The 53672-nt window shown below is 69.2% G+C and carries 38 protein-coding genes and 5 pseudogenes (1 of these 43 cut by a window edge); 28 read left to right on the forward strand and 15 right to left on the reverse strand.

Annotated elements, in window-relative coordinates:
- The 9 genes from ABZ208_RS14880 to ABZ208_RS14920 form a co-directional block, all read left to right on the forward strand.
- Nucleotides 1–1101: the final stretch of a DEAD/DEAH box helicase gene (locus ABZ208_RS14880; protein WP_356909883.1), read on the forward strand. 1803 nt of this gene lie to the left of the window's left edge; 1101 of the gene's 2904 nt are visible here — the last part of the coding sequence; its start codon lies beyond the left edge, outside the window; the stop codon is at nt 1099–1101.
- Nucleotides 1098–2366, forward strand: coding sequence for an SWF or SNF family helicase (locus tag ABZ208_RS14885; protein WP_356909884.1), 1269 nt, complete (start codon nt 1098–1100; stop codon nt 2364–2366). The genes ABZ208_RS14880 and ABZ208_RS14885 overlap by 4 nt, the downstream gene beginning before the upstream one ends.
- A gap of 290 nt (nt 2367–2656) precedes the next feature.
- Nucleotides 2657–4021, forward strand: a complete 1365-nt coding sequence (locus ABZ208_RS14890; RefSeq protein ID WP_356909885.1) for an esterase-like activity of phytase family protein — start codon at nt 2657–2659, stop codon at nt 4019–4021.
- Between the two features lie 204 nt (nt 4022–4225).
- Nucleotides 4226–4819 carry a peptidoglycan recognition family protein gene (locus ABZ208_RS14895; RefSeq protein WP_356909886.1) on the forward strand — a complete coding sequence of 198 codons (594 nt, stop codon included), beginning with the start codon at nt 4226–4228 and terminating at the stop codon, nt 4817–4819.
- 58 nt (nt 4820–4877) lie between these two features.
- On the forward strand, nt 4878–6131 hold the full coding sequence (locus ABZ208_RS14900; RefSeq protein WP_356909887.1) for a GAF domain-containing protein: 1254 nt from the start codon (nt 4878–4880) through the stop codon (nt 6129–6131).
- Between the two features lie 159 nt (nt 6132–6290).
- Nucleotides 6291–7760 (forward strand): aldehyde dehydrogenase family protein, encoded by a 1470-nt coding sequence (locus ABZ208_RS14905; protein ID WP_356909888.1) that lies wholly within the window; start codon nt 6291–6293, stop codon nt 7758–7760.
- Nucleotides 7757–9319, forward strand: coding sequence for an amino acid permease (locus tag ABZ208_RS14910; protein ID WP_356909889.1), 1563 nt, complete (start codon nt 7757–7759; stop codon nt 9317–9319). Before ABZ208_RS14905 ends, ABZ208_RS14910 begins: the two co-directional genes overlap by 4 nt.
- Before the next feature lie 42 nt (nt 9320–9361).
- Nucleotides 9362–10924, forward strand: coding sequence for a GMC oxidoreductase (locus ABZ208_RS14915; protein WP_356909890.1), 1563 nt, complete (start codon nt 9362–9364; stop codon nt 10922–10924).
- 113 nt (nt 10925–11037) lie between these two features.
- Complete coding sequence (locus ABZ208_RS14920) at nt 11038–12561, forward strand: aldehyde dehydrogenase family protein (protein WP_356909891.1); 1524 nt, start codon at nt 11038–11040, stop codon at nt 12559–12561.
- A gap of 335 nt (nt 12562–12896) precedes the next feature.
- Here the strand turns inward: ABZ208_RS14920 and ABZ208_RS14925 are convergent, their stop codons facing one another.
- Nucleotides 12897–13811 (reverse strand): universal stress protein, encoded by a 915-nt coding sequence (locus ABZ208_RS14925; RefSeq protein WP_356909892.1) that lies wholly within the window; start codon nt 13809–13811, stop codon nt 12897–12899.
- A 742-nt stretch (nt 13812–14553) separates the two neighbouring features.
- Nucleotides 14554–15423, reverse strand: a complete 870-nt coding sequence (locus ABZ208_RS14930) for a universal stress protein (protein ID WP_356909893.1) — start codon at nt 15421–15423, stop codon at nt 14554–14556.
- Between the two features lie 656 nt (nt 15424–16079).
- Here ABZ208_RS14930 and ABZ208_RS14935 point away from each other — a divergent pair.
- The 7 genes and pseudogenes from ABZ208_RS14935 (at nt 16080) to ABZ208_RS14965 (ending at nt 22674) form a co-directional block, all read left to right on the forward strand.
- Nucleotides 16080–16703 (forward strand): hypothetical protein, encoded by a 624-nt coding sequence (locus ABZ208_RS14935; RefSeq protein ID WP_356909894.1) that lies wholly within the window; start codon nt 16080–16082, stop codon nt 16701–16703.
- Between the two features lie 83 nt (nt 16704–16786).
- Nucleotides 16787–16981, forward strand: a complete 195-nt coding sequence (locus ABZ208_RS14940; protein ID WP_356909895.1) for a glyceraldehyde 3-phosphate dehydrogenase NAD-binding domain-containing protein — start codon at nt 16787–16789, stop codon at nt 16979–16981.
- 68 nt (nt 16982–17049) lie between these two features.
- A complete protein-coding gene (locus tag ABZ208_RS14945) occupies nt 17050–17781 on the forward strand; it encodes an HAD-IA family hydrolase (protein WP_356909920.1) in 732 nt (243 codons plus the stop codon).
- Between the two features lie 2 nt (nt 17782–17783).
- Nucleotides 17784–20189: a glycosyl hydrolase family 65 protein gene (locus ABZ208_RS14950; protein ID WP_356909896.1), complete on the forward strand. Its 2406-nt coding sequence runs from the start codon at nt 17784–17786 to the stop codon at nt 20187–20189.
- A 740-nt stretch (nt 20190–20929) separates the two neighbouring features.
- Nucleotides 20930–21325: pseudogene (locus ABZ208_RS14955) on the forward strand (universal stress protein); the annotation flags it as partial.
- 48 nt (nt 21326–21373) lie between these two features.
- Nucleotides 21374–21829 carry a universal stress protein gene (locus tag ABZ208_RS14960; protein WP_356909921.1) on the forward strand — a complete coding sequence of 152 codons (456 nt, stop codon included), beginning with the start codon at nt 21374–21376 and terminating at the stop codon, nt 21827–21829.
- A 149-nt stretch (nt 21830–21978) separates the two neighbouring features.
- Entirely contained in the window at nt 21979–22674 is a 696-nt protein-coding gene (locus ABZ208_RS14965; RefSeq protein ID WP_356909897.1) for a response regulator transcription factor, read from the forward strand.
- Nucleotides 22675–22870: 196 nt separating this feature from the next.
- On the opposite strand, the gene ABZ208_RS14970 is transcribed toward ABZ208_RS14965, so the two are convergent.
- The gene (locus ABZ208_RS14970; protein ID WP_356909922.1) at nt 22871–23188 is read right to left on the reverse strand and encodes an ATP-binding protein; all 318 of its coding nucleotides are present in this window, start codon (nt 23186–23188) and stop codon (nt 22871–22873) included.
- Here ABZ208_RS14970 and ABZ208_RS14975 point away from each other — a divergent pair.
- A complete protein-coding gene (locus ABZ208_RS14975; protein WP_356909923.1) occupies nt 23085–23297 on the forward strand; it encodes a CGNR zinc finger domain-containing protein in 213 nt (70 codons plus the stop codon). The genes ABZ208_RS14970 and ABZ208_RS14975 overlap by 104 nt on opposite strands.
- Here the strand turns inward: ABZ208_RS14975 and ABZ208_RS14980 are convergent.
- Nucleotides 23294–24586, reverse strand: a pseudogene (locus ABZ208_RS14980) (GAF domain-containing protein); the annotation flags it as partial. The gene ABZ208_RS14975 and the pseudogene ABZ208_RS14980 overlap by 4 nt on opposite strands.
- A 718-nt stretch (nt 24587–25304) precedes the next feature.
- Between ABZ208_RS14980 and ABZ208_RS14985 the strand changes: the two are divergent.
- Nucleotides 25305–25406 (forward strand): annotated as a pseudogene (locus ABZ208_RS14985) (cation-transporting P-type ATPase); the annotation flags it as partial.
- An 18-nt stretch (nt 25407–25424) separates the two neighbouring features.
- Here ABZ208_RS14985 and ABZ208_RS14990 read toward each other — a convergent pair.
- Nucleotides 25425–25829 (reverse strand): hypothetical protein, encoded by a 405-nt coding sequence (locus ABZ208_RS14990; protein ID WP_356909926.1) that lies wholly within the window; start codon nt 25827–25829, stop codon nt 25425–25427.
- 165 nt (nt 25830–25994) lie between these two features.
- Here ABZ208_RS14990 and ABZ208_RS14995 point away from each other — a divergent pair, with 165 nt between their 5' ends.
- Together ABZ208_RS14995 and ABZ208_RS15000 are read left to right on the forward strand one after the other, a co-directional pair.
- Nucleotides 25995–28379, forward strand: a complete 2385-nt coding sequence (locus ABZ208_RS14995) for a phosphoketolase family protein (RefSeq protein ID WP_356909924.1) — start codon at nt 25995–25997, stop codon at nt 28377–28379.
- 135 nt (nt 28380–28514) lie between these two features.
- Nucleotides 28515–31130 carry a cation-translocating P-type ATPase gene (locus ABZ208_RS15000; protein ID WP_356909898.1) on the forward strand — a complete coding sequence of 872 codons (2616 nt, stop codon included), beginning with the start codon at nt 28515–28517 and terminating at the stop codon, nt 31128–31130.
- A 529-nt stretch (nt 31131–31659) separates the two neighbouring features.
- Here the strand turns inward: ABZ208_RS15000 and ABZ208_RS15005 are convergent.
- From ABZ208_RS15005 to ABZ208_RS15015, 3 genes and pseudogenes are all read right to left on the reverse strand, one after another.
- Nucleotides 31660–32340 carry a hypothetical protein gene (locus tag ABZ208_RS15005; protein WP_356909899.1) on the reverse strand — a complete coding sequence of 227 codons (681 nt, stop codon included), beginning with the start codon at nt 32338–32340 and terminating at the stop codon, nt 31660–31662.
- A gap of 54 nt (nt 32341–32394) precedes the next feature.
- Nucleotides 32395–33268 (reverse strand): annotated as a pseudogene (locus ABZ208_RS15010) (IS5 family transposase).
- 112 nt (nt 33269–33380) lie between these two features.
- A complete protein-coding gene (locus ABZ208_RS15015) occupies nt 33381–33923 on the reverse strand; it encodes an aminoglycoside adenylyltransferase (RefSeq protein ID WP_356909900.1) in 543 nt (180 codons plus the stop codon).
- A 637-nt stretch (nt 33924–34560) separates the two neighbouring features.
- Between ABZ208_RS15015 and ABZ208_RS15020 the strand changes: the two are divergent.
- Both ABZ208_RS15020 and ABZ208_RS15025 read left to right on the forward strand, forming a co-directional pair.
- Nucleotides 34561–35144, forward strand: a pseudogene (locus tag ABZ208_RS15020) (DUF3291 domain-containing protein).
- Between the two features lie 183 nt (nt 35145–35327).
- The gene (locus tag ABZ208_RS15025) at nt 35328–37232 is read left to right on the forward strand and encodes a propionyl-CoA synthetase (protein WP_356909925.1); all 1905 of its coding nucleotides are present in this window, start codon (nt 35328–35330) and stop codon (nt 37230–37232) included.
- Nucleotides 37233–37372: 140 nt separating this feature from the next.
- Here the strand turns inward: ABZ208_RS15025 and ABZ208_RS15030 are convergent, their stop codons facing one another.
- From ABZ208_RS15030 to ABZ208_RS15050, 5 genes are all read right to left on the reverse strand, one after another.
- Entirely contained in the window at nt 37373–38257 is an 885-nt protein-coding gene (locus tag ABZ208_RS15030; protein WP_356909901.1) for a geranyl diphosphate 2-C-methyltransferase, read from the reverse strand.
- Between the two features lie 15 nt (nt 38258–38272).
- Nucleotides 38273–39619: a family 2 encapsulin nanocompartment cargo protein terpene cyclase gene (locus tag ABZ208_RS15035; RefSeq protein ID WP_356909902.1), complete on the reverse strand. Its 1347-nt coding sequence runs from the start codon at nt 39617–39619 to the stop codon at nt 38273–38275.
- A 357-nt stretch (nt 39620–39976) separates the two neighbouring features.
- Nucleotides 39977–41389 carry a family 2B encapsulin nanocompartment shell protein gene (locus ABZ208_RS15040; protein WP_356909903.1) on the reverse strand — a complete coding sequence of 471 codons (1413 nt, stop codon included), beginning with the start codon at nt 41387–41389 and terminating at the stop codon, nt 39977–39979.
- Between the two features lie 1019 nt (nt 41390–42408).
- Entirely contained in the window at nt 42409–43650 is a 1242-nt protein-coding gene (locus ABZ208_RS15045) for a right-handed parallel beta-helix repeat-containing protein (protein WP_356909904.1), read from the reverse strand.
- 117 nt (nt 43651–43767) lie between these two features.
- Nucleotides 43768–45024: a cytochrome P450 gene (locus tag ABZ208_RS15050; protein WP_356909905.1), complete on the reverse strand. Its 1257-nt coding sequence runs from the start codon at nt 45022–45024 to the stop codon at nt 43768–43770.
- A 752-nt stretch (nt 45025–45776) separates the two neighbouring features.
- Here ABZ208_RS15050 and ABZ208_RS15055 point away from each other — a divergent pair.
- The 6 genes from ABZ208_RS15055 (at nt 45777) to ABZ208_RS15080 (ending at nt 52569) form a co-directional block, all read left to right on the forward strand.
- Nucleotides 45777–47165 carry an ATP-binding protein gene (locus ABZ208_RS15055; protein WP_356909906.1) on the forward strand — a complete coding sequence of 463 codons (1389 nt, stop codon included), beginning with the start codon at nt 45777–45779 and terminating at the stop codon, nt 47163–47165.
- Nucleotides 47162–47596 (forward strand): roadblock/LC7 domain-containing protein, encoded by a 435-nt coding sequence (locus ABZ208_RS15060; RefSeq protein WP_356909907.1) that lies wholly within the window; start codon nt 47162–47164, stop codon nt 47594–47596. Before ABZ208_RS15055 ends, ABZ208_RS15060 begins: the two co-directional genes overlap by 4 nt.
- Nucleotides 47593–47955: a DUF742 domain-containing protein gene (locus ABZ208_RS15065; protein ID WP_356909908.1), complete on the forward strand. Its 363-nt coding sequence runs from the start codon at nt 47593–47595 to the stop codon at nt 47953–47955. The genes ABZ208_RS15060 and ABZ208_RS15065 overlap by 4 nt, the downstream gene beginning before the upstream one ends.
- Nucleotides 47933–48532 carry an ATP/GTP-binding protein gene (locus ABZ208_RS15070; RefSeq protein ID WP_356909909.1) on the forward strand — a complete coding sequence of 200 codons (600 nt, stop codon included), beginning with the start codon at nt 47933–47935 and terminating at the stop codon, nt 48530–48532. Before ABZ208_RS15065 ends, ABZ208_RS15070 begins: the two co-directional genes overlap by 23 nt.
- Nucleotides 48529–49935, forward strand: a complete 1407-nt coding sequence (locus tag ABZ208_RS15075; RefSeq protein ID WP_356909910.1) for a cytochrome P450 — start codon at nt 48529–48531, stop codon at nt 49933–49935. The genes ABZ208_RS15070 and ABZ208_RS15075 overlap by 4 nt, the downstream gene beginning before the upstream one ends.
- 1008 nt (nt 49936–50943) lie before the next feature.
- Nucleotides 50944–52569, forward strand: coding sequence for a carboxylesterase family protein (locus ABZ208_RS15080; protein ID WP_356909911.1), 1626 nt, complete (start codon nt 50944–50946; stop codon nt 52567–52569).
- A gap of 53 nt (nt 52570–52622) precedes the next feature.
- On the opposite strand, the gene ABZ208_RS15085 is transcribed toward ABZ208_RS15080, so the two are convergent.
- Together ABZ208_RS15085 and ABZ208_RS15090 are read right to left on the reverse strand one after the other, a co-directional pair.
- Nucleotides 52623–53270 (reverse strand): TetR/AcrR family transcriptional regulator, encoded by a 648-nt coding sequence (locus tag ABZ208_RS15085; protein WP_356909912.1) that lies wholly within the window; start codon nt 53268–53270, stop codon nt 52623–52625.
- A 104-nt stretch (nt 53271–53374) separates the two neighbouring features.
- Complete coding sequence (locus ABZ208_RS15090; RefSeq protein ID WP_356909913.1) at nt 53375–53581, reverse strand: hypothetical protein; 207 nt, start codon at nt 53579–53581, stop codon at nt 53375–53377.
- Between the last annotated feature and the right edge of the window lie 91 nt (nt 53582–53672).

The raw sequence follows: 53672 nt of genomic DNA on the forward strand, positions 1-53672 counted from the left end.
CTGGACGCGGCCCGGCTCGGCGAGGTCGCCTGGGGCATGGTGGTCGCCGACGAGGCCCAGCACGTCAAGAACCCCTACTCCGAGACGGCCAGGCAGCTGCGCTCGATCGGGACGAAGGCCCGTGTCGCACTCAGCGGCACCCCCGTGGAGAACAATCTCTCCGAACTGTGGGCCATCCTCGACTGGACCACCCCGGGGCTGCTCGGCCGGCTCGGCCCCTTCCGCACCCGCTACGCCCGGGCGGTGGAGGGCGGCGACCCGGCGGCCGCACAGCGACTGGCGGCGCTGGTACGGCCGTTCCTGCTGCGCAGGCGCAAGTCCGACCCGGGCATCGCACCCGAACTGCCGCCCAAGACCGAGACCGACCGGGCGGTGTCGCTGACGCGCGAGCAGACCGTGCTGTACGAGGCGGTCGTGCGCGAGACCCTCGCCGCCATCAGCGAGGCGGGCGGCATGGAGCGGCGCGGCCTCGTGGTCAAGCTGCTCACCGCGCTGAAGCAGATCTGCAACCATCCGGCGCAGTACGTAAAGGAGCACAGCCCCGGGGCGGAAGGGCCGCGGATCGCGGGCCGTTCGGGGAAGCTGGAGCTGCTCGACGAGCTGCTGGACACGATTCTCGCCGAGGACGCCGGCGTTCTCGTGTTCACCCAGTACGTGCAGATGGCCCGGCTCCTCGAGCAGCATCTGGCGGCGCGTGGGATCCGTACGCAGTTCCTGCACGGCGGGACCCCTGTCGCCGAACGGGAGGCGATGGTTGGGCGCTTCCAGAACGGTGAAGTGCCGGTGTTCCTTCTGTCGTTGAAGGCGGCGGGCACCGGGCTGAATCTCACCAGGGCCGAGCATGTCGTGCACTACGACCGCTGGTGGAACCCGGCCGTCGAGGCGCAGGCGACCGACCGGGCCCACCGCATCGGCCAGGACCGGCCGGTGCAGGTGCACAGGCTGATCACCGAGGGAACGATCGAGGACCGGATCGCACAGATGCTGGCGCGCAAGAAGGAGTTGGCAGACGCGGTCCTCGGCACCGGTGAGGCCGCGCTGACGGAACTGACGGACGCGGAGCTGGCCGAGCTGGTGGAACTGCGAGGGACTGATCGATGAGCGAGCCGGAACGGACATTCGCCGCTTTGCCTCCCGCGAGCGGGAGGGGCTTCGCACGGACGTGGTGGGGGCGCAACTGGCTGCAGGCGCTGGAGGACACGGCCCTCGACAGCGAGCAGCTGAAGCAGGGCCGCAGGCGTGCGCGCGAGGGTGCGGTCGGCGCGGTGTCGGTGCGTCCCGGGCGGATCACCGCGGTCGTACGGGACCGGGACGGCACCGCGCACCGCAGCGATGTGCTGCTGCAGGAACTGACCGAAGAGCAGTGGGACCGCCTCCTCGACATGGCGGTGGACCGCGCAGGTCACATCGCGGCGCTCCTCGACCACGAGATGCCACCCCATCTGGTGGAGGACGCGGCAGCCGCCGGGGTCGAACTGCTCCCGGGCATCGGCGATCTGGAGCCGGAGTGCAGCTGTGAGGCATGGGACCACTGCCCGCACACGGCCGCGCTGGCCTACCAGATGGCACGGCTGCTGGACGAGGATCCGTTCGTGCTGCTGCTGATGCGGGGGCGCGGAGAGCGCCGCCTCCTCGACGAGCTGCAGGTGCGGAGCGGGACGCGGGCGCATGTGCCCGGACAGGACCACGGCGAGGAGCCCGGAACGGCGGGCGTACGGGCGGACGAGGCGTTCGCCGCCTGTGGCATCCTGCCTCCGCTGCCCGCTCTGCCTCCACTGCCGCCCGAGCCGGGACCGGGACCGGCGCTGGACACCGAGACAGCGCCGGAGCCGCCTCTCGACCCCGCGGCGCTGGAGTTCCTGGCCGCGGATGCGGCGTCGCGTGCCCACCGGATGCTGGCACAGGCGCTGACACCCGGCGGTCAGGAGCCGTCGGCGGAAGCGGAACTGACGCAGGATCAGGATGCTGTACGGATGGCGGCGCAGCTGCCGGGCCCGGTGATCACGTCCCGGCTGGCAGCGGCCACCGCACGGCAGCCGGCGCAACTGGCCCTTGCGGTAAGGGCATGGGGGTACGGCGCCGCGGCAGGGCTCGCGGTCCTCGAGGAGGAGTGGACGCCCGATGCCGAGCTGCTCGCGCGGGCGACGACGGCGCTCGACGAGGCATGGGACGCCGCCGACCGGCCACAGCTGCGTTCGGCGGGACCGGCCCGCTGGACGGTGGCCGGTGCCCAGGCGCAACTCCGGCTGAGCGCGGACGGCCGCTGGTGGCCGTACCGCAAGGAGCGCGGCGTGTGGGCGCCGGCGGGCCCGCCTGCCGCCGACCCGGCGACGGCCCTGGCGGGCGCGACGGGCGACGCAGGCTGAGCCGGTCCTCCAGGCCCCCGGGGGCCCACCGCATGGGGGCCTCCAGGTCGTCGCGCTCGACCCCAAGGACGAGCGCGATTCCGGCCGCCGGGAGTCCGCCGACAGGATCGGGCGGACTCCCGGCAGCGCCGCGGGCAGGGCACACAACTCGAGCCCGCCTGCCTCGGCTTGGGAGCGTGCACGCCCGCATGACGGCCTCGCTTCGTATCGCGTTCACCGAGCCGTCGTGCCGCGTTCGGGGTGGACGATCAATCTGGCGCTGTCGTCCGTACCGTCGGCCAGGAGGCCCCATGTCCCCGCACGCGCGCACGCAGCGCACCGTCGTCCGACGCTCTCTCGCGGTGGGCCTGCCGCTCGCGCTCGTGTCGGCGATCGCCGTCGCCGGGACCGCCACGGGCACGACACAGCACGGCGGACGTGATGCCGGCCCGCGGGTGACCGGCAGCGCCGTTCTCGGCGAGATTCCGCTCGCGCAGTTCAGCAACCGGCTGCTTCCCGGCACGGTCGGCGACGACCGCGGGGTGGACCTCGGCGGTCTCGGCAGCGACATCTACCCGGCGGGCCGCAAGGGCGAGTTCTGGACGGTGACCGACCGCGGCCCGAACGGGCAGATCAAGGTCGACGGCAAGAAGCGCCGCACCTTCCCGGTGCCCGGTTTCGACCCGGCGATCGTCAAGGTGCGGGTCAGCGGCGACACGGTGCGCGTGCTCCGTGCCATCCCCGTCACGACCGCCGAGGGCACCGCCGTCACGGGTCTGCCGAACCAGGCGAAGCGCGACGAGGCGCCGTACACGTACAACGCGCGGACGCCGTTGTCGTACGACCCGAACGGCCTGGACACCGAGGGCATCGTGCGGGCGCAGGACGGCAGCTTCTGGCTCGCCGACGAGTACGGCCCCTCCCTGGTCCATGTTTCCCCGCGAGGCCGCGTCCTGGCCCGGTACGTCCCCAAGGGTCTCGGACTGGAGGGCGCCGACTACCCGGTCGTGGAGGCGCTGCCCGGCATCCTGCTGCAGCGCAAGATCAATCGCGGCTTCGAGGGGCTCGCCCTGCTGCCCAACGGTGATCTGGTGCTTGCCGTGCAGAGTCCGCTGTCCCTGCCGGACCAGGACGCCGGCGAGGGCTCCCGCAACGCCCGCCTGCTGCGCTTCTCGCCCAAAAAGCGTGCCGTGACGGCGGAGTACGCCTACCGCTTCGACCCGGTGGGCGTCGTCGACCCGGGTGAGGACGACACCTCGGAGCTCAAGATCTCCTCGCTCGTGGCGATCGGCGGCAACAGTCTGCTGGTGCAGGAACGCACCGATCGCACCTCGCGGCTGCACCGGGTGGCGCTGCCGGGGGGCGCGGGCATCCTGGGCGGCGTGTGGGACGACCCGACGACCTCCCCCTCGTACGAGCAGTTGGAGGACCCTGCGGCGGCGGACGTACCGGTGCTTGGCAAAGAGCTCGTGATCGACCTCGGCACGGTGGCAGGTGTGCCGGGCAAGGTCGAGGGGGTCGCGCTGGTGGGGCGGCGCACCCTCGCGGTCGTCAACGACAACGACTTCGGGATGACGGACGGCCCCGAGGCGTTCGACGCCGAGGGACGTCTGGTGGACAGCGGTGTGGAGACGTCGGTGACCTTCGTTCGGCTGTCCAGGCCGCTGCTCGGTTGACCCGCTTCCGGTGACGGGCGGCAGGTGACGCGGCCTCAATCCGGCAGGGAGCAACGGTGGTCGGCGGATCGGGGCGTCTGACGCGCGCCGGCCGGGAGGCGGTGCCGTGGGGACACGTGCGGTGCCGGGTTCCACCGGAAAGGGTCCCCGGCGCGGCATCCTCGTCCTGGACCGCACGACCCTGCCCCCCACCAGGAGATCCCCATGGACCGTCGAAGTCTGCTCCGGCGCGCCGCTGCGACAGCCGCGGGCGGCGTACTGCTGCCCGCGGGTGGTGCCCGGGCCGCCGCACCGGCCGCCGTCCGGGCCGGTACCGACCATCCGTCCGCCCAATGGCGCCCCGCCGCCGCGTCCAACTACACCGCCTCCAACAGGCCTTCCGCCCATCCGGTGCGGTACGTGGTCATCCATGTGACCCAGGAGACCTACGCCAACACCCTGGCGGTCTTCCAGAACCCGGCGAAGAAGGTGTCCGCGCACTACGTGGTGCGCTCGTCGGACGGTCAGGTCGCCCAGTGCGTACGGGAGCGCCACATCGCCTGGCACGCGGGCAACTGGACGTACAACACCCAGAGCATCGGCATCGAGCACGAGGGCTGGGTGAACAGGCAGGCGTCCTTCACCCATGCGCTGTACGAGCGGTCGGCGGCCCTGACCGCGACCGTCTGCGACCGCTACGGCATCCCGAAGGACCGGGCCCACATCATCGGCCACAACGAGGTGCCCGGCGCCACCCACCGCGACCCGGGCCCCTACTGGGACTGGTCGCGCTATATCCGTCTCGTCAATTTCGCCTGACGCACGGGCGCTTGTCGGTCCCCGCAGCCTGGTTCACGATGGGCCGCGGGAGGCCGAGTTGAGCGATACATGGGTGGCCCTTGAGCCCGGCACGGATCCGGCGGAGCGCATCGCCGCCCTGCGCCGGGCGCACAACGCGTATCTGACGGCGGGACGGGTCGAGCAGCCCGTGCGTCCCGTCGTCGCCGACTCCTGGCGGCGCTCGGCCCGGGCGCGGGTCAGTCCGGAGGGTGTGGCGGGTGTCGAGCTGGCCGGTGAGGATCTGGGCGCCTACCGCGAGAGCCATCCGCTGGCGCGGGTGATGCCACTGGTGAGGGAGCTGACGGGCGCCTACGCCATGGACGGGGAGCATCTGGTCGCCGTGTGCGACGCGTACGGCCGGCTGCTGTGGGTCGAGGGTCCGCCGGCGACCCGCCGCAAGGCGGGCCGGATGAACTTCGTGCCCGGTGCGCGCTGGGCCGAGGCGGTCGCCGGGACGAACGCGCCAGGGACGGCGATCACCGTGGACCGGCCGGTGCAGGTGTTCGCCGCCGAGCACTTCCGCCGCCCTGTGCAGTCATGGACATGCGCCGCGGCTCCGATCCACGACCCGGGAACAGGGCGGGTGCTCGGCGCGGTCGACATCACCGGCGGGGACCGGCTGGCCCATCCGCACAGCCTGGCGTTCGTCGGGGCGGTGGCCCGGGCCGCCGAGTCGCAGCTGGCGCTGCTCGCACCGCCTGTCGCGGCCGGCTCCGTCCGACTGAGCGCGCTGGGCCGGGACGAGGCGCTGCTGACGGCCGGGGGACGGACGCTTCGGCTGAGCCGACGCCACAGCGAGATCCTCGCGGTACTGGCGGCCCGCCCCGAGGGCTTCGGCGGCGACGAACTGCTGGTGGCGCTGTACGAGGACGAGTCGGTCAGCTCGGTCACGCTGCGCGCGGAGCTGTCGCGGCTGCGGCATCTGCTCGGCCCGGAGCTGCTGCTCTCACGCCCGTACCGTCTCGCCGTGCCCGTCGAGGCGGATTTCCGGACGGTGGCCCGGCAGCTGGCGTCGGGCGCGGTGACCGGTGCGCTCGGCGCGTATCCGGGCCCGCTGCTGCCCGCTTCGCAGGCGCCCGCGGTCGCGCGTACCCGCGAGCGGCTGGCCAATCAGCTGCGTACGGCGCTGATCGCGCGCGGCGACCCGGGGCTGCTCGCGGACTGGGCGTACAGCCCGTGGGGCGAGGACGATCTCGCCGTGTGGCAGGCGCTGGCCTGCGCGCTGCCTGTGGAGCAGCGTCCCGCGGCACAGGCCCGCGCGCAGGAGCTGGACCGGCTGCAGGGCTGCTGACGGCCCTCCGGAGTGGCCCGCACACCCGTACCGAACAATGGTGCGACCACTCCTGGTACCGATTGCCCGCTCCCGCACTGCGGACCCGGTCCGCTCTCCGTAGGGTCATTGGGTGGAGCACCCAGGCGGTGCCCGGCCGTCCGACCCCGGAGGTGCGCGATGCCGGAGCTGTTCATCGGTGGCGAGTGGACCACCGCCGTCGACGGGCAGGTGCGCGAGATCCGCTGCCCCGCAGACGGCACGCTCGTGGCCGTGGTCGACGAGGCGGGCCCGAAGGACGCGGCTGCGGCGGCCGCCGCCGCGCGCGACGCCTTCGACAGCGGTCCGTGGCCGCACACACCGGCCGCCGAACGCGGCCGGCTGCTGCTCCGCGTCGCCGATCTGCTGGAGCGCGACAAGGACGCACTCGCCCGCGCCGAATCCCTGGACACCGGGAAGCGGCTCGTGGAGAGCGAGTACGACATGGACGACATCGCCGCCTGCTTCCGCTACTTCGGACACCTGACGGCGGCAGGCGGCACCGACAGGATCGTGGACACCGGGAACCCGCGGACGGACAGCCGGGTGGTGCACGAACCGGTCGGGGTGTGCGCCCTGATCACCCCGTGGAACTATCCGCTGCTGCAGACCGCGTGGAAGGTCGCCCCCGCGCTCGGCGCGGGCAACACCTTCGTCCTCAAACCGAGCGAACTGACGCCGCACACCGCCGTCATGCTGATGCGGCTGCTGACCGAGGCAGGACTGCCCGCCGGGGTGGCCAATCTCGTCCTCGGGGCGGGGCCGGCCGTCGGCGCGCCGCTCACCGAGGACCCCAGGGTCGATCTGGTGTCCTTCACAGGCGGTCTGGTGACCGGGAGGCGCATCATGGCCGCCGCCGCGCCCACGGTGAAGAAGGTCGCCCTGGAGCTCGGCGGCAAGAACCCGAACGTCGTGTTCGCCGACGCGGACTTCGAGGCCGCCGTCGACCACGCCCTGATGGCGGTGTTCCTCCACTCGGGCCAGGTCTGTTCCGCCGGGGCACGGCTGCTGGTGCAGCACACCCTGCACGACCGGTTCGTCGACGAGCTGGTCCGGCGGGCCCGGGCGATCCGGGTGGGCGGCCCGTTCGATCCGGAGGCCCGCACAGGTCCGCTGATCTCGGCCGCGCACCGGGACAAGGTCGCGGCGTACGTGGCTGCAGGGCTGGCCGAGGGTGCGGTGCTGCGCTGCGGCGGCAACCCACCGCCGGATCCGGCGCTGGCCGACGGTTACTACTATCTGCCGACCGTGCTGGACGAGTGCACACCGGGCATGTCGGTGGTGCGCGACGAGTCGTTCGGCCCGGTGCTCACCGTCGAGCGCTTCCGTGACGAGGAGGAGGCGGTCGCGGTCGCCAACGACACGATGTACGGGCTGGCCGGCGCGGTCTGGTCGCAGGACGTCGGCCGGGCCCAGCGGGTCGCGTCCCGGCTGCGGGCCGGCACGGTGTGGATCAACGACTTCCATCCGTATGTGCCGCAGGCGGAGTGGGGCGGGATGAAACAGTCCGGCTTCGGCCGCGAGCTCGGCCCGGCAGGCCTGGCCGAGTACCAGGAAGCCAAGCACATCTGGCGGAATCTGGACCCGCGGCCGCAGAGGTGGTTCGAATGACGACGGACAAGGCCGCCGCGGCGCCGGGGGCCGGCGGAGGCGAACACGACGACGATTCGCTCACCGAACTGGGCTACCGCCCCGAACTGAAACGCACGCTCGGCAACTTCCACACCTTCGCCGCCGGGATCAGCTACATCTCGATCCTGACGGGCACCTTCCAGCTGTTCTACTTCGGCATGGCCTTCGGCGGCCCCGCCTACTGGTGGTCCTGGCCGATGGTGTTCGCCGGCCAGCTGATGGTGGCGCTGTGCTTCTGCGAGCTGGCGGCCCGCTATCCGGTGGCCGGATCGGTCTACAACTGGTCGAAGAAGATGGGCGGCCCGCATGTGGGCTGGCTCGGCGGCTGGATGATGATGACGGCCACCATGGTCACGCTGTCGGCCGTGGCGCTCGCGTACCAGATCACGCTGCCGCGGATCGACGCCGGGTTCCAGTTCGTGGGCGACGGGAGCGGTGAGAACGACGCGGCGGCCAACGCCGTCCTGCTGGGCTCGGCGCTCATCCTGTTCTCGACGCTGGTCAACGCATTCGGGGTCAAGCTCATGGCCCGGATCAACTCCGCCGGGGTGTTCATCGAGCTGATCGCCGCCGTCGCCCTGATCATCTTCCTGGCCGCGCACATCACCCGCGGGCCCAGCAGCGTGCTCTTCGACACCGCCGGCAAGGGCGCCGGCGAGCCCCTCGGCTACCTGGGCGCCTTCCTCACCGCCTCGCTCGCCTCCGCCTATGTGATGTACGGCTTCGACACGGCCTCGTCGCTCGGGGAGGAGTCGCACAACCCCAGCCGCAACGCGCCCCGCGCGATCCTGCGGGCGCTGATCGCCTCGTTCGTCATCGGCGGTTTCATCCTGCTGTTCGCTCTGCTGGCCGTACCGGACCTGCAGTCGGACGAGCTGGCCACAGAAGGCCTGCAGTATGTGGTGCTGGCGACCCTCGGAGCGACCATCGGCGAGATCTTCCTGTGGTGCGTGGTCGTCGCGATCACCGTCTGCGTCCTCGCGGTGCATGCCGCCGGCATCCGGCTCATGTTCGCGATGGCCAGGGACAACAACCTCCCGGCGGGTTCGGTGCTCGCCCGGGTCAGCCCCCGCTTCCGGACCCCGGTGGTTCCCGCGGTCGTCATCGGCGTGGTGGGGGTGGTCATCCTGGTCATCAACATCAACCAGCCGCAGATCTTCTCGGTGATCACCAGCATCGCCATCATCATGATCTATCTGGCGTATCTGCTGGTCACGCTGCCGATGCTGATCCAGCGCCTGCGCGGCCGCTGGCATCCGAAGGAGGGCCGGTTCTCGCTCGGCCGGCTGGGACTTCCGATCAACATCCTGGCCGTGCTGTGGGGTGCGGCGATGTCCCTCAACCTCGCCTGGCCGCGCGCCGAGGTCTACAACGCCACCGGGGACCAGCACTGGTATCTGCGCTGGGGCGCGTTCCTGTTCATCGGCATCGTCGCGGTCGGCGGCTTCGCCTACTACTGGTTCGTGCAGCGTCACAGGACAGGGGTGCTGGCCGAGCATGCCACGCGTACGGCCGCCGAACCCACGTCACCTTCCTGATGACCTCCCTCGACCCCCTGGTCCCTCGATCCTGGAGACGCCATGGCCTCTCAAGCCCTGCCGCCCGAATTCGACTATGTCGTGGTCGGCGGCGGCACCGCCGGTGCGGTCGTCGCCGCACGGCTGTCGGAGGACCCCGAGGTCAGTGTCTGTGTGCTGGAGGCGGGCCCCTCCGACGTCGGTGACGAGAGCATTCTGCGGCTGAACCGGTGGATGGAGCTGCTGGAATCCGGCTACGACTGGGACTACCCGGTGGAGCCGCAGGAGAACGGCAACAGCTTCTTGCGGCACGCCCGGGCCAAGGTGCTCGGCGGCTGCTCCTCGCACAACTCCTGCATCGCCTTCTGGGCGCCGGCCGAGGATCTGGACGAGTGGGCGGCGATGGGCTGCACCGGCTGGAGCGCGGCGGACTGCTTCCCGCTGTACCAGCGGCTGGAGACCAACGACGCGCCCGGTGACCACCACGGCCGCTCCGGGCCGGTGACGATTCGCACCGTGCCGCCCGACGACCCCTGCGGAACGGCGCTGCTGGCCGCCTGCGCGGCGACGGGCATCCCGACCAGACCGTTCAACACGGGACGTACGGTCGTGCGCGGCGCGAACTGGTTCCAGATCAACGCCCGTTTGGACGGCACCCGTTCCTCCGCCTCGGTCTCCTACCTGCATCCCGTTCTCGGCAAGCGGCCGAACCTCGATGTGCGGACGGGGCTGCAGGCCGAGCGGCTGCTGTTCGACGAAGGCCCGCGCTGCTCGGGTGTGGAGTATCTGCAGCCCGACACGGTCCATTCCGCAGTGGTACGGGCCCGTCGCGAGGTGATCGTGTGCTGCGGGGCCATCGACTCGCCGAAACTTCTGATGCTCTCGGGCATCGGGCCCGCCCGGCATCTGCGGGAGAGCGGGGTGGAGGTCCGGGTCGACTCCCCCGGGGTCGGATCCCATCTCCAGGACCATCCCGAGGGAGTGATCATGTGGGCGGCGAAGCAGCCCATGGTCACCACCTCCACCCAGTGGTGGGAGATCGGTGTCTTCGCCGACACCGAACCGGGCCTGGACCGGCCGGATCTGATGCTGCACTACGGCTCGGTGCCCTTCGACATGAACACCTACCGGCGCGGCTACCCGACCACGGACAACGCGTTCTGCCTCACCCCCAACGTCACCCGGGCGCGCTCGGAGGGGACCGTGCGGCTGCGCAGCCGGGACTTCCGGGACAAGCCGAAGGTCGACCCGCGGTACTTCACGCACGAGCACGACATCCGGGTGATGATCTACGGGCTGCGCCTGGCGCGCGAGATCGCGTCCCAGGCCCCGCTCGCGCCGTGGGCCGGCGCCGAACTCGCGCCCGGCCCGGACACCACGACCGACGAGGAGCTGTTCTCGTACATCCGCGACACCCACAACACCGTGTACCACCCGGCTTGCACGGTCAGGATGGGTGCGGCCCATGACCGTTCCTCCCCGCTCGACCCGCAGCTGCGGGTGAAGGGCGTCAGCGGGCTGCGGGTGGCGGACGCGTCCGTGATGCCGTTCCTGCCCGCGGTCAATCCGTGCATCACCACGATGATGATCGGCGAGAAGTGCGCGGATCTGATCAAGGCGGGCTGACGGGGGCGGGTGGCCGAGCGCACCCGACCGCAACCTGGTTGCAACGTTGTGACTCCTAGCCTCGCGGCGCGTGCCGTCCAACGTCGGACGGCACCCTCACCGGGAGGTTGGACATGACCCGTTACGCAGCGCCCGGTACGGACGGCGCGATCGTCTCGTACGAGTCCCGCTACGACCACTGGATCGGCGGCGCCTACGTCCCGCCCGCCCGCGGGCAGTACTTCGAGAACCCGAGTCCGGTCAACGGCAGGCCCTTCACCGAGGTGGCCCGTGGCACGGCCGAGGACGTGGAGCGGGCGCTGGATGCGGCGCATGCCGCCGCACCGGCGTGGGGACGGACCTCCCCCGTCGAACGTGCCGCCGTCCTGCTCAGGATCGCGGACCGGATGGAGGCGAACCTCGAACGGCTCGCGGTGGCCGAGAGCTGGGAGAACGGCAAGCCGGTGCGTGAGACTCTGGCCGCCGACATTCCGCTCGCCATCGACCACTTCCGCTACTTCGCCAGCGCCGTGCGCACCCAGGAGGGTTCGCTCAGCGAACTCGACGACGACACGATCGCCTACCACTTCCATGAGCCGCTGGGTGTGGTCGGGCAGATCATTCCGTGGAACTTCCCCATCCTGATGGCGACCTGGAAGCTGGCTCCGGCGCTGGCGGCGGGCAATGCGGTGGTGCTCAAGCCGGCCGAGCAGACCCCTGTGTCCATCCACCTGTTGATGAGCATGGTCGCCGATCTGCTGCCGCCGGGCGTGGTGAACATCGTCAACGGCTTCGGCGAGGAGGCGGGCAAGCCGCTCGCGTCCAGCAACCGGGTCGCGAAGATCGCGTTCACGGGAGAGACCGCGACAGGGCGGCTGATCATGCAGTACGCCTCCGAGAACCTCAAGCCGGTCACGCTGGAGCTCGGCGGAAAGTCGCCGAACATCTTCTTCGACGACATCTGGGCGGTCGATGACGAACTGCGCGACAAGGCACTGGAGGGCTTCACGATGTTCGCCCTCAACCAGGGTGAGGTGTGCACCTGTCCGTCGCGGGCGCTGATCGGGAGCGGGCACTACGGCGAGTTCCTCGAGGCCGGCATCGCCCGCACGGAGCTGATCGTGCCCGGCAATCCGCTGGACACCGAGACGATGATCGGCGCGCAGGCGTCCAACGAGCAGCTCCAGAAGATCCTTTCGTATCTGGACATTGGCCAGCAGGAGGGTGCGAAGGTACTGAGCGGGGGTCAGCGCATCGAGCACGGCGGCGAGTTGGCGGGCGGCTACTACGTGCAGCCGACGATCTTCGAGGGCGACAACCGTATGCGGGTCTTCCAGGAGGAGATCTTCGGCCCGGTCGTCGCCGTCACGTCCTTCTCCGACTTCGAGGACGCGATCTCCGCGGCGAACGACACGCTGTACGGGCTCGGCGCGGGTGTCTGGACCCGCGACATCAACACCGCGTACCGCGCGGGCCGGGCCATCCAGGCGGGCCGCGTGTGGACGAACTGCTACCACGCGTACCCGGCGCATGCCGCCTTCGGCGGCTACAAGCAGTCGGGTATCGGCCGCGAGACGCACCGGATGATGCTGGACCACTACCAGCAGACGAAGAACCTGCTGGTGTCGTACTCGCCGAAGAAGCTCGGCTTCTTCTAGGGCCAATAAGAGGGCGCCTGAACTGGGCTGCTTCCCGTGGCGCCCTCTGCGCTATCCGATTACAAAGCAGCCCGGATTGCGTCGACTATCCCAACTCCTCCCACCGGTCTCCCACTCCTGACCAGCAGTTGCGGACCACTCGCGGACCAGATCCGGCACTCAGCCCTGGGGAACTCGGCGTAGTGCCGGAAGAGCACTTCAATGCTCTGCCCGGCTCGGCGCGCGCATTCGGCCGGGGTCCACGTCAGAGTGCAGCCAGTAGGAGATCCCGGCGTGCTGAAGGTCGTAAGGCCTCGTGGCAGCCGGCGGAGGTGCCCCCAGTCGCTGTAGGACGTTCAGTATGCGGCTACGCCTTCCCGCGGCGGTACCACGATCAGAGGGCAGGTCGCCTGATGGAGGAGCACATGGCTCACCGAGCCGAGCAGCATGCCGCGAAAGCCGCCGAGCCCGCGGGACCCGACCACCAGGCACCGCGCATTTGCGGCCGTGTGGGCCAAGGCCCGCGCCGGGTGGCCATACCTCACCCGATAGTCAACCTCAACCTCCGGGTACTTCTCCCGCCAGCCCGCTGTCGCTTCCGACAGCTCGGTCCTGGAGCGATTCTCGACATCGGCCCGCTCGCCGCCTACCGCCCGCTCGCGATGCAGGTAGCGCACCATGACCGCCCCCAGTCGAGCCCCGGACACCGCGGCCTCTTCGAAGGCGAACGCCATGGCATCGCGGGAATTGGCGGACCCGTCGACCCCCACGACGACCAGGGGCGGCTCGCCGACGGCGTACTCGGGTTCGCGGGCCACCGCTACCGGGCACCCGGCATGGGCGGTGAGGGTGACCCCAAGGGGGGAGACGGTGAACAGGTGCTCCGCCACGTTCGGCCGCTTCGCACCCACCACCAACAGAGCGGCCTCTGCACCCTGTTCCACCAGCACCCGGGCTCGCGGACCGTCAGCGGAACGCGCCTCGACCTCCAAGCCCGGATGGCGTGCGTGGACGAACTCCACAGCCTCGCGCAGCACCGCCTCTCCGCCGGACCGGAAATGGGCGCTCCAGGTGCGCTCCGGGTGGGGGACGTGGGGGTCGGGGTCTGCTCCCGGCGGCCATTCCAGCGCGTGTACCAGCCGCAGCGGCAGCTGCCGCAGCGCGGCTTCGTCCGAGGCCCAGGCAAGGCCGGTTCTGCTTGCGTCGGATTGGCTGACTCCGGCGACTACGGGCGTACGCCCGTGGGCATGGGGGGCGGGGGCCGTAGGCATCTTGGCTCTCTCCTTCACTGTGACAGCGCCGGCACACCGGCCCCATCAGCCTCGCCGCACCGCCCGCCACACGCGAGGGCCATCAGGTGGCCGCCGGGGGACCACTGGTCCCGGCTTGAGGCGCACCCCAGATGTCGCGGCCGTGCCCAGCCCCCGGACGTGACTTGGTGGGACCGCCATTCCCCCACCAGCCGACGGATCGAACGACAGCCGGACACCCCGGGAGCGGGCCCGGCGAACCGACGGGCCGCCATATCGTCGGGTCTTTCCCCGGCCTCAGCGAGCCAAAGGTGAGCATGCGGACGTGTCGCAGGAAGAGTTCACGTCTCGCTCGTGACGCATCTCCGCCTCGGCCTTCACCTACCTGCCCGTGTTCGATGCCGGACTGCAGGGCGACATCAGTGCCCAGGTGGCTCAGGCGCACGGCGACATGGTGCTGCCATGGCGGCAGAAGTTCCACACGGTGGACGTGGTCGAGAAGCCGGTCCCGGGTTCTGCTACGCGGCAGCTGTCGGCGGCCGCCGGGGGCGCCGGTCTGGTGGTGGTCGGCCGGTCGCATCCGGCGCGGTCCGCTGGAGCCCGCACATCGGCCATGTCGCCCACGCCGTCATCGAACACGCTGCGTCGCCCGTCGCCGTGGTGGCCCACGACTGGCCGGCCGCGGCCCAAACCGAACCGCCCTGGACGGACCCGTCCAGGGCGGTTGCGGTGTAGCAGGGCGCGTGGTCCCATGCACGCGGTGTCAGGGGTGCGGTACGACCGCGACTGCACCGGGCGCGTGGTGGAGAACAGCATGGGCAACTGAGCCAAGACGGCGCAGGCCCGTGTCGTGGGTGCGGCGTCCGACGACCACGAGGCTCGCGCGGCCGCTGTTGGACAGCAGAACCTCCGAGGCTGCGCCGAGCTCGACATGCTCGATGACATCCACATCGGGGTACTTCTGGCGCCAGGGCCCCAGGGCGTCGGCCAGAATCTCCTTGTGCAGCGGCTCCAAGCCACCCGCCTGATCGGCCAGCCACATCGATCCCGGACTCCAGGACAGTACCGACGGGATGCTCCAGGCGCGTACAGCTCGAAGTGTCGCTCCGCGTTCGGCGGCGGCCGCGAAGGCGAACTCGACGACTGGGCCGCCGACTTCCTCTGCCTCCTGGACGCCGACGACGACCTCGTCGAAGCGCTGTTGCACTGTGGTCTGCCTCGGCCCGCGCACCATGACGACCGGCCCGGCCGCCTGGCGCAGCACCTGCAGAGACACAGAACCCACCAGATAGCCGGTCAGCGTGCCGTAGCCGCGAGAGCCCAGCACCAGCATCTCGGCCCGCGCGGCTTCGGCGACGAGCGTCGGTACGGGGTCATCGACCAGCAGCTCGGTAGTGACGTTCAGGTCCGGGTACACCTTGGCCATGCGGGCTTCCGCCTCGTTCAGCACATTACGCACCCACCGCTCCTCCGTAGCACGGTCCCCGATGTACACCGTGTCGGTGCCGCGCCACACCCAGGCGTGCACCAGGCGCAGGTCCATCCCCCGGCGCGCCGCCTCGTGCGCCGCCCAGTCCGCGGCGGCGAGGGCGTGGTCTGTTCCGTCCAGTCCAACGGTGATGGTGCCAGGCATGGTCGCCTCCCGGTGGTGCCGCCGCGGTCAGTATTCGCAACGGACTTGCTGACTTCGTGAGGTAGACGATTACAGAGGAGGGACCGGCGGTGCCTGGGCCGATCGTCCCTGGCCCGGGTCCTCTCGGCCCTGTTCCACGCTGTACCGACCACCGCCGAGCCGGGAACGATCCCTGCACCGCGCTCGGGCCCCTACGCAGTCGGGGCTACGACCGGCGTCTCCCCTCGTCGGGCGAACGTCGGCCGTACGTGGGGGAGCGCCATCAGCTCGCGGGCGATGGCCTGTGCCCAGGAGCCGACCCGCTCACGGTCACGGAAATCCCCGCCTCGCCGGGTCGACCGCTTCTCCCGAGTCGCAGTCGTATGCAAGTGATCGCGCAAGTCCGCCCGAACCGGCCGTGACTGGCCAGCGCGCCCGCCGCCCCATACAGATTTCGCGACGCATCTCAGGCGTCCTGCCCGGAGCTGACAGCCGGGACCGCAACGGCCGAGACGGATCGCCCCAACAGGTCTGCCGCCACAGGGCCGTTCGGCCGTGCGGCAGGGCCGTTCGGCCGTGCGGCAGGGCCGTTCGGCCGCAGCGTACTCACCGGCCCCACCGGGAGATTGAGCACGCACACCGCTCATCGCGCTCACTCGTGAAAGGTACTGACAGGCATGGTCGTTCACCTTCCTCCGCGGCGGCACACCGGTATCCGTATTCCGTCGTGGCATCGAGCCGGGACGACCCGAACCGGCGACGGCGCGCAGCCCCGGTCCGTGACCGGCGCCCTTGCCCGCCCTGCCGCCGCCGCCCGCGTTCTGATCGGTTTCGTGTTCCTCTGGGCGTTCTTCGACAAGGCCTTCGGATGGGGCTACGCCACGCCCTCCGCCCGAGCCTGGATCAACGGCGGCTCACCGACGAAGGGATTCCTCGGCGGCGTCGCCGTCGGACCGCTGGAGTCGACCTTCCATTCCTGGGCCGGCGACACCTGGGCCAACTGGCTGTTCATGCTGGGCCTGCTGGGCATCGGGGCCGCTCTCGTGTCCGGCATCGCACTACGGCTCGCCGCCGCCGCAGGCACCGTGATGATGGCGCTGATGTGGGCAGCGGAGTGGCCGCCGGCCAAGCACCTCTCCGACGGAGCCCCCAGCATGTCGTCGAACCCGGTCATCGACTACCACGTCATGTACGCGGTGATCCTGATCGTTCTCGCCGTTGCCGCCGCGGGCCGTACCTGGGGGCTCGGCAAAGTCTGGCAGGAACTCCCGTTCGTACGCCGCAACTGCTGGCTGCTCTGACCGTCGACCGGGGTAGCGCGACGCGCTACCCCGGGTGTCCGCGCCGTCGGGACTCGCCCACGGCTGAAGAGAGTGGATCGCACATGACCGTACGCATAGGAATCAACGGGTTAGGCCAGGTCGGCCGCACCTATCCGCGCGCCGCGCCGGACAAGGCCGACGCCGACGCCTCACCGATCGAGGTCGTTGCCATCAACGACCTCGCATCACCCGAAGCACTGGATCATCTGCTCGCGAATGACTCGACGCAGGGGCGCCTGGGCGCTGAACGACTGTGACCGCGTCCGCCCGGCGCCACGGAACCGCCCGCAGCGGCCTTGTGCTCGAGCTGCGGGCCATCGAGGCCATGGTCCTCGACACCGACGGGGTGATCACCGACTCCGCCCAGGTCCACGCGGCCGTCTGGAAGACAGCCTTCGACGCCTGTCTGCGTGACCACCCGCACGAAGACGGTCGGCAACGCCTGCCGTTCGACCTCCAGCGGGACTATCTGCGCTATGTCGACGGCAAGTCCCGGCTGGACGGCGCCACGTCCTTCTTGATGAACCGCGGGGTGCCGGTGCCGACGGGCACCCCCGGGGACCCGCCGGGGACCGGCACGGTCGTCGCAGTGGCGGCCCGGAAAGAACAGCTCTACAGCGAACGGCTGCGCGGCCCGGGCATCGACGCCTACCCGGGGTCCGTGCGTCTGCTGCACGCCCTGCACTACGAGGGCATACCGCTCGCGGCTGCCTCCGCATCCCACCACGCCCGTGAGCTCCTCACTCGCGCCGGGGTCCTGGGCCTCTTCGCCGAGCTGGTGGACGGCGATGAGGCCGCTCGACTTCACCTGCCCGGTAAACCGGACCCGGCTCTGTTCGTGGAAGCCGCCCGCAGGCTGAACGTCCCGGTCGCCCGCACAGCGGTCGTCGAGGACGCCTTGGCAGGCGTCCAGGCAGGGCGACGTGGCGGATTCGGCCTGGTCATCGGCGTGGACCGCGCCGCCGGACCCGACACCGCGGCTGACCTGCTGCGGCACGGCGCGGACTTGGTGGTGCGCGACCTCGCGGAACTGCTCTCGCCCGGAACCGAGGACTGACCATGCGGGACTGGACCTGGGAGTACGACGGCTACGACCCCGCCGAGGAACGCCTCAGAGAGTCGCTCTGCGCTCTCGGCAACGGCTACTTCGCGACCCGCGGCGCCACTCCGGAATGCCCGGCGGACACCGCGCACTACCCAGGCACCTACGCCGCGGGCTGCTACAACCGGCTGACATCAACGGTGGCCGGACGGCAGATCGAGAACGAGGACATGGTCAACCTGCCCAACTGGCTTCCCCTGCGATTCCGCATCCGCGACGACGGTGACGACAGCGCCGCTACGAATGGCTGGTTCACCCCGGACAGCACCGCGCTGGTGGACCACCATCAAACGCTCGACCTGCGCACCGGCACGCTGGCGCGCACCGCGACGTACGAAGATCCGCGGGGGCGTCGGCTGTCCGTACGCCAGCTGCGTTTTGTTCATATGGGAGACCCCCATCTGGCAGCCCTGCGAACGGAGTTCACCGCGCAGGGGTGGACCGGTGAGATCGAGGTCGAGTCGGCTATAGACGGGACGGTCACCAACAACGGTGTCGCCCGCTACCGGCAATTGGACGGCCACCATCTGTCCGGCATCAGCCGGGGCAACTCCGGGGCCGACACCGTGTGGCTGGCCTGCCGAACCAGCACCTCGGACATACGTATCGCGATGGCGGCCCGCATCACCGTCGAAGGGCCTATGCGCCCCGTGCCCACCGACCACGAGCCGGCGCGTGCCGCACAGATACTCCGCCTGACGCTCACGGCCGATCGCACAGTGACGGCCGACAAGACGGTTGCCCTGCACACGTCGCGGGATCCGGCGATCAGCGACCCGCTGGGGGCCGCGGTCGACCGGGTGAATACCGCGCCCCATTTCCATGAGCTGCTGCTCTCGCATCAAGCGGCATGGCAGCAGCTGTGGCAGAGGGCCGACATTCAGGTACCCGGTGAGGCTGGCCGCATTCTGCGGCTCCATCTCTTCCACGTGCTGCAGACGCTCTCGCCGCACACCACAGACCTTGATGTGGGTGTCCCGGCCCGAGGCCTGCACGGCGAGGCCTACCGGGGCCATGTCTTCTGGGACGAACTGTTCGTCCTTCCTTACCTGAACCTGCACTTCCCCGAGGTGTCCCGGGCCCTGCTCACCTACCGCCATCGGCGACTCGACCAGGCCTGCCACGGGGCTCGCGAGGCAGGACGAGCAGGCGCCATGTATCCCTGGCAGAGCGGCAGCGACGGCCGTGAGGAGACCCAGGAACTGCACCTCAACCCCCGCTCCGGGCGCTGGCTGCCCGATCACTCGCGGCTCCAGCGCCATGTCGGATCCGCCATCGCATACAACGTGTGGCAGTACTGCAGGGCGAGCGGTGACACCCAGTTCCTGCACACCGAGGGAGCCGAGATGCTGCTGCAGATCTCACGCTTCTGGTCGGATGCCGCCACCTACGATGCGGCCCTGGGCCGCTACCGGATCCGCGCAGTGGTGGGACCCGACGAGTACCACGACGCCTATCCCGGCGCTGCCACACCGGGCCTGGACGACAACGCCTACACCAATGTCACCGCCGCCTGGGTACTCGCCCGCACCCTCGACGTCCTGAAGTCGCTGCCGGAACCGCGCCGTCGCGAGCTGTCCGAGCGCACCGGTCTGGAGGCCCGGGAGCTTGCCCGCTGGGAGGACATCTCCCGCCGACTCCACGTACCCTTCCACGACGGTGTCATCAGCCAGTTCCAGGGGTACGGCAACCTCAAGGAACTCGCCTGGGACGCCTACCGGGTCCGCTACGGGGATATCCGCCGGCTCGACCGGATCCTGGAGGCCGAAGGCGACACGGTCAATGGATACCGGGCATCCAAACAGGCCGACGTGCTCATGCTCGGCTACCTCTTCCCGCCGGGCGAACTCCGCTCCCTCTTCAGCCGGCTGGGACACGACATGGACGACGCCCTGTGGCAGCGCACCGTCGACTACTACTTGCGCCGTACCAGCCACGGCTCCACCCTGAGCGGGCTCGTCCACGGATGGGTCCTGACCCGGGTCCGACCCGAGCAGGCCTGGGCGTACTGCAAGGAAGCCTTCGAAGGAGACATCGCCGACCTCCAGGGCGGAACCACGGGCGAAGGAATCCACCTCGGAGCCATGGCCGGTACCCTCGACCTGGTGCAACGCGGCCTGTCCGGACTGCAGACACTCGACGACGCGCTCGGGCTGGACCCCGCCCCCCTGCCGGAACTCTCCACCTACGGCTTCACCCTCCATTACCGAGGGCACCTGGGTGTGCACTTCCGGATGCGCCCCGGACAGCTCGAGATCACGGTCCCTGTCTCGGACCTGCCTCCGATCGACATCGAACTCACCGACCGTTCGATCTCGGTGAAGCCCGGAGAGACGTACCGTCTGCCTCTCCCGGGACACTGACTTTGGACACCGCTGTAAGGGCGCGACAGCGAAGGGACACCTTCCGTGGCGCACCACATCGACGACCGGGCCGCGTGCCGGGCTCCGCCGACCCACCACGAGCAGTTCCGTCTGCATCGACTCCCGAACCAAGGCAGCAGCCGCCGTGAACCGCAGCACGTCCTTCAGGACCGGTATTTGCGGGTACTCCTCCCGCCACGGGCGCAGGGCGTCGGACAGCATCTGCACCTGCTCGTCCTCCCAGGTCTGCCCGGTCCACTTCCGGGACCGCGAACGGCATCCAGCCGTCGGCCGGACAGGGCAGCTCCCAGGCGTGCACCGCACGCACGCGGGCCGACCGGCGCCGAGCCGCTTCGATCGCGAAACAGACCGCCACATCCTCCGGGTCGCGCCTCGGGGCGATACGGCCAGAGGTCCGCACGGTCGGCCCCGGACCACGGGGAAACATAAACGACCCGCAACGGCAGCCGGCGAAGAGAAGCTTCCCGAGCCGTCCAGTCCGCGGCCCCAGCGCTGCATGACGTTCCGTCAACTCCAATAGACACTCTGCGCGCCGTGACGGTCCACCTTCCGTCGGCCGGAAAGCAGGGCCTCCACCCGATTCCACCTTCGGTCGCGAGCGTGGCCCTCGGGAGGGGCCTTTCGGGCCGCAGAGAGGGCCTGGCGGCCCCTGCCCCATTTGCTCGGCGCGGGTGAAGTTGCTGCCAGGAACACCACAGACCAAGCAGGAGGTACTACTCATGGCTCGTGCCGTGGTTGTCGGGATCGACGGCTCTCCCGAGAGTCTGGCTGCCGCGCGCTGGGCAGCCACAGAGTCCGTGCTCCGCAGCGTTCCGCTCCATCTCGTGCACGCCTGGGAATGGTCTCCCGCCCCCTCGGCTTCCGTCCCGACCAGTGAGACTCAGCGTCATTGGGCCGGTCGCATCCTGCGTACGGCCGTGGAACGGCTCCGTAGCAGCCACCCTGGGCTTCGGCCGACCCACGAGCAGATATCGGACTCGCCCGTCGCCTCGCTCCTGGCAGCGGCCGAGAACGCCGAGGTACTCGTCCTCGGCTCCCGCGGCCTGAGCGGAATGGCCGGATTCGTGACCGGCTCCGTAGCACTCAGAGTGGTCGCCCATGCTCCGCGGCCGGTCGTACTCGTACGATCCGAGAGGCATACCGGGACACACTCATCTCCCGACGTGTTCCGGCCGACCGGCGCTCCCCACAGCTCCGACGTTGTGGCCGGCATCGACCTCACCCATTCCTGCGACGAGGTGATCGAATTCGCCTTCGAAGCGGCCCTCGTACGCGGCGTGGGCCTGCACGTCGTACACGGCTACACCTTGCCGTCGTCGTACGCGATCGCCGCCGGTGGGGGCACGCTCATCGACGATTCCGGGCTGGTCAGGGAACGTGAGTACGCGCTGAGCACGGTCCTGGAGCCGTGGCGCGAAAAGAGCCCTGCCGTTGCCGTCCGTGCCAGCAGCGTTTCGGGGCAGGCCGTCGCCCACCTGGTCGAAGCGGCTGCCGATGCGCCGATGCTGGTGATCGGCCGACGCGAGCGAACATCCCTCCTCGGAGTGCATCTGGGGCCTGTGGCTCACGGCGTGATTCATCACGCAGCCTGCCCGGTGGCCGTTGTGCCCCACGCCTGAGACCAAGCCCCGGTCCAGGTGACCGCCCGTCGGGTGGGGTCCCGTGGCGAGATACGCGGGTGCCCATCCGGCCCTGGCGCGGCCCCATGGCGACGGACTAAGGATGGAACCACAGGGCAAGGTGCTCGTGACAGCGTGGAGGACAAGCAATGACCGAGGACCTGGACACTTCACCGCGGAAGCCGATTCGCGTATTCCTGCTCGACGACCACGAGATCGTGCGGCGCGGGGTGAGCGACCTGCTCGACGCGGAGCCCGATATCGAAGTCGTCGGTGAGGCGGGGACAACAGAACAGGCTCTTGCCAGAGGGCCGGCGCTGCGTCCTGACGTCGCCGTGCTGGATGTGCGGCTGCCGGACGGCGACGGCATCACGGTCTGCCGAGAACTGCGGTCGAGGATGCCGGACCTGGTATGTCTGATGCTGACCTCTTTCGACGACGACGACGCACTCCTCGACGCGATCATGGCGGGGGCCGCAGGCTATGTGCTGAAGGAGATCAAAGGGGCTGCGCTTGTTGCCGCGGTCCGCACCGTCTCCTCCGGCCAGTCGATGCTCGACCCAGCGACCACGACCCGTCTGATGAGTAGCCTCCGCGGCGACTCTCCGCAAAACACCGAAGCAGGCGCACTGTCCGGGCTCTCGGCCCGCGAACGGGAGATCCTCGATCTCATCGGAGAGGGACTGACCAACTCCCAGATCGGCAAACGGCTTTACCTCGCGGAGAAGACGGTCAAGAACAACGTCTCCCGCCTGCTCGCCAAGCTGGGCGTCGAGCGGCGCATCCAGGCTGCGGTCATGGTCACGCAGGCCGCTCCGCAGGCCCCGGTTCGGCGGGACCGCTGAAGCGGAGGAAGGCACTCCGTCAGTCCGGGAGAGAGCCTTCACCCAGGGACGCCCGGTACCTGCCACGTCAGGCGCGTGCCGCCGTGCGGGGAGGTGTCGACGGTCCATCGGGCGCCGAGCCCGGCCTACGACGGGCGGAGACTGAGCGCTCACGGGGTGCCGTGCGCTACTTCGCGCCGCGCTGTCCGGGGCGGGGTCACTCGTCGGCCGAAAGGGGAACGCTCCAGTCCACGACACTGCCAGTGGGCTGATTGGGCGCAAGGACCAGAGCTCCTCCGAGTTCCTCCGCGCGGGTGTGGAGGTTGGCCAGGCCGCTGCGGTGGGCGCGCGCGGGAGCAGTACCCCGGCCGTTGTCGGTCACCCGCAGCGTAAGGCGCGCCGAGGTTACCTGGGCGGTGATCTCCACCTCGGTGGCGTCGGCGTGCCGGGCGGCGTTTGCGAGGGCTTCGCGGAGCGCTGCAAGAAGGTGGTCTGCCATGGCTTGTGGGACCAGGGTGTCCAGCAGCCCGGTCATGCGCAGCGCAGGTGCGAATCCCAACGCCTCGGATGCCCGGTTCGATTCGGCCACCAGGCGGGAGCGCAGCCCGGTGTCCTCGGGGCGACCGCGCTGTTGCAATCCGTAAATGGTGGAGCGGATGACCTTGATGGTGTCGTCGAGGTCATCCACGACTCGTGCAATGCGCTCGGCGACCTGCGGTCGGTCGGCGACCCGGGCGAGGGTGGACTGCAGGCTCAGACCGCTGGCGAACAGGCGCTGAATGGCCAGGTCGTGCAGATCGCGGGCGATGCGGTCACGGTCGGTCAGAACGAGGAGGCGTTCGGCGTCGTGCCGATGTCCGGCGATCTCCAGGGCAAGAGCGGCATGGTTGGCGAATCCGGCGATCATGGCCACGGCCGCGTCGGAGAACGCGGGACGGCCGCAGTGGCGGGCGACTTGCAGGACACCGCGCGCATGTTCGGGCGTACCGAGGGGGACCAGGAAGACCGGTCCCAGTGGCGTGGAAGCGGTGTCCCGTTCGGCGCGGGGGTCGGCTTTCCAGTCCTGGGTGGTGATCGTCTCGCCTGAGCTGTAGACCTTCCCGGCCAAGGTGGTGTGCGGCAACACCAGTCCGAGGGCACGATTCGCGTCCGTTCCGGCGGCGGCCTCGATCACCAGATTGCCGGTGCGAGGAACGGGCACGGCGAGGGTGACCACGTCGGCGTCGGCCATCTCGAGGACGGTGGCGGTGAAGTTCCTCAGTACCTCGGCGGGTTCAATGCCGGACAGCAGGGCACGGGTCAGTTCGCCGCTGGCCATCAGCCAGCGTTCCCGACGCTGGACGGCGTCGTACAGCCGAGCATTGTCGATTGCCATCCCGGCTGCCACGGCCAGCGTGACCAGCACCGCTTCGTCATCGGCGCCGAACTCGGCCCCGCCCCGCTTCTCGGTCAGGTACAAGTTGCCGAACACCTTCTCACGCACCCGGACGGGGGCACCGAGGAAGGTCCGCATCGGTGGATGGCCGGCCGGGAAGCCGGAGGCATCGGGCTGCTCGCCCAGGTCGACCAGCCGCAGCGAGTGCGGTTCACGGATCAGGAGCCCCAGGATGCCCCGGCCCTGCGGATTGGGCCCGATCTGCTCGATGGTCTCGTCGCCCATGCCGACCGTGATGAACTGGCTGAGCCCATTCTCCTCACCAATCACGCCCAGGGCGCCGTACCGAGCATCAACCAGGTCGGCTGCGGACTGCACTATCTGCTGCAGTACAACACCAAGGTCCAAGTCGCTGCCGACGGCCAGAACCGCCTCCAGCAGCGGATCTACGCGATCCCGGGGCGAGCGCGCAAGGACTGCCTGCGACTGCGGGTCGATCAGCAGCTCGTCGAGCCGCAGCTGCGATGGCGCCGCCCCGGTATCCGTGTCCTCGCCCACTTCGGCTCCCTAAGGCCGCCGGCACATTGCCTTTGGCTCCTCCAGCCTGCCCCGGACGGATCGGTCTGCACGCATCCACGCGTACCAAGACGAATCCATGCCGGCGAAGAGGCCATCGAGTCGCTCTGACAGGGCCGGTGGGCCCCTTGGAGAGGCCGTTCGGCCCTCGCCCCTGAACCCGGATACGGCACAGGCTGAGATGGCGGGCACCACGCCCATGAGCCCTCACCCACTGAAGTGATGGCGCATTGGCGACTGCCGAGGATCAACACCATAGGGCAGGAGTTCGTGTCGATGATCGTCACGCTGTACCGGCGGCAAGCGGCCCGGTGCGCGCCTTGTCACCGAGTTCTCCACACCGGCCCGTGCGGGCATTGCCCGCTCCACACAGGGTCGGTACTCGCCTGTAGGCTGCATAGTGAGGCCCCAGCCCCCGGCAGCAGATCAGTCACTCTGCACCGAGGAGGCGAGTGATGAGTGAAGGGGCCGGCGGTACAGGCGAAGCTGTCCATCGGGCGGACGCAGCCCGTGCATTCTGCGTCACACGCCGATCGCTTCTCCTCGGCATCAACCCCTTACACGCCTACTGCGTGACCGGGAAAAGTGCCGACAGTGGTCGATTGTGGTGAGCTCCTCCCCCACAACGACGCAGACTGCCGGCGTCCACCACATCAGCTCGTCGGCTTGCCTGCCGGTCCACGAGGTCCTGCGCGAGCTGGTGTCGACCAGGGAAGGCCTCTCGGCGGAAGCAGCTGCTGAGCGGATGCGGCAATGGGGACCGAATGCGGTCGCCTCACACAAGGCCCGGGTACTGCCCGTGCTGTGGCGGCAGATGCGATCACCGCTGCTGGGGCTCCTGTTCGCTGCCGCGACCATCTCGTATGTCGTCGGCCGCCACAGCGATGCGGTGATCATCGGTGTGATCTTGACACTGTCGGTCGGGCTCGGCTTCGTGAACGAGTACCGCGCAGAGAAAGCCGCCGAAGCCCTCCACGGACAGATCAGCCATCAGACCGTGGTGATACGCGGCGGACGCGTTGCCGCGGTGGAGGTCACGGCCCTGGTGCCTGGCGACGTGGTGGAACTCAGGCTGGGCGACATCCTGCCTGCCGATCTGCTTGGCTTCTTCGTCGCGCTTGTCTCCATGGCGATCTGCTACCTCGCCCTGATCGAGGTAGGTAAGCGGATCTTCTACCGCCGGCGGCCGACGCCAATTGCCGAGCCGCGGGCCGCGGTAGGCCACAGCCGTCTCCTGCGTCGTCGTGCTGCCCGGTTCAGCACTGCTCTCCCCCTGACCACCGACCCCGCCCCGTTGGGAGATGAGCCGAGCACATCGGGCCCAACGGCCGCCTGCCGTACCGACCGACCGTGCCGAAATCTCCTCTCGGCACCTACAGAGGAGCACGAAATGCCCGACGTTCACCCGAGATCAGCGCCCTACCTCGATGAAGCAGAGCTGGCGGCGTTGGACGCGCATTGGAGGGCCGCGAACTACCTGGCCGTTGGCCAGATCTACCTGATGGCCAATCCTCTGCTCCGTGAGCCGTTGAAGCCGGAGCACATCAAGCCTCGGCTGCTGGGCCACTGGGGCACCTCACCCGGTCTGAATCTCGTCTACACCCACCTCAACCGGGTGGCCCGGGACCATGGGAAGGACACCATCTGTGTCTGGGGCCCCGGCCATGGAGGACCGGCCGTCCTGGCCAACTCCTGGCTGGAGGGCACGTATTCCGAGACGTACCCGGACGTGAGCCGGGACGCGGAGGGTATGGCGCGCCTGTTCCGTCAGTTCTCCTTCCCCGGCGGGGTGCCCAGCCATGTGGCCCCGGAGACTCCGGGATCGATCCACGAGGGGGGTGAGCTGGGGTATTCGCTCTCCCATGCCTACGGCGCCGCCCTGGACAACCCCGGTCTGCTGGTCGCCTGCGTCATCGGCGACGGGGAGGCGGAGACCGGGCCGCTGGCCGCGTCCTGGCACTCCAACAAGTTCCTCGACCCGGTCCACGACGGAGCGGTCCTGCCGGTCCTGCACCTGAACGGGTACAAGATCGCCAACCCGAGCGTGCTTGCGCGCCTGCCCAGGGACGAACTCGACGACTTTCTGCGGGGCCTGGGCCATGACCCGCTGCATGTCGAAGGCGATGACGCACTTCAGGTGCACAGCGCCATGGCACGCGCCATGGACACCGCACTCGATCGCATCAGCGCCATCCAGCACGGCGCCCGCGAAGAGGGCGTCACCGAACGCATGCGCTGGCCGATGATCCTGCTGCGCACGCCCAAGGGATGGACCGGGCCGGCCGAGGTCGACGGCGTACAGGTGGAAGGCACATGGCGCGCGCATCAGGTGCCGCTGTCCTCCGTACGCGAAAGTCCGGACCATCTCCGGCAGTTGGAGGAATGGCTGCTCTCCTACCGGCCGGCGGAACTCTTCGACGACCGCGGCCGCCCGCGCGAGCGGGTGCTGGAGTGTGTGCCCGCCGGCCCTCGCCGTCTCGGGGCCAGCGTGCACGCCAACGGCGGTCTGCTCGTACAGGACCTGCCGATCCCGCCGCTGGAACGGTACGCCGTTCCGGTCGACAGGCCCGGTACGACCCTGCACGAGCCCACCCGGGTCCTGGGCGACTTGTTGGAGGGGGTCATGGAGAACACCGCCGAGCGTCGGGACTTCCGTCTGGTGGGGCCGGACGAGACCGCCTCGAATCGTCTTCAGGCCGTGTACGGAGCGACGGGCAAGGCATGGCAGGCGCGGACCCTGGAGGTCGACGAACACCTGGACCGCCACGGCCGGGTGATGGAGATCCTCTCCGAACACACCTGCCAGGGCTGGCTGGAGGGCTATCTCCTCACCGGACGCCACGGGCTGTTCTCGTGCTACGAGGCGTTCGTCCACATCGTCGACTCCATGGTCAACCAGCACATCAAGTGGCTGCGCACCTCACGGCGCCTGCCCTGGCGCCGCCCCATCGCCTCACTGAACTACCTGCTCACCTCGCACGTATGGCGGCAGGACAGCAACGGCTTCTCCCACCAGGACCCCGGCTTCATCGACCACGTCCTCAACAAGTCACCCGAGGTCGTGCGGGTGTACCTGCCACCGGACGCCAACACCCTGCTGTCGGTGGCCGATCATGTGCTGCGCTCCCGCGACTACGTCAATGTCGTCGTCGCCGGAAAGCAGCCCTGCTTCGACTGGCTGACCCTCGAGCAGGCCCGCGGACACTGTGCCCGCGGTGCCGGAATCTGGGACTGGGCAGGCGCAGAGAATGAGGGCGGGGAGCCCGATGTCGTCCTCGGCTGCGCGGGCGACGTCCCCACCCTGGAAATCCTGGCCGCCGCTCAGTTGCTCCGTCGGCACCTGCCCCACCTGGCCGTACGCGTCGTCAACGTCGTGGACCTGGCTCGGCTGCTCCCCAAGGAGGAGCACCCGCACGGCATGCCGGACGCGGAGTTCGACGCGCTGTTCACCTCCGACAAGCCCGTCATCTTCGCGTACCACGGATACCCGTGGCTGATCCACCGCCTGGCCTACCGGCGCACCGGGCACGCCAACCTGCATGTGCGCGGCTACAAGGAGGAAGGCACCACCACCACGCCCTTCGACATGGTCGTTCGCAACGACCTCGACCGGTACCGGCTCGTCATGGATGTCATCGACCGCGTCCCCGGGCTGGCGGTACGCGCCGCCACAGTCCGACAGGAGATGGCGGACGCCCGCCTGCGCCACCACGCCTGGATTCGTGAGCACGGCACCGACCTGCCCGAAGTCAGCGAATGGAACTGGAACAGCTGAGCGCCCCGGCGTAGGTCCGTGATGTCGGAGACAGGACGCTGATGCACCCAGCTCCAACTGACGCGCCCAACGCACCCGGCGCCCAATGAGCCAGGCCCGTAATGCCATGAGCACCTTGAAGCAACCGGAGTCACCATGCCTCTTACGTCCGCACCCCTTTCTGGGGCCGCCCGGGCGACAGGTCTCAGTCAGGAGCAGGCATCCCAGCTGCTGGCGGAGTGGGGTCCCAACGAGCTCAGCGAACAGCGCAGGACATCCCTTCGGTCCCGAATCTTCGCTCAGCTTCGTGACCCGCTGATCATCGTGCTGCTGGCGGCCGTGGCACTGACCGTGGCGACCGGGGACAACGCCGACGCTGTCGTCATCTGTGTGGTCGTGCTCTTCAACACCACCGTCGGGGTGGTGCAGGAGGTGCGCGCCGACAATGCGGTCGCTGCCCTCTCCGCCATGACCTCGCCTGCCGCACGAGTACTGCGCGGCGGGACGGAACAGGAGGTGACCTCGTCGGCCGTCGTCCCCGGCGACGTGCTGGTACTCGGTGAGGGCGACATCGTCCCCGCTGACGCCGCGCTCACACAGGCCGCTGCCCTTCTGATCGACGAGTCGGCGCTGACCGGCGAATCCGTACCGGTCGACAAGGACGTCCACGGAACGGATCCGCACACCGGACAACTACAGGCGGGAACCGTCGTGCTGCGTGGCCGCGCTGTCGCCACCGTCACCGCCACCGGGCCGCGCAGCGCCCTCGGCGTGATCGCCGCCTCGTTGCACCCCCGACAGCAACAGACCCCGCTCCAAAAGCGCCTGGCCGGGCTCGGCCGGGTACTGGCCCTGGTCACTATAGGGCTGTGCCTCCTCGTGCTGGTCCTGGGACTGGTGCGCGGCCAGTCCTTGGAGACGATGGCGGTAACGGCCATCAGCCTCGTCGTGGCAGCCGTCCCGGAGTCACTGCCGGCCGTCGTCACCCTCGGCCTGGCGCTGGGCGCGCGGCGGATGGCCGCTCGCAACGCCGTGGTTCGCCGCCTGTCCGCAGTGGAGACCCTGGGATCGGTCACCGTACTCGCCACGGACAAGACAGGCACCCTCACCGAAGGTCGCATGGTCGTCGAACGAATATGGACCGCCGCCCATGGCACGGTGACCTTGACGGGCGCGGGATACGAACCCGTTGGTGAAATTCTCACGACCGGCCGACATCCAGAACCCGCCACCAGGGATGCCGTACGAGAAGTGCTCATCGCAGCGGCGTTGTGCAACGACGCGTCGCTGATTCCGCCCGGGGAAGCAGACGCGCAATGGACCCCGCTCGGTGATCCAACGGAGGCCGCCCTGCTGACCGCCGCCGCCAAAGTGGCCTGCACACCCGACGAGTTGATGCGAACTCATCCCCGCGTCGACGAGGTACCGTTCGACAGCCTCCGCAAACGTATGACCACCATCCACCGTATGCCCTCGGGAACGATCGAGATCTACCTCAAGGGCGCACCTGAAATGGTGCTGGACGCCGCACTTCTGAACGAAAGTCCCGCGACACTGGAGCATGCGCGTAAGGAGGCCGCCGCCCTGTCCGCCGAGGGCTACCGCGTCCTGGCCATAGCGTCAGGTTCGTCCACCTGTATTCCTGTCCCGATCGAGGAGTCGGAAAGCGGCTTGCGGCTGCTGGGGCTGACAGCCATCAGCGACCCGCCCAAAGAAGCAGCCACTGCGACCGTGCAAGCCTGCCGCCGTGCCGGGATCACCCCGGTTCTCATCACCGGAGACCACCCAGCGACTGCCCGTGCGATCGCGGAAAGGGTCGGTATCCTCACGCGAGCTGACGCCACCATGCCGAGCCGCGTGGCCACCGGCGAAGAGCTGGCTGCCGGACAGATCCCGGACCCCACCCGGGTCAGGGTTTTCGCTCGTACCACGCCTCAACAGAAACTGGACATCATCCAAGCGTGGCGCGCCCGCGGAGAGGTCACCGCGATGACCGGCGACGGCGTCAACGACGGCCCCGCCCTGCAACAGGCCGACATCGGCGTGGCAATGGGCCGCCGGGGAACCGAAGTTGCCCGCCAAGCTGCCGATCTGGTCCTCGCCGACGATGAACTGACCTCGGTGATCTCGGCCGTGGAAGAGGGCCGCCGTGTCTACGCCAACATCCGCCGGTTCCTGGTCTATGCGCTGGCCGGCGGTGCCGCGGAAATCCTCGTTATGCTCATTGGCCCGATGCTCGGACTCGCATTGCCTCTGCGAGCAGGTCAGATTCTGTGGATCAACCTGCTCACTCATGGTCTGACAGGGGTCGCCATGGGCGCCGAACCGGTCTCACCCCATGCCATGCGACGCGCGCCGCGCCCGCCGCAGCAGCACGTACTCGGCGACGGGCTCTGGCAGCGGGTACTGCGGCTGTCGGTCCTGGTCACGGCAGCCAGCCTCGCTGCCAGCCTCTGGGTCCGGCACTCCGGCGGCCCGTGGCAGACCATCCTGTTCATCGCCCTGCTGGCCGCCCAGCTCGGCGTCGCTCTGGGGCTGCGGGAGCGAGTGTTCACGCGCCAAAATCTGTTTCTGCCCGCAGCTGTGCTGACTGCGGCGGGGCTGGGCGCTGCCGCACTCTACGTACCCTTCCTGGCAGACCTGTTGGACACCTCATCGCCATCGTGGACCGGTACCGCACTCGCCGCGGCTGCCGGCCTCATCAGCTTCGGCGCAGCGCGCACCGAGAGCTGGTTGGCGAGGACTGCCGACCAGACACCTGCCGCACCGTGAGACAGAACGCCGGTGGAGATCCCGGGGCTCAAGTACTTCGACCGCTGGACCGATGTGGCCCGCTTCATCGCCCTTCTCCTTGGCGGCGTCCGGGTGGCTCCGTCGCAAACAGAAGCCGTCGTCACACCCGGTGGCCTCGGGCCGTACGTAAGGTCCGAGGCCACGGGATCTCGTACGACTGGACGGCGATCACCGACAGGACACGCACTGGTACACGAACTCCACGTCCGGGCACTTCACCGCGCAACACACAACAACGTAGCGATCCGCGTTGAGAGCGCCGGGGTCGAGCGGCGCTTGCTGGACCTGCCCGGGCCGAGGCCTCATCGACGCAACGGTCAGCCGGGGCCTCCGAGCAGACCAAGATCCGGGCCAATTCCGGGCCATCATCCCCTCGTTCGAGACAGATTCGTTTGTTTGCTCTGGTCAGGCGAGGTGTAACGCACGTACCACCAGCAGACGAAGAACCTGTTGGTGTCGTACTCGCCCAAGAAGCTGGGCTTCTTCTAGGGCCCGTTGCGAAAGTGGATCAGGAGTCGTGGTCGGCTCGGGCGGCCGTCTGGTCCGACCAGCCTCGCGACAGGGTGAGGCGGCCGGATCGGAACGCGTCGCGCTGTTCGGTCACCCATTGCTCAACCTGATCTACGGATTCCGCGACGGGCCGGTCCGTGGTGTTGAGCACATGGGTGGACCACCGCCGGTCGTCAGCAGTCCACCCGGTCCAGCGGTGCCAGGCCATCTCGGGCCAGCTGTCGTCGATGATGACGTCGGGTCGGGATCGGGGATCCTCGGCGTGCTTGCGGTGCCAGGCGGCCCAGCCGAGGAAGGCGTCAATCGCGTGAGCGTCCCATCGGCCCGAGTCGCGCATGGTGAGCCTGTCGCGCCGTAGTTCGTCGGACACGTCGACCAGACACACGGCGATTCCGTCCAGCAAGGGGGCGGAGGGGCTGGCCAGGACCTCTCCCAGCGGGGACTGCCCGGTCAGCAGGAGGTCGACTCCATGGGCCTGGTACTCCAGCGCACGACGCACCCACATCTCGGTCATGCGGTTACGCCACCAGCGATCGGCTCCTTCCGGTACGCCGAGCTCGTCGAAGTCGTGCACGGCGAGCCGCCCCAGCCGCTCGCCTACGGAGTAAGCGAGCGTGGTCTTGCCCGAACAGCTGGAACCGGTCAGTTTGAGCAGCATCTCACCAGGGTGGCAGGTCATCGGTGGTGTCCTCGAAAGGTTTTTCCCGGGACTTTCTGCCGCCCGCTCCGCTTGTCACAGCCACTCGTTGATGGCAGCGACCAGTACGGTCGCTTCGTAGCGGACGGCCAGCTTGTCGTATCTCGTCGCCACCGCACGGTGCCTCTTCAGCCGGTTGATCCCGCACTCCACCGCGTGTCGCTTGCGATAGTCGACCTTGTCGAACGTTGGCGGTCGGCCGCCACGGGAGCCGAGCTTCTTGCGGTTGCGGACCTGGTCGACTTTCTCCGGGATCGTGCAGCTGATGCCACGTCTGCGCAGGTAAGCGCGGTTCGCTCTGGAGCCGTAAGCCTTATCGGCCCGCACTTTGTCCGGCCGGGTGCGCGGCCGGCCCAGACCCAGCCGGGGAACCCGGATGGCATCCAGCACCGGCTGGAACTGCGGGCTGTCATGCCGGTGCCCGGCGGTGACGATGAGCGAGAGCGGCTTCTGACCCTGCTCGACCGCCAAGTGCAACTTGGTGGTCAGTCCGCCGCGTGAACGCCCGAGGCCGTGGTCGTCGGGCTCAGTGACGACGCCGCCGGGAGGCTCCTTTTGCTCTGCCCCTTTTTACGAGCCCCCGCGGCGTGCTGGTGCGCCCGGGCGATGGTGGAGTCCACGCTGACGTCCCAGGTAATGAGACCCTTCGCGTCGGCCTCGGCCTGGAGCTGCTCGAACATCCGCTTCCAGGTGCCGTTGCGCTGCCAGCGGCGGAACAGATCGTAGGCCGGTCCCACGGCCCGTACCGTTCCGGGACGTCCCGCCACGGCGCACCGGTCCTGGTGCGCCAGCGTATGCCGTCGATCAACTGCCGACGTGTCCACGTCGGCGGCCGCCCCGGCTTCTTGCCCAGCGGCAGCAACGGCTCCAACCGAGCCCACTGGCAATTCGTCAGATCTCCGCGCCCCACGGCGCTTGATCATCCACGACCTTGATCAACTTTCGCAACAGATCCTAGTGCCACATCAGGCAACGTTCGCCCTGTTGACTACCGCGCGGAGGCGTTCGTCGGCTGCGCGCCCTCATGCCGGGCGGGTGCCCTGCTCTCGCAGGGCCGCTTCCAGCCGGGTGACGTCCTCGGTGTCCTTCCTGCGGCGAGGCCGACCCGGAACCCAGACCGGCATCATCTGCTTGATCTCGATCTGGGCGTGGGGACTGATGATCCGGCACCGCAGTGTCCCGATACGGCCAACAGAACCATCGAGCATGCCCTCCGGCCATGTCTCCCCGACCCAGGGGCCGCCAGCGACCACAACGCGCCCGAGCCGGTCCTTGCTCACGAGAGCGAAGCTGCTCTCCACGCCCTGCTTGCAGAAATCGAGCTGCTGATCGGCAGGCGGCCCGGACAGAGGCTCATAGCCGGAACGAAGCAGGGCGTCGGTCAGAGCAGAGGCATCCTCCGCCCAGGCGAACCAGTCGATGTCCACATGGTCACGCGTGACCTCGCCGATGAAGAAGTCCATGGCCCAACCCCCGCGGAGCCACACCTCCACACCAAGGGCCTTCGCGATCTCCACCGTCTCGCCGATCAGCCGAAGCTGCCGAGCACTGCGCTCTCTGTCCACAGCCGAGCAGGCTATGCGGCAATCCTGGCCGCAGCAGCTCGATTTCCGGCTGCTGAGCCGAAGCACGGTGGTTGTCACCATCAGGGTCCACTGAGCTGCGGTTTCCGTGTAGCGAAGCATGGTGGTTGTACCGGATCGGCGCTCTACCTGTCACCAGCAGCGCACGAGGCATGGTTGGTGTCACCGGCTCCCATGCTCCGCCGGCTGCTTGAGCTGCACGGCGACCCCGTCTGTCCTTTGACAGCAAATCCAGTCGCTGTGCCGCTCAACCCAGTCGACGCCGTTGGGGTCGAGATCGTTCACCAGCGAGGGCGGAGCTGTCGCTGGTGCTGCTCCGAGGTGGCCGGGTCGATGTGGACCTCCACGAGGCGGGCAGCGCTTTACCGCCTCAGCTCTCGCGAGGGCCTCCACACGAGGTCACTTGAAGAGGGAAAACGCAACTTCGACAGGGTCTGCAGAGGTGGCTATCGTCACCTGCCGTTCGGCGGCGCCCACAGTCGCAGAGGAGTTCCATCAGGCTGAGTCGATCACGCCCACAACTCCCCACCCGACGGGCAAGCCATCGAATCGAGTCGCGCCCAGACAGCGAGACCGTCAGGAACTTCCCCACAAGGCCCACTCAGCCAGGGAGAGACGCATGCACCATCTTGCTCTGTACACGTTCGGCGTCCTGAAGTCAGCCCTCACCGATCCCGCACGTCTTACGCGGGAGTTGCACGAGAGCGGTGAGGCCGTCTACCGGGAGATCGGACAGCACCCGGATATATCGCTCGTGCTGAAGCGGCAGATCGCAGCCTGGGCGCACGGACGGATTTCGACTCGGACTGGGGTGAGTGGGGAGAGTTTGCTGTTCCGGCCTGGTACGGGAAAGGCCGCACTGTGGAAACCACCGCCCTGGCCGCGACCCTCTCACTCTGGACCGACCTGCGATCCGCCTTCGACTCCATCTACACCGGTCTGCACCGCGCGGCGCTCAACAGGCGTTACGACTGGTTCGAGAGGACGGGACACCCGGGTTACGTGTTCTGGTGGGTCGCCGACGGCACGATACCGACCTGGCAGGACGGGGTTTCCAGGCTGGAGCACCTCCACGAACACGGCTCCGCACCGTACGCCTTCACCTTCCACCGCTCGTTCGACCCAGGCGGAACACCGACAAGGCGTCGGACCGAAGAGCGAGGTTCGCTGACACGAAGCCCTGAACCACTGGGTTCGCTGTAGAACGCCTGGATTGGATGACGGCGGACATCGTCAGTCGGCCTGCGGTGCCCGTTCTGCATTCTTGGTGACGTTGCCTGATGCGGCACCAGAACGACCTTCAAGGACCGAAACCGGCATCGATCTCCGGAACCGGCGGGATCATGGAACGCGAACTGCGTCCGCGGTCCCCGTGCAGCGGCGGGGCTGAGATCGGAAGAGAGAACGACAGTGGGAACCTACACGGAGAGCCGTCACCGGAGCCTCACCGATCCAGAAGGCTTCTGGTTGGAGGCGGCGCGGCTGGTCGACTGGACGGCGCCGCCGTCGCGTGCCCTCGACAGCAGTGGCGCGCCGTTCTACCGCTGGTTTCCGGACGGCGAGTTGAACACCTGCGCCAACGCACTGGACCGGCATGTTGCCGGCGGAGCCGGCGAGCGCACGGCACTGATCTGGGACTCGGCGATGGTCCCGGGGAAGCGGTCGTTCAGCTACCGCGAACTTCGTGACGAGGTGGCACGTCTCGCCGGTGCGCTGAGGGGACTGGGCGTCGGCAGGGGCGACCGGGTCGTCATCTACATGCCGATGGTCCCCGAGGCCGTGATGGCGATGCTGGCCTGCGCCCGGATCGGCGCAGTGCACTCGGTGGTGTTCGGCGGGTTCGCGCCCAAGGAGCTCGCGACCCGGATCGAGGACGCCCGTCCCAAGCTGGTCGTCGCCGCCTCCTGCGGGCTGGAGCCCAACCGCGTGGTGGCCTACCAGCCGATCCTGGACGAGGCACTTGCGCTCAGTTCCCACCGGCCCGAGCACACCCTGATGCTCCAGCGCGAGACCCTCAGGGCCGATCTGGGCGCCGGCTATGTGGACTGGGCGGACGTCGTGCCCGGTGCGCAGCCCGTGGAGCCGGTCCCGGTCGCGGCCACCGATCCGCTCTACATCCTCTACACCTCCGGCACGACCGGCCGCCCCAAGGGTGTGCTGCGCAGCGCGGGCGGGCACGCGGTCGCGCTCGCCTGGTCCATGGGTGCTGTCTACGACATCCACGCCGGCGACGTCTTCTGGACCGTCTCGGACGTCGGCTGGGTCGTCGGCCACAGCTACATCGTCTATGGCCCGCTGCTGGTCGGCGCCACGACCGTGGTCTACGAGGGCAAGCCCGTCGGTACTCCTGACGCGGGCGCCTTCTGGCGGGTGGTCCAGGAGTACGGCGTGCAGGCGATTTTCACTGCGCCGACCGCGATCCGGGCGATCAAGAAGGCCGATCCGGCCGCCGCGGAACTCGCCAAGTACGACATCACCTCCCTGACCTCGCTGTTCCTCGCCGGTGAACGTCTGGACCCGGAGACCTACCACTGGGCCTCGCAAGCTCTCGGCGTCCCGGTCACCGATCACTGGTGGCAGACCGAGACCGGCTGGGCGATCGCGGCCAACCCGCGTGGTCTGGAGGCGTTGCCCGTCAAGCCGGGCTCGGCCACGGTGCCTGTACCCGGCTGGAACGTGCAGATCCTGGACGACGACGGACGACCGCTGCCGCCCGGCCGGGAGGGCGAGATCGCAATCCGGCTGCCGCTGCCCCCGGGCGCGCTCCAGACGTTGTGGGACGACGACGACCGGTTCGTGGAGTCCTACCTCAGCCGGTTCCCCGGCTACTACCACACCGGCGACTCCGGCTACTTCGACGACGACGGCTACCTCTTCGTCATGGGCCGCACCGACGACGTGATCAACGTCGCCGGACACCGCCTGTCGACCGGTGCCATCGAAGCCGCCCTGGCCACCCACCCCGCGGTCGCCGAATGCGCGGTGATCGGCATCCCCGACGATCTCAAGGGACAAGTGCCCTACGGCCTTGTCGTTCTCAAGTCCGGCGCGGACCCGGCCCCGGAGCAGCTGCGCACCGAGCTGGTGGCGGCCGTCCGGCGCGACGTCGGCCCCGTCGCGGCCTTCCGCGACGTCGCAGTCGTCCCTGCACTGCCGAAGACCCGCTCCGGCAAGGTCCTCCGCAAGACGATGCGCGGCATCGCCGACGGCCGGGACGAGCCGGTCCCCGCGACCATCGAGGACGCCTCCGTGCTCGACGCTCTGATCCCCCTGCTGCGCAACCGCCCTTGAGACCACGCGGCGGTCAGGAAGAACCGGGGTCCGGCGTCAAGCGCGAGGTGCGTACGTTGGTGCGAACCTCATCGCGAGCCGCTTCCCGGTAGGGGCTGGATCCGTCGACCGACGGGCCCAGCCCCTTCAGCCGGTGGCCGTCAGATGCGGTCAGCTGCAATCAGGAGGTACTGGAAGGAGCCGTCCTTATAGGAGTTGATGAACGCCTCTTCAATGCCGGTGACCAGGGAAGACGTGGCCCGCAGCTCCCAATAGGGGAGGGTCGCAGCAGTCAGGTCGATGACGGTCTGCGGTACGAGACGGTTGTCGGCCATGGCGCGCAGGTATTCCCGGCGGGAATGGATGTTGCACTCGAAGTGCGCGTTGATCTGGGAAACCCACTTCGAGGGCTGTCCGTAACGCGGGTTCCAGCAGCCGGTGATGGTCACGTAGCGGCCGCCGACCGCGAGGATTCGGGAGTGCTCGGCAAAGAGGTCGTGGAGGTCGACGTACATACTCGACTCGTTGTTCCACGAGGCCGCGGCCTGCCCTGTCTCGAAGGGCGTGTCGAGCATGTTGCACACGCGGGCGTGAACATGGTCCTCCATGCCGAGTTCATGGGCGCGCCGGTTCGCGAAATCGGCCTGCTTGGCCGAGAGTGTGACGCCCTCGACCTTGCATCCGAACCGCTGGTGGGCCATGACCATCGAACCGCCCCGGCCGCAGCCGGCGTCCACGAGTGTGTCGTCGTGCCCGATGGAGCCGAGGTGGTCCAGGAGGACTTCGGCCTGCGCCGACTCCAGGCGGTGGAGTTCGGCGATCAGCTTCGTCTCGTACTCGCGGTCGCTTGCGTCCCCGAGGACGGCATGGTCGACGTCACCGATGCCGTAGTGGTGGTGGTAGAGCCCGTCGACGTCGCCGAGACGCAGGTTCACGGGCCTGGCCTCGTGATCCCAGTAACGGGCGATGTCCCCCTGGTAGGGCGACGCCGGAGCGGGAACGAACGCGGAGGTGCCGTTGATGGTGGTGAGCTCGGTGCTGGTCACAGAGAACTCCATTTCTTACCAGAAATCGGGCAGGCTGTATCGATAGGTGTTGGTCTGGTGCCAGTAGTGGTTGGCGTCGACCCATACGGCCACTCCCCGGAGGAAGCGCAGCACGCTCGGGACGGGACAGGCGGCGGCCAGAGCAGCGGCTTCGTCTTCGAAGTCGTGCATGAGGTCGTTGTGGACCTCGACCGCCTTCAGATAGGCATCCCGGTGTGCGATGCCCTCACGTTCGGCGATCACCACTGGCAGGTTCAGGTGCCGACCGGGGCCGGCGAGTTCCTTGGTGTACGAGTACAGGTCGTTGACGATGGTGCTGGCGTTCCCGGCGAGTGCGAGAACACGCTGCATGGCGGGCTGTGCATGCAGGTCCGTCGGCAGTTCGTAGCCGCCGACTGTGTCGGTGATGGTGGGGCAAGGCCGGAAGTTGTTGAACTGCCGCATCGCCAGGTACTCCCACACCTCGGGCGTGTGGTCCGTCTGGGCCCAGGCGGCCTCCGCGAGGTACCCCAGGTGCAGACGGGCCATGTCGTGCCGGAACCGGTCGGCCTGGGAAGGGGTGGCCTGTTGGACGAAGTACTGCATGGCGGAGCGGTAGGCGCGCCGCGGGGCGTCGGCGTGGAGCGACTCCGCCCACTGCGGCTGGTATTCCTTCGTGGTGTGAAGGGGGTCGAGGGCGGTGTGCGCAAGAAGAAGGCGTCCGCCGAGGCCGATGGGCGAACCTCCGTGGTCCTCGCAGTAGTAGTCGTCGACCGCGTTCTCGGCCACCATCAGCCGCGTAGCGAGCATCAGGTGGTCGACGGTCGGAGCGTCGGGATGGCAGGCAACCATGTAGCGCCCGACGGAGAAGCCGTCGAACTGGCCCTCCCACTCCTCGGGGTACAGCTCGACCTCGTCCACCGCCCAGTCCTTGATCCTGCGACCGACCTCCTCCACCCGCGCCGGATCAGGTTCCGGCACCGGGTGGTGGTAGAGACCCGGGATCGGTTTGCCCTCCGCTGGTGCCTCTGGCGCCGGAGGCGCCGGCGGCTCCTCGCGCAGGCCCGGATACAGACCCGACGTGCCGAGACCGGTGGGGCCGCGCAGGATCCGGTCCAGAGCCGGGCTCGGTTGCCCCGCCGCGGCAGCGCCCTCCCGCACGTGCGCAGCGATCAGGTCGCCACCCGGGGCGTTGTCGGGTACGGACACGTCTACGGGCACGGCCCCTGCGGCAGGGATGGGAACGGAAGGCAGAGTTGGCGAGGCAGGCAGGGTGCGGGCAGCGGCTTCGACGCCAGTGGCGTGAGTGAGGGCATGCGGCCCGAAGCGGGCCGCAGCGGCAGGCAGGCTCGACTGCAGCGGGGAAAGCCCAGGATCGGGCATCCGTAGCTCCTTCGTGAGGTGGGTGGGCTGTCCCGGATCCCGGACGTGCTCGCCCGGCCCGGGAACGTGCGGGCTGTCGTGGCCGTCGGACGGGCCCTCCTGCGGCGTCATATGCGTGGGGTCTCCCCAGGCCCGCCAGGGCCGAGGCATGGGGCCTCCCAGGCTCGAAAGGGCCTAGGCGTGGGGTCTCCCCAGGCCCGAAAGGGCCTAGGGGACGCATCGCAAGGCGGTAGGGGTACCGCCCGGCCGGAGGCCGGGGGAGAACGCCCTCGTACTGGATGTACTGGGTTGACTCCGACAACACAGCGAGGTGCCGTAGCTGTCGCCGCAGGCCCGACAGGATCGCTCGGACAGGGCCTAGTTGAGCCTGCGGCCGATCTGCACGTTCTCCAGCACGCCGAGCGCGTTCGGCACCAGGATCGCGGCGGAGTAGTAGGTGGTGACCAGGTACGAGATGATCGCCTGCTCGCTGACACCCATGCAGCGCACCGACAGGCCCGGCTCGTACTCATCCGGCAGGCCGGTCTGACGCAGACCGATGACGCCCTGGTTGTCCTCGCCGGTTCGCATGGCGAGGATCGAGCTGGTGCCCTCCTTGCTGATGGGGATCTTGTTGCAGGGCAGGATCGGGACACCGCGCCAGGCCGGGACCCGCTGCCCGCCGAGGTCGACGCTGCCCGGGTAGATCCCGCGGGCGTTGAGCTCACGCCCGATCGCCGCGATCATCCTGGGATGAGCGAGGAAGAGCTTGGTGCCGCGGCGGCGGCAGAGCAGCTCGTCGAGGTCGTCCGGGACGGGCGGGCCGGAGTGGGGTTGGATCCGCTGCTTGAAGTCGGCGTTGTGGAGCAGGCCGAACTCCCGGTTGTTGATCAGCTCGTGCTCCTGGCGCTCGCGCAGCGCCTCGATCGTGAGCCTGAGCTGCTCCTCGGTCTGGTTCATCGGCCCGTTGTAAAGGTCGGCGACCCTCGTGTGGACCCGCAGAACGGTCTGCGCGACGGAGAGTTCGTACTCGCGCGGCTTGAGCTCGTAGTCGACGAAGGCGCCCGGCAGCTCGACTTCGCCGGTGTGGCCGGCCGACATCGCGATCTCGGCCTCGCCGTGACGGTTCTGCCGCTGCAGGGGAAGCGAGCTGAACCGGCGGATGTGGGCCTGGAGGCTCGGCGCCGAGGACAGCACGGCGGCGAAGTCGCCGCGGGACAAGGTGAGCAGGGTGCCGGAGGTCTCGGCGGTGGCGGTGAAGTCCCATCTGGCGTCGGCGTCCAGAAGGGCGTTCTCACCGAACCGGTCGCCGTCGGCGAGTACGGCGACGGCGGCCTCGTCGCCGTACTTGCCGACGGAAGTCTGGTTGATCCGGCCATGGGCGATCAGATGGATCTGCTCGGCAGGGGTACCGCGCTCGGCCAACACCTCGCCGGCGCGAAAGTCGCGCTGGACACACCTGCCGGCGATCGCGGTCAGCACCTCCACGTCTTCGAAGCCGCGGAGCAGGGCCAGTTCGCCCAGCTCGCGAGGAATCACCCGGACGTCGGCACCGTCCTGGACGAACTCGATGCGCCCGTCGCCGACGGTGTAGCTCAGTCGGCGGTTCACCCGGTAGGCGCCGCCCTTGGTCTCCACCCAGGGGAGCATCCGCAGCAGCCAGCGAGAGGTGATCTCCTGCATCTGCGGAGCGGACTTGGTCGTGGTGGCAAGGTTGCGGGCAGCGGCGGTGCTCAGGCTGGACTGCCGGGGCGGCTCCAACTGTGCTTCCGGGCCGGTCTCAACGGTCATCGGGCGAGCTCTCCTTCGCAACGCTGGTGATCGGCGTCGTGCGCGCACGCCAACCGGTGAAAGAGGAAAAAGAGGGTCGATCTCTGGGAATCCGTTCAGATCCCGGTGAACAGTAACTGCCGATATGCCCAGGTCACCCCATGAGACCGTGGGCATTACCTCGATGAAGTGACCTTGCTCCGCACGGGGTTTATCCGGACGACCGACGACATCTGAGCCACCCGGCCGAGAGCCGTCCTGTGCACGGAGCGGCCGCCCGCCCCGTCCCCTTTTCGGCACTTGCAGCCTGATCTGACGATCCATCTGAGATTGATCAGGAGCACCGGGAGGCCAACGCGCAGGCCACTGCAGGGGAAGATCGCCCTCGACTCCGAGCCGGCGCCGGCCCCGGTCATCAGGCGGCCGCCCGTCATCGTCCGCGACGGCGGGAACGCCGTCCCCGGCTCCCGCACAGAGGGAATCCGGCCAGGTTCGCCGTCGATATCGACCCCTTTCGCCGCAACACCGGCTACCGGCTCACCGACATCTCCGACGTGGCCGAGCGCGAGGCCCTAGGGCGTCCGGCCGATCCCGGGTCGGGGCTCGGGTCGCCCGCTGATCACTTGGATGAGCACAAGCGCCGTTGGCGCGTCATGCCGGCAGGTCAACCGGCGTGCCTCCCGTGTACCGCCAGCAGCCGAAGAACCTGCTCATCTCTTGGTCACCGAAGAGTCTCGGCTTCTTCCGGGCACACGGGAAGCGGCGCCTGAACCGGGCTTCTGCCCGGTCCAGGCGCCTTCGACTCGGTCCGCCGACAGCGGGGTACCGGCTACGGCGGCTCCCACGTCAGATGGAGGCGTCCACCAGGCCCCACCGGGAGCCGGCATCAATGACTGCGTCGGCACGCCGGGCGATCGGACGCGGTACGGGCCTGGCTGGTGGATTGCGGCGCGGCTCTGCTGTGCGCGATGACCTACGAGGACAGCTGAAGAACCGGGCACACAGCTGACGCGTCAGGTCGCCGACGTCCTGTCATCGCGTCACGGCGCGTACTCGAAGGCGCCCATGTCACAGGCCAGGCCCTGCGGACGCGTGATGCCTCGCTGGTCAGTGGCGGGGCAGCCGTCGTCGGCCGCGTCGACGGCCGGGCTGCCCGGCAACAGAGCGACGGTGTCCGTGGGCCCGCCGTGGTCACTCAGGGAAGCGAGGCCGGGAGACCGGCGTGGAAGGTCACCCTCGGCGGTGAGGTGGCAACTGTTGCCGCTGTCGAGGTTGTTGCCCAGCGAGTCGATGGCGGCGAAGACGTTCTTGCAGTCGCTGGTTGTCCCGCCGCTGATGTTGCCGGCGATGATCGTGTTCTGCAGTGTGAGACGACCCAGCGGCAGGTTGACGGTGTCGGTGACCGGCCGGGGCAGGCTGTCCAGGTAGGCGGGGGCGATGTTGATCCCACCGCCGCCGTCGGTGGCGGTGTTGCCGGTGATCGTGGAGCTGCGGATGTCCACCCGGCCGGTGCCGCGTATGTCGATGCCGCCGCCGTATCCGGACAGGCTTCCCGGCCGTTCCCAGTCGTCGGTCACGCGGTTGTCCGCGATCGTCGAATTGACCACGGTGCCGGTGTCGTCGAACCGGATCCCTCCCGCCTCACCCGCTGTGTTGCGGCTGACGGTGCTGTCGATCAGCGTCAGGTGGGAGTCGGGAATGTTGAAGATGCCTCCCCCGTAACCGGCGGAGTTCCCCGTCACCGTCACCCGGCGCAGCGTCATGTCCTTGCTGTTGGCAATGCCGCCTCCGCCAGGGTCGGTGATGGGCACTTCCCGCTGCTTGGCGTCTCCTCCCGTGATGGTGAGGTCGGACAGCCAGGTGTCGGCGCCCATCCGGAAGACACGGTCGATGTGGTCGGCGTCGATGACGGTCTCCCGCGCCCCGGCCCCCCGGACGATGGTCGGGGCGGTGATGTTCAGATCGCCTGTGGTCGGGTCGGCGGTGCGCCCGTTCAGCAGGTCGGGGTTGGGGGGAATGGTCAGCCGGTAGCGGCCGGCAGGTAACTCGATCATGCTGCCGGGCCGGGCGTTTGCGGCCATGACCGCCGCGCGCAGGGTGCAGGTTCCTGTGGCGGTGCGACAGAGGCCGTCGGACGGGTCTGCGTCCACTGCGTCCGCCGTGGAGTCGACCAAGAGGTGCGCGGCCGGTGGCCGTGCCTGGGCAGGGGCCGGTACGACGACGGCCACTGCCGAGGCCAGCGACATGGCCGCGAGTACGGGAAAGGCGGTCCGACTTCTCAAGTGACTCTCCAAGGTGCGGCCGGCCGGGGGCCGGTGCGACTGATGGGGTCTTGACGTCCTGCCTTCGGCGGCGTGCGGAAGTGTCGTGAGCGGGAACGCCGCGTGGTCCTCCGCGCCTCACCGCCCGGCGGCGTGGGGGCGGTTGTCACTGTCGGCCGGGAGCGCCATAGGCGTGAAGGTGACGGGCACAGTGGCCGGTCCCCGGATGACGCTGGGACGCCGGGGCACGACCTCCTCGTCCACGGCGAGGGCCAGAGCGGGCAGGCGGCGCAGAAGCGTACCGATGGCGATCTGGCCCTCGAGGCGGGCGAGCGCCGCGCCCAGGCAATAGTGGAGGCCGTGCCCGAGGGCGAGGTGCGGGTTGTGCGCGCGGGCGATGTCCAGGACGTCCGGCCGGTCGAACCGCCCCGGGTCCCTGTTGGCCGCGCCGGTGGAGAGCACCACCGTCTCACCGGCGGCGATGGTGGTGTCCGCCAGGTCCAGATCCTCGCGGGCGTAGCGTACGACGCCGAGCATGACCGGCCCGTCGTAGCGGAGGAACTCCTCGACCGCGGACGGCAGCAGGGCCGGTTCCCGGCGAAGTCGGTCCAGTTGGTCGGGATGGAGGAGGAGCAGCAGGGTGCCGGTGCCGATGAGGCTGACGGTGGTCTCGTGGCCTGCGACGAGCAGCAGGACCGCAGTGCCGACCAGTTCCGCGTCCGACAGCCGGTTCTCCTCGCCGGCGGCGGCGAGTGCGGTGAGCAGGTCGTCGGCGGGTTCGGCGCGCTTGCGCACCACGAGGCCGGCGAGGTACGCGCCGAGGTCAGCCCGGGCCTGCTCGGCTGCGGCGGCCGCTGCCGGGGCCACGGGCGGGCTGAGCATGTCGGCCGACCATCGCCCGAACTGCCCGCGGTCCTCGAAGGGTACGCCGAGCAGTTCACATATGACCGCGACCGGGAGCGGGAGGGCGAAGTCGGCGACCAGGTCGGCCCGCCCGAGTGGGGCCACTGCGTCGATGAGAGTGTCGGCGATCTGCTGGACCCGCGGCCGTAACGCCGCCACTCGCCGAGGGGTGAAGGCGCGCGAGACCAGTTGGCGGAGCCGCGTATGGTCGGGCGGGTCCGTGGTGAGCATGCTCGGCGGCCGCCGCCCGTCTCCGCCCGGTCGGGCGGAGAGCGACGCGGCGCTGCCGGGAGTGCGTGGGTCGCTGCTCAGTGAGGGGTGTGCAATGGCGGCCATCACGTCGTCGTAGCGGGTGACCATCCAGGCGTGCCCGCCGCCTCGCAACTCGACACGCTGCACCGGTCCAGATCGGCGCAGCCGGTCCAACCAGGGGTAGGGATCCCGCCGTTGCTCGATGTCGGCAGGGAGCTGATGGATGATGAGATCGCTCACGGCGCTCCTCCCATAGGGCGGGTGGACACTGCGGAGGGGATCGGACTCTCAACTCTGTAGTGAGCGTTCCATACAGGGATGCGGATGTCCATGGAGCGTACGGAGCAGGGTGGTTGGGATTCGCCGCCCGCCAGGTCCACGCACCGGTCTCGGTGGAATCGCTGCGCCGTGGCGGACAGGTACTTGATCCACGGCCCGGACACGTGCTGCAGGGACTGTCGGCATCCCTGCCGGGACAGCCGGGAGCGCCCACGCCTCCACAGGATCCGTATCGTTCGGTGGGCGGGAGGCGGAGGGAGAGTCGGGGTACACACCAGGACACAGCGACCCGGCGGCACGGATGTCTGCAACGCGAAGATGGCGGCTCCCGGAACTGGGGTCGCGGCGTACGGGCGATGCGGTTCGGGGAGTACTCCGCAGAGCGGCACCTTCTTCGGTGCGGCACCCGACCTCGCCGCTGGAGCACCCCGCCGGAGCACCCCCAGCCTCCGTCATACCGGACGTAACGGACAGTTACCAGGTGGTAGCACCTTGTTGAACTCCATTTGTTCCCGTACGGCGCTTGAAGCCTCCCCGATGACCCAGGAGGATCAGGCACTCCAGCGCCCCTAGAAGGACGCGAGTGATCCCTGGCATCACCGAACCACGGTGCTGCGTCCGGCCCGGCCAATCGCAATCCGATGGCCTCAGAGCCGGCTTCTGCCTGCCTCGCTTCCGCCGGGCCTGCCGCACTCCCCTTTCATGAGGACCTGATGACACAACACATACCGGAGGGGGTGTTCTGGTGCCTTGTCGCGGTCTCGCTCGCCGGACTGTTGCTGCTGGTACGCCAGTACCGGATCACCGTCACCCTGCGCCGTCGACTGACGATCCACGAAGCCGGCCTGCTCGCCCGTGAGGAGGAGGTCCGGCACCTCGCCGAGGTTCGGCTCCCTGCTCTGGCCGAGGCATCCCGCCGGCCCGCGCCGGTGCCCGGACCGCTCGACACGGATCTGGCGGGCACGGCGTACGGGAAGGACCTGCAGAAGATCGTCGAGCAGTTCACCGGTGCTGCCGAGGCCGCACAGTCCCGGGCGGACACGTCGGCGAAGGCAACGCTGAAGGCGGCGATGCGCGCCCTGCAGGCCCTGGCGAACGAGCAGCAGCTGTCGATCTCGGACATGCAGGACCGGCACGACGACCCGGACGTGCTCCAGGACCTCCTGGAGATCGACCACGCCAACGCGCAGTTCGGCCGCAGGGCACAGGCCATCGCCGTGCTCTGCGGCTCATGGCCCGGACGGCAGCGGGCCGCGTCACCGCTTGTCGACGTCGTACGAGGGGCGACGTCGAGGATCCGGGACTACCGGCGCGTCAACGTGCACTCCCGGGTCGACATGGACGTGGTGAGCCGAGCCGTCGAGCCTGTCGTCCTCGCGGTTGCCGAGCTGCTGGACAACGCGGCGCGGCATTCTCAGCCCAACACCTCTGTCGAGGTCGGCATCCAGCCTGCCCACAACGGAATCAGCATCGTCGTCGACGACGCCGGCGTGGGCATGGAGGCGCTCGAGACCGAGGAGGCCGCGCGCCGCTTGTCCGGCCAGGAACACATCGACATCAACCGGCTCAGCGACCCGCCGCAGTTCGGATTCGCCCTGATCGGCGTACTCGCCGCCCGGTACGGATTCACCGTCTCGGTCGACTCGCAGTCCCCGTACGGCGGTGTGCGGGCCGTGCTCTTTCTCCCCAACGCGCTCATCAACCGCGTGCGTTTCACGGGCCCGCCGATCCCCCTGCAGGAGGCAGGCACGCCAGGCGCCCCGCAGCCGGTCTCCCTTGGCGCACCCGAGGCCACTGCCGTCGGGGACGCAGCAGCCCGACCGGGTTCCCTCACGCCCCCAGTCCTCCCCCGGCCGGCTGCCGAGTCGTCAGCCTTCCCCGAAGTGGAGGCGGCGCAGTCGTCCACCGTGGGAGGCCTGCCCAAGCGCCGCCGACGCACGGCCCAGCACGAAGCGGCCGTCGACCCCGCGACCCCGACCCCCTCCGCTCCCTCGCTGGTCCGCCCCGCGGCCGAGACCGCCTCCCGCATGAGCGCGTTCGCCCGAGGCACCCGCTCCGGCCGCGACGCCAACCCCGACAGCGAAGGGACCTCCCAGGAATGACCGGCCACATGACCAATGAACTCGGATGGATGCTCGACGAGGTCCTGAAGGTCCCGGAAGCCCGCCACGCGATCCTGCTCTCCGCGGACGGCATGCTCCGCGCCCACTCCCAGGGCATCAAGCGTGACGAGGCCGAACGGCAGGCGGCGGCGTTGTCCGGCCTGCAGTCGATCAGTCGCAGTACCGCCGAGTTCTGCGCGCAGGAGACCTCGCCCTGGCAGCAGACACTGGTCGAATTCGTCGACGGTTACGTCTTCCTGGTGGCCGCCGGCGCGGGCGCCTATCTGGCGGTCTCCGCCGGCCAGGACGTCGACATGGAAGCCGTCACCTACAGCATGCACAAGCTGGTCGACCGGCTGGGCAAGGAGCTGACCAGTCCGCCGCGGCAGAACTCCGCACCCGGCATGGCTGACGACCCAGGTACGCCATGACCCCGCCACGCCCCCGGCGTGACAAAGGACTCGTGCGGCCCTACGTCGTCACGGAGGGCCGCGCTCATCCGACGCGCAACACACTGGACATCGTGACGCTGGTGACGGCTGTGAACAACCGTCACCTGCACGGGCTGAGCCCGGAGAAGCGCGGTGTCATGGAACTGTGCCGAGGAGGAGCGCTGTCGGTCGCCGAAGTGGCCGGCCACCTCACTCTCCCGATGAGCGTCACCAAGGTCCTGCTCAGCGACCTCATCGACAGCGGTCATGTCGTCGCCCGGCCACCCGTCCCCAAAGCGCAACTGCCCGACGCCCGACTCCTGCAGGAGGTCCTGGATGGGCTCCGCTCCCGTTTCTGAACCGGTCTACGTCGCGGACACGGTCACCACCGCGGTCAAGATCCTCGTCGTCGGCCACTTCGCCGTCGGCAAGACCACCTTTGTCGGAACACTCTCCGAGATCCGGCCGCTGCGCACCGAAGAGACGATGACGCAGGCAAGCGAACTCGTCGACGACCTCGAGGGCACCCCCGACAAGACCACGACGACCGTGGCCATGGACTTCGGACGCCTCACACTCAGTGAGTCCCTGGTGCTGTACCTCTTCGGCGCCCCCGGGCAGAAGCGCTTCACCCAGCTGTGGCAGGACATGCTGTGCGGAGCCCTCGGCGCACTGGTGCTGACGGACACCCGAAGGCTCGACCAGTCCTTCGACATCATGGGTCTGCTGGAAGAGCACGGCATGCCGTACGCGGTCGCCGTCAACCAGTTCGACGGCGCACCGCCCTTCCCCGAGGCAGAGATCCGCGAGGCTCTCGACCTGCTCCCGGAAACCCCGCTGGTCACCTGCGACGCGCGGGAACCCACGTCCTCCGCCAAAGCGCTGATCTCCCTCATCGAGTACCTCCAGACCCGCACCCCTCAGGAGCAAGAATGACAACACCCCTGCCCATGGGTGACGCGGTACCTCCTCCCGGCTGCCCTGCGCATGCCGGCGACGGTTCGGTTGAGCGCCTGTACGGCCCGGAGTTCGCCGCCGACCCCTTGGGGTCGTACACCCGCCTGCGCGCCCGTGGCTCCGTCGCGCCCGTGGAAATGGCACCCGGAGTACACGCCTCCTTGGTCACCGGCTACGAGACCGCTCTGGAGGTGCTGCGCAGTCCGGAGCGCTTCTCCAAGGACCCACGCCGATGGCGGGCCCTCGCCGACGGGACGGTGCCGGCGGACAGCCCGGTCGTGCCGATGATGATGTACCGGCCGAACGCCTTGTGGGCCGACGGGGACGAGCACAGAAGGCTGCGAGGCGCCGTCACCGACAGCCTCGGCCGCCTGGACCCCAACGCGCTCAAGGGCTACGTGGAGCACAGCGCGGACACGCTCATCGACCGGATCGGGCCCAAGGGACGGGCGGATCTGCTGGGCGAGTACGGTGCCGTCCTGCCCCTGCTGGTCTTCAACCAGCTCTTCGGCTGCCCGCCCCACATCGGGGACAAGCTGGTCGAGGGGATGTCCGGGATCTTCGACGCCGACACCGACTCCGAGAAGGCGAACGCGGTGCTGACCGAGGGCGTCGCCGAGCTGGTCGCGCTCAAGAGGGACCAACCGGGGCAGGACGTGACGTCCTGGATGATGGCCCACCCTGCCGGGCTCACCGACGAGGAGATGATGCATCAGCTGGTCCTCCTCATGGGCGCAGGCACCGAGCCCCAGCAGAACCTGATCTGCAACGGACTACGGCTGCTCCTGTGCGACGACCGGTTCGCGGGTGATCTCGCAGGCGGCAGCATGCCCGTTGAGGACGCCATCGACGAGGTGCTGTGGACCGACCCGCCGATAGCGAACTACGCCGTCCACTATGCGCTCCACGACCTGGAGCTCGACGGAACCCTCGTACGCGAGGGCGAGCCCATTGTGATCAGCCTGGCCGCCGCGAACACCGACCCCGGACTCGCCGGCGACCGCCGGGCGGGCAATCGCGCGCACCTCGCGTGGAGCGCGGGCCCCCACACCTGTCCCGCGAAAGGCCCCGCCCGGTCGATCGCCGCCATCGCCCTGGAGAAGCTCCTCGACCGACTCCCCGACATTGAACTGGCAGTGCTTGTCGAGGAGTTGGAGTGGCGGCAGGGACCCTTCCACCGGGCTCTGGCCGCCCTGCCCGTCCGCTTCCCGCCGATCGGCCCCGACGACCGGACTTCTGCGGAAAGCGATTGGATCACGGATCCGGTCCTCTCGGCACCGATCCCTCCGGCACCGACGTCCACGGCGAGGGAACCCGGATCCGCGAACGTGGTCCGGCAGCGCTGGTGGAGCTCCCTGGCGAGATGGCGGCAAAGGCGCTGAGCCAGGTGAGCACGTCGCACACACCCACGACGTCGCCGTCTGCGGCATACGCCCGGCTGCGGACCCGTACCCGGGCGGACCGGACACCGAGGCCGGCACGCCAGTGACGTCAACGACTCGGCGTCGGGCCACGGCCGGACCCGCCTGCGGGTTCGGCCATGACCGGACGGGGCGACGAGTGAGGACGAAGGACCGGCTCTTCCACACTCCAGCCCGTTGATCGCAAACCCGCAGGCGGGCACGGTCGGCAACCCACTTCGGAAGTCAACGCCGTTGGACGGTACGGCCGATGGGTTGCGACACATGCTCATCGGCCGTGCCCGGCTCTCGACCGCCGGCCATGACCCCGGCCACAGAATCACGCCTGCCGCGGGCCGGCGTCGACCGCGACAACACCGACGCCGGCAAGACGCGCGGCGCCAAGACATCCCGCCCCGAGACCGCCCGCCATGCAGACAAGGCTTACGGCTCCCCTGAGCTGCGCAGGTGGCTGCGGGAGCGACATCGGCGTCCGTGCCGCCCTCAAGGGCGGCGAGCCCGGACAGGACTCAGGCCGTCGCAGGCAGGCCGACGAACGGACGATCCCCTGCCTTCCCGGCAACTGCAGGGCGCTGCCTGGCGATCCTCGGCCTCGCCGGCGCCCACGCTGCCGGTCGGCGTCGCCCGTCCTCGCCGACCGGTTCACCGGCGGATCTGAGCCCCGCGAGGCAGCCGCTCGGCACCCCGGGCCGGTGACGACGCCTTTCAAGCCGTCGCGCCGCCGTTCCCTTGTCAGTTGTGTAGACAGCACCGCCCCTGAATGGAACGCTCGCTACAGAGCAACGTAGTTGGCGCCGCTGCCCCGCGCGCCGGGCAGCCCGGTGCCACCGTCCAGAGGACGGCGTCTGTCACACGGCGCGTACGAACAGACGCGGTTGGAACCCCGGAGCCGCCCGCGACGCCCACCAGCCGGACGTGGACCGCCGCGCCTTCCTTCGCCGAAGCAGACGGACCAACAGAAGGAGACCGATGAGATTCCGTGACGTACGCCGTACGGTTGCCCGCGCCGCGACCGTCGGCGCTGTACTGCTGCTGTCGTTCAGTGCGCCCCAAGCGGCCTCCCCCGACTCCGGGGGAGACGCGCTTGTCGTGCGCACCGCGCACGGCACGGTCCGGGGCAAGACCGGTCCCGACGGCGGCCGGGTGTTCCAGGGCATCCCCTTCGCAGCCGCGCCGACGGGGGAGTTACGCTGGCGCCCGCCCCGGCCGTCCGCATCATGGTCCGGCGTGCGGGACGCCACCGCACCGGCCAGTCCCTGCCCCCAACTGCCCCTGACTCTGCTCCCGGACGGCGGGCCGGTCCTGCCGGTTGACTCCAACCGCACCGGCAGCACCTCGGAGGACTGCCTGTACCTCAATGTGTGGACCCCGCCCGGCGCCGACGGCAGAAAGCTGCCGGTGCTGGTGTGGCTGCACGGCGGCGGCAACGCCTACGGCGCCGGCAGCGACTACAACGGTGCGGCGCTGGCCGCCCGGGGCGTGGTCGTCGTCACCGTCAACTACCGTCTCGGGGCGCTGGGGTTCCTCGCCCACCCCGCGCTGTCGGCCGAGAGCGGCGATTACGGCCTGATGGACCAGCAGGCCGCGCTGCGCTGGGTACGGCGCACCATCGGTGCCTTCGGCGGCGACCGCACCAGGGTCACCCTGGGCGGTCAGTCCGCCGGGTCCGTCGACACCTGTCTCCACATTGCCTCGCCGACCGCGCAAGGCCTGTTCCACCGGGCCGTCCAGCAGAGCGGCAGCTGCCTGTCCGACGGCGCTCTCGACCCGCTCACCCTGGCCGAGGCCGAGAGGAGGGGGCAGAGCTTCGCGGCCTCGGTCGGCTGCAGCGACCCGTCGAACGTCGCGGCCTGTCTGCGCGCCGTACCCACCGGGGAGCTGATTCGCGGCGCCCCTGCGGCGGCGTCCCTGTGGACACCGAACACCGGACCGGCCGTCCTTCCGGTCCCACCGCGCACGGCATGGGCCGAGGGGCGGGTGAACGCGGTCCCGACGCTGAGCGGCAGCACCCATGACGAGTACCGGTACTTCACGGCGCTCAACGTGGACCTGCTCGGCGGTGGGCCCCTCACACCGCAGACCTATGCCGCCCTGATCAAGCTGCAGCACCCTGCTCGAGCAGCCGCCGTTCTCGGCACCTACCCGGCGTCCGCCTACGCCTCGCCGAACCTGGCCTACTCCGCTGTCGGCACCGACCAGCGCTTCGCCTGCCCGGCGCGTGCCGACGGCCGCCTGTACAGCGCCAGGGTGCCCGTCTACGCCTATGAGTTCAACGATCCCCAGGCGCCTGCGTTCATCCCGGCGCCGTACACCCCGCAGGGCGCGTTCCACGCCGCGGAGCTGGCTTATCTGTTCCCGATGAAAGCCCTGCCGCTCACCACCCCGGCACAGCGCCGGCTGTCCGCCACGATGACCGGCTACTGGGCCCGATTCGCCGCCACCGGCAACCCCAACGGGCCCGGCACCCCCGCCTGGCCGCGATACGGCACCGACCGTGACCGCATCCAGGTTTTGGCTCCGGACCGGACCGCTCCTACCAACGGTTTCGCGGCCGACCACCGCTGCGCGTTCTGGCAGCCCGCCGACACTTCCTGACGACTGCCCCGGCGCTCCGCGGAGCAGGCCCACCACCGCCGCACGGCAGCGCTTCAGGACACATCCGGGGCGCGTCCCGCCGAGCGGGAACTCCCCACGGGAACGCCATGGTGGGCCGCCAGGGCAAGCAACGCGACGCGCAGCGGCTCGATCTCCAAGGAGGTGGCGGGCTCGAACCAACGGGCCACGGCGGTTCCGCTCGCCGTTCTGAGGGTGAAGCGGGCGAGTTCGTCCGACACCTCGGGGCGACCGCCCAGGTCGAAGACGACGCTCAGGGAATCCTGGGCCCACGCCAACAGCGCGTCGCGGTACCGGCGCAGCTCGGCCAGGGCGGCCGTACTGGCGTCCTGCCGCAACATGCCGACCGCGAGCAGCAGCTTCAAGCTGTGCGGGTGGCGTTGGAAGCTCTCCCCGACCGATCCGAGAAAGGTGTCCAGCCTGTGCCCTGCATCCGCACCGGGTACGTCGACCGGAGGCAGGGCCGCCAGCAAGGCGATTCTTGCGCGTTCGAGGACCGCGACGTAGATACCGTCCTTGCTTCCGAAGTGCCAGTAGAGGGAACTGGCGGGGAGTCCGCAGGCGGCGGAGATCATCGATATGGACGTGGCGGCGTAACCGTGCTGGGACATCAGCTCAGTTGCGGTGTCGAGAATCGCGTCGTGGGACCGCATGCCGCGGTCACGGGCCGATGCCTCTGTCATGCGCCCGACTCTAGATCAGCCGACCGGCCAAGCACAGCGGTTCAGAGGAATCATCCCAGGTCAGAACACCTGGTCCGGTCGCAGGGTCCGCCAGATCCGGTCGGTCAGGATCCTGGCGGCCAGGTGCCGCGGGAGCACGTGCGGACGGCCGTGACCTGACCTGTCAGCTCGGCGTCCCACACCGCGCGGGGGCCGGGGTTGGCAGTGCGGCGGGCGTAGAAGCCGGTTCGGGAGACCTTCAGCAGTTCACGCGCCCGTTTGACGATGTGGCCGCTCCGCCTCTCCGCCTCGATCAACGGGTGCACCGTCACCGGGTCTCCGTAAGTTGTTGGGCGGCCCGGGAGGGCCGGATGTGGCTTACCGGGTCTTGCCAGTTGTGGCTCCGAAGGAGTGGCCGTCCGG

It is taken from the genome of Streptomyces sp. NPDC006208, from assembly GCF_040613775.1.
In the GTDB taxonomy this organism is placed as follows: domain Bacteria; phylum Actinomycetota; class Actinomycetes; order Streptomycetales; family Streptomycetaceae; genus Streptomyces.

Excerpts from the sequence above, each read along its gene's own strand:
- ABZ208_RS15065 (WP_356909908.1), top strand. The coding sequence starts at position 47,593 with ATGACCCCGCCACGCCCCCGGCGTGACAAAGGACTCGTGCGGCCCTAC.
- ABZ208_RS15060 (WP_356909907.1), top strand. The coding sequence starts at position 47,162 with ATGACCGGCCACATGACCAATGAACTCGGATGGATGCTCGACGAGGTC.
- ABZ208_RS14950 (WP_356909896.1), top strand. The coding sequence starts at position 17,784 with ATGCGGGACTGGACCTGGGAGTACGACGGCTACGACCCCGCCGAGGAA.
- ABZ208_RS15040 (WP_356909903.1), bottom strand. The coding sequence starts at position 41,389 with ATGACCGTTGAGACCGGCCCGGAAGCACAGTTGGAGCCGCCCCGGCAG.
- ABZ208_RS14945 (WP_356909920.1), top strand. The coding sequence starts at position 17,050 with ATGGTCCTCGACACCGACGGGGTGATCACCGACTCCGCCCAGGTCCAC.
- ABZ208_RS14905 (WP_356909888.1), top strand. The coding sequence starts at position 6,291 with ATGCCGGAGCTGTTCATCGGTGGCGAGTGGACCACCGCCGTCGACGGG.
- ABZ208_RS14885 (WP_356909884.1), top strand. The coding sequence starts at position 1,098 with ATGAGCGAGCCGGAACGGACATTCGCCGCTTTGCCTCCCGCGAGCGGG.
- ABZ208_RS14920 (WP_356909891.1), top strand. The coding sequence starts at position 11,038 with ATGACCCGTTACGCAGCGCCCGGTACGGACGGCGCGATCGTCTCGTAC.
- ABZ208_RS15005 (WP_356909899.1), bottom strand. The coding sequence starts at position 32,340 with ATGACCTGCCACCCTGGTGAGATGCTGCTCAAACTGACCGGTTCCAGC.
- ABZ208_RS15055 (WP_356909906.1), top strand. The coding sequence starts at position 45,777 with ATGACACAACACATACCGGAGGGGGTGTTCTGGTGCCTTGTCGCGGTC.
- ABZ208_RS15080 (WP_356909911.1), top strand. The coding sequence starts at position 50,944 with ATGAGATTCCGTGACGTACGCCGTACGGTTGCCCGCGCCGCGACCGTC.
- ABZ208_RS14995 (WP_356909924.1), top strand. The coding sequence starts at position 25,995 with ATGCCCGACGTTCACCCGAGATCAGCGCCCTACCTCGATGAAGCAGAG.
- ABZ208_RS15000 (WP_356909898.1), top strand. The coding sequence starts at position 28,515 with ATGCCTCTTACGTCCGCACCCCTTTCTGGGGCCGCCCGGGCGACAGGT.
- ABZ208_RS14935 (WP_356909894.1), top strand. The coding sequence starts at position 16,080 with ATGGTCGTTCACCTTCCTCCGCGGCGGCACACCGGTATCCGTATTCCG.
- ABZ208_RS14915 (WP_356909890.1), top strand. The coding sequence starts at position 9,362 with ATGGCCTCTCAAGCCCTGCCGCCCGAATTCGACTATGTCGTGGTCGGC.
- ABZ208_RS14970 (WP_356909922.1), bottom strand. The coding sequence starts at position 23,188 with ATGACCGGGCTGCTGGACACCCTGGTCCCACAAGCCATGGCAGACCAC.
- ABZ208_RS14925 (WP_356909892.1), bottom strand. The coding sequence starts at position 13,811 with ATGCCTACGGCCCCCGCCCCCCATGCCCACGGGCGTACGCCCGTAGTC.
- ABZ208_RS14910 (WP_356909889.1), top strand. The coding sequence starts at position 7,757 with ATGACGACGGACAAGGCCGCCGCGGCGCCGGGGGCCGGCGGAGGCGAA.
- ABZ208_RS15035 (WP_356909902.1), bottom strand. The coding sequence starts at position 39,619 with ATGCCCGATCCTGGGCTTTCCCCGCTGCAGTCGAGCCTGCCTGCCGCT.
- ABZ208_RS14940 (WP_356909895.1), top strand. The coding sequence starts at position 16,787 with ATGACCGTACGCATAGGAATCAACGGGTTAGGCCAGGTCGGCCGCACC.
- ABZ208_RS14895 (WP_356909886.1), top strand. The coding sequence starts at position 4,226 with ATGGACCGTCGAAGTCTGCTCCGGCGCGCCGCTGCGACAGCCGCGGGC.
- ABZ208_RS14890 (WP_356909885.1), top strand. The coding sequence starts at position 2,657 with ATGTCCCCGCACGCGCGCACGCAGCGCACCGTCGTCCGACGCTCTCTC.
- ABZ208_RS15070 (WP_356909909.1), top strand. The coding sequence starts at position 47,933 with ATGGGCTCCGCTCCCGTTTCTGAACCGGTCTACGTCGCGGACACGGTC.
- ABZ208_RS14965 (WP_356909897.1), top strand. The coding sequence starts at position 21,979 with ATGACCGAGGACCTGGACACTTCACCGCGGAAGCCGATTCGCGTATTC.
- ABZ208_RS14930 (WP_356909893.1), bottom strand. The coding sequence starts at position 15,423 with ATGCCTGGCACCATCACCGTTGGACTGGACGGAACAGACCACGCCCTC.
- ABZ208_RS15085 (WP_356909912.1), bottom strand. The coding sequence starts at position 53,270 with ATGACAGAGGCATCGGCCCGTGACCGCGGCATGCGGTCCCACGACGCG.
- ABZ208_RS15075 (WP_356909910.1), top strand. The coding sequence starts at position 48,529 with ATGACAACACCCCTGCCCATGGGTGACGCGGTACCTCCTCCCGGCTGC.